This is a genomic window from Microbacterium sp. (assembly GCF_041909575.1).
Taxonomy (GTDB): domain Bacteria; phylum Actinomycetota; class Actinomycetes; order Actinomycetales; family Microbacteriaceae; genus Microbacterium.
The window spans coordinates 1-56695 of sequence record NZ_JAYRDE010000003.1 but is presented as its reverse complement, the minus strand read 5'-3'; the positions used below and the strand labels follow the sequence as shown (position 1 = coordinate 56695).

General features: G+C 70.1%; 52 protein-coding genes and 3 tRNA genes (1 of these 55 cut by a window edge). 34 read left to right on the top strand and 21 right to left on the bottom strand.

Translation table 11 applies throughout. The features are described from left to right. A protein-coding gene (locus ACE3O1_RS01065; protein WP_374311544.1) for a PKD domain-containing protein crosses the window boundary here: on the top strand, positions 1 to 110 show its final stretch. 5875 nt of this gene lie to the left of the window's left edge; the window shows 110 of its 5985 coding nt (coding positions 5876–5985); its start codon lies beyond the left edge, outside the window; the stop codon is at positions 108 to 110. Between the two features lie 239 nt (positions 111 to 349). Next, positions 350 to 3886 (top strand): PKD domain-containing protein, encoded by a 3537-nt coding sequence (locus tag ACE3O1_RS01060; RefSeq protein WP_374311542.1) that lies wholly within the window; start codon positions 350 to 352, stop codon positions 3884 to 3886. 3 nt (positions 3887 to 3889) lie between these two features. Here ACE3O1_RS01060 and ACE3O1_RS01055 read toward each other — a convergent pair whose 3' ends face one another. Genes ACE3O1_RS01055 through ACE3O1_RS01045 form a run of 3 tightly spaced genes read right to left on the bottom strand, consistent with a single transcriptional unit; the run spans position 3890 to position 7631 of the window. Then, positions 3890 to 5350, bottom strand: coding sequence for a lipopolysaccharide biosynthesis protein (locus ACE3O1_RS01055; RefSeq protein ID WP_374311540.1), 1461 nt, complete (start codon positions 5348 to 5350; stop codon positions 3890 to 3892). After that, complete coding sequence (locus ACE3O1_RS01050) at positions 5347 to 6558, bottom strand: Coenzyme F420 hydrogenase/dehydrogenase, beta subunit C-terminal domain (protein ID WP_374311538.1); 1212 nt, start codon at positions 6556 to 6558, stop codon at positions 5347 to 5349. The genes ACE3O1_RS01055 and ACE3O1_RS01050 overlap by 4 nt, the downstream gene beginning before the upstream one ends. Continuing rightward, positions 6555 to 7631, bottom strand: a complete 1077-nt coding sequence (locus tag ACE3O1_RS01045; protein ID WP_374311536.1) for a polysaccharide pyruvyl transferase family protein — start codon at positions 7629 to 7631, stop codon at positions 6555 to 6557. Before ACE3O1_RS01045 ends, ACE3O1_RS01050 begins: the two co-directional genes overlap by 4 nt. A 154-nt stretch (positions 7632 to 7785) precedes the next feature. On the opposite strand from ACE3O1_RS01045, the gene ACE3O1_RS01040 reads away from it, so the two are divergent. Together ACE3O1_RS01040 and ACE3O1_RS01035 are read left to right on the top strand one after the other, a co-directional pair. Beyond that, positions 7786 to 9066 (top strand): hypothetical protein, encoded by a 1281-nt coding sequence (locus tag ACE3O1_RS01040; RefSeq protein ID WP_374311534.1) that lies wholly within the window; start codon positions 7786 to 7788, stop codon positions 9064 to 9066. A 108-nt stretch (positions 9067 to 9174) separates the two neighbouring features. Then, entirely contained in the window at positions 9175 to 10848 is a 1674-nt protein-coding gene (locus tag ACE3O1_RS01035) for a polysaccharide biosynthesis tyrosine autokinase (RefSeq protein ID WP_374311532.1), read from the top strand. Here ACE3O1_RS01035 and ACE3O1_RS01030 read toward each other — a convergent pair. Then, on the bottom strand, positions 10826 to 11971 hold the full coding sequence (locus ACE3O1_RS01030; RefSeq protein WP_374311530.1) for a glycosyltransferase family 4 protein: 1146 nt from the start codon (positions 11969 to 11971) through the stop codon (positions 10826 to 10828). The genes ACE3O1_RS01035 and ACE3O1_RS01030 overlap by 23 nt on opposite strands. On the opposite strand from ACE3O1_RS01030, the gene ACE3O1_RS01025 reads away from it, so the two are divergent. Next, entirely contained in the window at positions 11942 to 12694 is a 753-nt protein-coding gene (locus tag ACE3O1_RS01025) for a hypothetical protein (protein ID WP_374311528.1), read from the top strand. The genes ACE3O1_RS01030 and ACE3O1_RS01025 overlap by 30 nt on opposite strands. Before the next feature lie 12 nt (positions 12695 to 12706). Here ACE3O1_RS01025 and ACE3O1_RS01020 read toward each other — a convergent pair whose 3' ends face one another. From ACE3O1_RS01020 to ACE3O1_RS01010, 3 genes are all read right to left on the bottom strand, one after another. Further along, entirely contained in the window at positions 12707 to 13678 is a 972-nt protein-coding gene (locus tag ACE3O1_RS01020) for a DUF6492 family protein (RefSeq protein ID WP_374311526.1), read from the bottom strand. 101 nt (positions 13679 to 13779) lie between these two features. Then, positions 13780 to 15009, bottom strand: a complete 1230-nt coding sequence (locus tag ACE3O1_RS01015; RefSeq protein WP_374311524.1) for a glycosyltransferase — start codon at positions 15007 to 15009, stop codon at positions 13780 to 13782. Between the two features lie 3 nt (positions 15010 to 15012). Beyond that, a complete protein-coding gene (locus ACE3O1_RS01010) occupies positions 15013 to 16575 on the bottom strand; it encodes a sugar transferase (RefSeq protein ID WP_374311522.1) in 1563 nt (520 codons plus the stop codon). A 279-nt stretch (positions 16576 to 16854) separates the two neighbouring features. On the opposite strand from ACE3O1_RS01010, the gene ACE3O1_RS01005 reads away from it, so the two are divergent. Together ACE3O1_RS01005 and ACE3O1_RS01000 are read left to right on the top strand one after the other, a co-directional pair. Then, positions 16855 to 17214, top strand: a complete 360-nt coding sequence (locus ACE3O1_RS01005; RefSeq protein WP_374311520.1) for a hypothetical protein — start codon at positions 16855 to 16857, stop codon at positions 17212 to 17214. A gap of 32 nt (positions 17215 to 17246) precedes the next feature. Continuing rightward, the gene (locus ACE3O1_RS01000) at positions 17247 to 17753 is read left to right on the top strand and encodes a glycine cleavage system protein R (RefSeq protein ID WP_374311518.1); all 507 of its coding nucleotides are present in this window, start codon (positions 17247 to 17249) and stop codon (positions 17751 to 17753) included. An 86-nt stretch (positions 17754 to 17839) separates the two neighbouring features. Here the strand turns inward: ACE3O1_RS01000 and ACE3O1_RS00995 are convergent, their stop codons facing one another. Next, positions 17840 to 19618: an LVIVD repeat-containing protein gene (locus tag ACE3O1_RS00995; RefSeq protein WP_374311516.1), complete on the bottom strand. Its 1779-nt coding sequence runs from the start codon at positions 19616 to 19618 to the stop codon at positions 17840 to 17842. Between the two features lie 256 nt (positions 19619 to 19874). Between ACE3O1_RS00995 and ACE3O1_RS00990 the strand changes: the two genes are divergently transcribed. Then, positions 19875 to 20531 (top strand): DUF305 domain-containing protein, encoded by a 657-nt coding sequence (locus tag ACE3O1_RS00990; protein ID WP_374311514.1) that lies wholly within the window; start codon positions 19875 to 19877, stop codon positions 20529 to 20531. Between the two features lie 450 nt (positions 20532 to 20981). On the opposite strand, the gene ACE3O1_RS00985 is transcribed toward ACE3O1_RS00990, so the two are convergent. The 3 genes from ACE3O1_RS00985 to ACE3O1_RS00975 form a co-directional block, all read right to left on the bottom strand. After that, positions 20982 to 21054, bottom strand: a tRNA-Phe gene (locus tag ACE3O1_RS00985). Positions 21055 to 21126: 72 nt separating this feature from the next. Beyond that, positions 21127 to 21200, bottom strand: a tRNA-Asp gene (locus ACE3O1_RS00980). A 25-nt stretch (positions 21201 to 21225) separates the two neighbouring features. Continuing rightward, a tRNA-Glu gene (locus tag ACE3O1_RS00975) sits at positions 21226 to 21298 on the bottom strand. A gap of 220 nt (positions 21299 to 21518) precedes the next feature. On the opposite strand from ACE3O1_RS00975, the gene ACE3O1_RS00970 reads away from it, so the two are divergent. Next, a complete protein-coding gene (locus ACE3O1_RS00970; RefSeq protein ID WP_374311512.1) occupies positions 21519 to 22883 on the top strand; it encodes a peptidoglycan DD-metalloendopeptidase family protein in 1365 nt (454 codons plus the stop codon). Positions 22884 to 22940: 57 nt separating this feature from the next. On the opposite strand, the gene ACE3O1_RS00965 is transcribed toward ACE3O1_RS00970, so the two are convergent. Further along, positions 22941 to 23474 (bottom strand): inorganic diphosphatase, encoded by a 534-nt coding sequence (locus ACE3O1_RS00965; protein ID WP_374311510.1) that lies wholly within the window; start codon positions 23472 to 23474, stop codon positions 22941 to 22943. Between the two features lie 215 nt (positions 23475 to 23689). Here ACE3O1_RS00965 and tilS point away from each other — a divergent pair, with 215 nt between their 5' ends. The 14 genes from tilS to lysS all read left to right on the top strand — a co-directional run bounded on the left by tilS (position 23690) and on the right by lysS (position 36491). Next, the gene (tilS, locus tag ACE3O1_RS00960; RefSeq protein ID WP_374311508.1) at positions 23690 to 24694 is read left to right on the top strand and encodes a tRNA lysidine(34) synthetase TilS; all 1005 of its coding nucleotides are present in this window, start codon (positions 23690 to 23692) and stop codon (positions 24692 to 24694) included. Positions 24695 to 24754: 60 nt separating this feature from the next. After that, positions 24755 to 25306 carry a hypoxanthine phosphoribosyltransferase gene (gene hpt / locus ACE3O1_RS00955; RefSeq protein WP_374311506.1) on the top strand — a complete coding sequence of 184 codons (552 nt, stop codon included), beginning with the start codon at positions 24755 to 24757 and terminating at the stop codon, positions 25304 to 25306. A gap of 171 nt (positions 25307 to 25477) precedes the next feature. After that, complete coding sequence (ftsH, locus tag ACE3O1_RS00950) at positions 25478 to 27484, top strand: ATP-dependent zinc metalloprotease FtsH (protein ID WP_374311564.1); 2007 nt, start codon at positions 25478 to 25480, stop codon at positions 27482 to 27484. A gap of 9 nt (positions 27485 to 27493) precedes the next feature. Next, positions 27494 to 28096: a GTP cyclohydrolase I gene (gene folE, locus ACE3O1_RS00945; RefSeq protein ID WP_374311504.1), complete on the top strand. Its 603-nt coding sequence runs from the start codon at positions 27494 to 27496 to the stop codon at positions 28094 to 28096. Continuing rightward, the gene (gene folP, locus ACE3O1_RS00940; RefSeq protein ID WP_374311502.1) at positions 28093 to 28929 is read left to right on the top strand and encodes a dihydropteroate synthase; all 837 of its coding nucleotides are present in this window, start codon (positions 28093 to 28095) and stop codon (positions 28927 to 28929) included. The genes folE and folP overlap by 4 nt, the downstream gene beginning before the upstream one ends. Beyond that, the gene (folB, locus tag ACE3O1_RS00935; protein ID WP_374311500.1) at positions 28902 to 29276 is read left to right on the top strand and encodes a dihydroneopterin aldolase; all 375 of its coding nucleotides are present in this window, start codon (positions 28902 to 28904) and stop codon (positions 29274 to 29276) included. Before folP ends, folB begins: the two co-directional genes overlap by 28 nt. Continuing rightward, entirely contained in the window at positions 29273 to 29806 is a 534-nt protein-coding gene (gene folK, locus ACE3O1_RS00930; protein ID WP_374311498.1) for a 2-amino-4-hydroxy-6-hydroxymethyldihydropteridine diphosphokinase, read from the top strand. The genes folB and folK overlap by 4 nt, the downstream gene beginning before the upstream one ends. Then, complete coding sequence (locus tag ACE3O1_RS00925; RefSeq protein WP_374311496.1) at positions 29803 to 30300, top strand: DUF3180 family protein; 498 nt, start codon at positions 29803 to 29805, stop codon at positions 30298 to 30300. Before folK ends, ACE3O1_RS00925 begins: the two co-directional genes overlap by 4 nt. Beyond that, positions 30242 to 30826, top strand: a complete 585-nt coding sequence (locus ACE3O1_RS00920; protein WP_374311494.1) for a PH domain-containing protein — start codon at positions 30242 to 30244, stop codon at positions 30824 to 30826. The genes ACE3O1_RS00925 and ACE3O1_RS00920 overlap by 59 nt, the downstream gene beginning before the upstream one ends. Then, positions 30823 to 32532, top strand: a complete 1710-nt coding sequence (locus tag ACE3O1_RS00915) for a PH domain-containing protein (protein ID WP_374311492.1) — start codon at positions 30823 to 30825, stop codon at positions 32530 to 32532. The genes ACE3O1_RS00920 and ACE3O1_RS00915 overlap by 4 nt, the downstream gene beginning before the upstream one ends. Next, positions 32529 to 33242, top strand: coding sequence for a Rossmann-like and DUF2520 domain-containing protein (locus tag ACE3O1_RS00910; protein WP_374311490.1), 714 nt, complete (start codon positions 32529 to 32531; stop codon positions 33240 to 33242). The genes ACE3O1_RS00915 and ACE3O1_RS00910 overlap by 4 nt, the downstream gene beginning before the upstream one ends. Beyond that, entirely contained in the window at positions 33239 to 34087 is an 849-nt protein-coding gene (locus tag ACE3O1_RS00905) for a pantoate--beta-alanine ligase (RefSeq protein ID WP_374311488.1), read from the top strand. Before ACE3O1_RS00910 ends, ACE3O1_RS00905 begins: the two co-directional genes overlap by 4 nt. 16 nt (positions 34088 to 34103) lie before the next feature. After that, positions 34104 to 34886 carry an MBL fold metallo-hydrolase gene (locus ACE3O1_RS00900; protein WP_374311486.1) on the top strand — a complete coding sequence of 261 codons (783 nt, stop codon included), beginning with the start codon at positions 34104 to 34106 and terminating at the stop codon, positions 34884 to 34886. A gap of 75 nt (positions 34887 to 34961) precedes the next feature. Continuing rightward, on the top strand, positions 34962 to 36491 hold the full coding sequence (lysS, locus tag ACE3O1_RS00895; RefSeq protein WP_374311484.1) for a lysine--tRNA ligase: 1530 nt from the start codon (positions 34962 to 34964) through the stop codon (positions 36489 to 36491). A gap of 23 nt (positions 36492 to 36514) precedes the next feature. On the opposite strand, the gene ACE3O1_RS00890 is transcribed toward lysS, so the two are convergent. The 6 genes from ACE3O1_RS00890 to ACE3O1_RS00865 form a co-directional block, all read right to left on the bottom strand. Next, positions 36515 to 37711, bottom strand: coding sequence for a DUF4192 family protein (locus ACE3O1_RS00890; protein ID WP_374311482.1), 1197 nt, complete (start codon positions 37709 to 37711; stop codon positions 36515 to 36517). A 270-nt stretch (positions 37712 to 37981) separates the two neighbouring features. Continuing rightward, positions 37982 to 38716, bottom strand: a complete 735-nt coding sequence (locus ACE3O1_RS00885; RefSeq protein WP_374311480.1) for a hypothetical protein — start codon at positions 38714 to 38716, stop codon at positions 37982 to 37984. A 128-nt stretch (positions 38717 to 38844) separates the two neighbouring features. Then, positions 38845 to 40311: a cardiolipin synthase gene (gene cls, locus ACE3O1_RS00880; RefSeq protein WP_374311478.1), complete on the bottom strand. Its 1467-nt coding sequence runs from the start codon at positions 40309 to 40311 to the stop codon at positions 38845 to 38847. Between the two features lie 55 nt (positions 40312 to 40366). Then, the gene (locus tag ACE3O1_RS00875; protein ID WP_374311476.1) at positions 40367 to 40585 is read right to left on the bottom strand and encodes a hypothetical protein; all 219 of its coding nucleotides are present in this window, start codon (positions 40583 to 40585) and stop codon (positions 40367 to 40369) included. A gap of 332 nt (positions 40586 to 40917) precedes the next feature. Further along, positions 40918 to 41148, bottom strand: coding sequence for a helix-turn-helix domain-containing protein (locus tag ACE3O1_RS00870; RefSeq protein WP_374311474.1), 231 nt, complete (start codon positions 41146 to 41148; stop codon positions 40918 to 40920). Continuing rightward, the gene (locus tag ACE3O1_RS00865) at positions 41145 to 41879 is read right to left on the bottom strand and encodes a hypothetical protein (RefSeq protein ID WP_374311472.1); all 735 of its coding nucleotides are present in this window, start codon (positions 41877 to 41879) and stop codon (positions 41145 to 41147) included. The genes ACE3O1_RS00870 and ACE3O1_RS00865 overlap by 4 nt, the downstream gene beginning before the upstream one ends. Before the next feature lie 187 nt (positions 41880 to 42066). Between ACE3O1_RS00865 and ACE3O1_RS00860 the strand changes: the two genes are divergently transcribed. After that, positions 42067 to 44592: an ATP-dependent Clp protease ATP-binding subunit gene (locus tag ACE3O1_RS00860; RefSeq protein ID WP_374311470.1), complete on the top strand. Its 2526-nt coding sequence runs from the start codon at positions 42067 to 42069 to the stop codon at positions 44590 to 44592. A gap of 195 nt (positions 44593 to 44787) precedes the next feature. Next, complete coding sequence (locus tag ACE3O1_RS00855) at positions 44788 to 45291, top strand: amino-acid N-acetyltransferase (protein WP_374311468.1); 504 nt, start codon at positions 44788 to 44790, stop codon at positions 45289 to 45291. A 15-nt stretch (positions 45292 to 45306) separates the two neighbouring features. On the opposite strand, the gene ACE3O1_RS00850 is transcribed toward ACE3O1_RS00855, so the two are convergent. Continuing rightward, entirely contained in the window at positions 45307 to 45621 is a 315-nt protein-coding gene (locus tag ACE3O1_RS00850) for a zf-TFIIB domain-containing protein (protein ID WP_374311466.1), read from the bottom strand. Between the two features lie 116 nt (positions 45622 to 45737). Here ACE3O1_RS00850 and ACE3O1_RS00845 point away from each other — a divergent pair, with 116 nt between their 5' ends. Further along, complete coding sequence (locus ACE3O1_RS00845; RefSeq protein ID WP_374311464.1) at positions 45738 to 46439, top strand: hypothetical protein; 702 nt, start codon at positions 45738 to 45740, stop codon at positions 46437 to 46439. 554 nt (positions 46440 to 46993) lie between these two features. Here ACE3O1_RS00845 and ACE3O1_RS00840 read toward each other — a convergent pair. Continuing rightward, complete coding sequence (locus ACE3O1_RS00840) at positions 46994 to 48541, bottom strand: amino acid permease (RefSeq protein ID WP_374311462.1); 1548 nt, start codon at positions 48539 to 48541, stop codon at positions 46994 to 46996. A 164-nt stretch (positions 48542 to 48705) separates the two neighbouring features. Between ACE3O1_RS00840 and ACE3O1_RS00835 the strand changes: the two genes are divergently transcribed. From ACE3O1_RS00835 to ACE3O1_RS00805, 7 genes are all read left to right on the top strand, one after another. Next, positions 48706 to 50061 carry a glutamine synthetase family protein gene (locus ACE3O1_RS00835; RefSeq protein WP_374311460.1) on the top strand — a complete coding sequence of 452 codons (1356 nt, stop codon included), beginning with the start codon at positions 48706 to 48708 and terminating at the stop codon, positions 50059 to 50061. Next, positions 50048 to 50803 carry a gamma-glutamyl-gamma-aminobutyrate hydrolase family protein gene (locus ACE3O1_RS00830; RefSeq protein WP_374311458.1) on the top strand — a complete coding sequence of 252 codons (756 nt, stop codon included), beginning with the start codon at positions 50048 to 50050 and terminating at the stop codon, positions 50801 to 50803. The genes ACE3O1_RS00835 and ACE3O1_RS00830 overlap by 14 nt, the downstream gene beginning before the upstream one ends. Further along, on the top strand, positions 50800 to 52164 hold the full coding sequence (locus tag ACE3O1_RS00825) for an aldehyde dehydrogenase (protein ID WP_374311456.1): 1365 nt from the start codon (positions 50800 to 50802) through the stop codon (positions 52162 to 52164). Before ACE3O1_RS00830 ends, ACE3O1_RS00825 begins: the two co-directional genes overlap by 4 nt. A gap of 40 nt (positions 52165 to 52204) precedes the next feature. Next, on the top strand, positions 52205 to 52978 hold the full coding sequence (locus ACE3O1_RS00820; RefSeq protein WP_374311454.1) for a 3-oxoacyl-ACP reductase: 774 nt from the start codon (positions 52205 to 52207) through the stop codon (positions 52976 to 52978). After that, the gene (locus ACE3O1_RS00815) at positions 52975 to 53691 is read left to right on the top strand and encodes a FadR/GntR family transcriptional regulator (protein WP_374311452.1); all 717 of its coding nucleotides are present in this window, start codon (positions 52975 to 52977) and stop codon (positions 53689 to 53691) included. Before ACE3O1_RS00820 ends, ACE3O1_RS00815 begins: the two co-directional genes overlap by 4 nt. 125 nt (positions 53692 to 53816) lie before the next feature. Further along, positions 53817 to 54218, top strand: a complete 402-nt coding sequence (locus ACE3O1_RS00810) for a dehydrogenase (protein WP_374311450.1) — start codon at positions 53817 to 53819, stop codon at positions 54216 to 54218. 153 nt (positions 54219 to 54371) lie between these two features. Continuing rightward, positions 54372 to 54521, top strand: coding sequence for a hypothetical protein (locus ACE3O1_RS00805; protein WP_374311448.1), 150 nt, complete (start codon positions 54372 to 54374; stop codon positions 54519 to 54521). Here ACE3O1_RS00805 and radA read toward each other — a convergent pair. After that, complete coding sequence (radA, locus tag ACE3O1_RS00800; protein ID WP_374311446.1) at positions 54518 to 55888, bottom strand: DNA repair protein RadA; 1371 nt, start codon at positions 55886 to 55888, stop codon at positions 54518 to 54520. The genes ACE3O1_RS00805 and radA overlap by 4 nt on opposite strands. Positions 55889 to 55947: 59 nt before the next feature. On the opposite strand from radA, the gene ACE3O1_RS00795 reads away from it, so the two are divergent. Further along, entirely contained in the window at positions 55948 to 56403 is a 456-nt protein-coding gene (locus tag ACE3O1_RS00795; protein WP_374311444.1) for an SRPBCC domain-containing protein, read from the top strand. The last annotated feature ends 292 nt before the right edge of the window (positions 56404 to 56695 follow it).

Here is a 56695-nt window from a genome sequence, read left to right as displayed (position 1 = left end):
CGCAGGCCGAACTACAGGGTCCCGGCCAGGTCGGAGTCGTCGCGTACGCCTCTGGGTCCGCGACCAACGCTCCCGTCGTGGTGAGCGTCGATAACCTCGAGGTGCGCTGACCCCCACGCGCACATCGAGCACCCAGGCACCCGCCTCCGTCCCACGCCGGAGGCGGGTGTCTTCATTCCGCTGCGGGCATGTGTCGCGCAATTGCGGCCGACCCCTCGTGCGAAGAGAGGTCGAGTGCTAGCCTCTCGCTCAAGAGCGCCGTGTATTTCTGGGAGAGGCGGTGTCTCTAGAGCTGGCGAGCAGTCTGGGGTAGCCGCTCCGTGCGGCACCGGAACCAGGGGGGTTCCTGATGCACAACGCAGTATCGTCGACGTCTTCGCGCGGTCTCCGTCGAACGGCGAGCATCCTCGCCGTCGGCGTGCTGATCGCCGCCGGTCTGGTTGCGACGGTGGCCGATCCGGCCGCCGCGGCGCCGGGGCCGGCGCCGATCGAGCAGCGCAACGCCTCGACAGTGACGGCCGATGCACTCCCGACGGTGCAGATCGACTCCGGCATCGTGTGGGCACAGGTCGTCAACGGCTCCACCGCCTACGCCGGCGGGAGCTTCTCGAATGCGCGCCCAGCAGGTGCCAGCGCGGGTCAGAACCTGATGCCGCGCAGCAACATCCTCGCCTACAACATCACTACGGGCGTTGCGACGTCCTTCGCGCCCACCATCAACGGGACGGTGAAGGCGCTCGCCGTCTCTCCTGACGGTTCGCGGCTTTACGTCGGCGGCTCCTTCAACCAGGTGAACGGTCAGACACGTTGGAACTTCGCGGTCTTCGACACCTCCACGGGTGCGCTGCTCAACACCGTAATGCCAGCGATCGGCGGCTCGTACGTCAACGCGATCGTCGCCACGAGCAGCACCGTCTATATCGGTGGGCTGATCGGCGCCGCAGGGGGAGTGACGCGCAAGAACCTCGCTGCCGTGAACGCGTCGAATGGCGCAGTCCTCGGATGGGCTCCGACCCCCGATCTCCAGGTCGACACCATGGTCATGGCACCCGGCGGCGGCAAGCTCATCGTCGGTGGCCGGTTCGAGAAGATCAACGGCACAACCTCCCGCGGCCTCGGCGCGCTCGACCTCAACACCGGCGCACTCCTTCCGTGGGCGGTGACGAGCGTCGTCAAGAACGGTATGGCCACGGGCACCCTCGCCGGCCGTGCGGGCATCTGGGCGCTCTCCGCGGACAGCTCGAAGGTCTACGGCACCGGGTGGGTCTACTCGAACGCGACGATCGGCAACCTCGAGGGGCTCTTCGCAGCCGATGGGCAGACAGGCGCCGTCAGCTGGATCGCAGACTGCCACGGTGACCACTACGGCGTCTTCTCCGACGGCACGAACGTGTATTCGACGGGTCACGAGCACGACTGCCAGACGGCGGGTGGGATGCCGCAGGCCTATCCGTCTCCGGGGAATATGCGGAATTCGAGCGTTTACACCGCCGCGGCGAAGGGCACGCTGACCCGCAGCCCATATGTCAACAGCATCTACGCCGACTGGACCGGCTACCCGGCGCCCGCCGCCGTGAACTGGTATCCGGACTGGACGACGGGCACGGCGTCCGGCTCCGGCCAGGCGGCGTGGACGGTCACCGGCAACAGCCAATATGTCCTTTTCGGGGGTGAGTTCCCCCTGGTGAACGGGCAGCGCAACCAAGGCATCGCGCGGTTCGCCCGCACGCCATCGACCGGCGCCGACCAGGGTCCGCGTCTGTCCGGCGCGAACTGGACGCCGACGGCGCGCTCGGTGAGCGCGGGCACGGCGCATGTCAAGATCCCAGCCAACTGGGATCGTGACGATCTCGACATGACGTACGAGCTGTGGGCCTCGGGCGGCACCGCCCCGATCGCCTCGAAGGTGGTGAAGTCGACCTATTGGTTCACCCCCGTCATCACCTTCGCAGCAGGCGGCATCCCGGCCGGCTCCAGCCGCACATACCGCGTCATCGCGCGCGACGGCGACGGCAATAGTGCGACGAGCGCGAATGTCACGCTCACCGTCAACGGCAGTTCGACGTCGTCGTACGCCGACACCGTCCTCGACGACGGGGCGACCACATACTGGCGTCTCGGCCCGTCCGGCGGCGGCACCGACCTGGCCGGCTCGAACAACCTCGTCTCGTTCGGCGGGGTGGGAACCACGTCCGACGACAGCCTCGCCGGCGAGGCGAACGGCTCCTCCACCTTCAACGGCTCGACGAGCGGGTTCGCCCGCTCGACCGACACCACGGTCGTCGAGGAGGCCTTCGCCCTCGAGCTCTGGTTCAAGACATCGACGTCGAGCGGCGGGAAGCTCATCGGCTATGGCAACGGCTCCTCGGGCAACTCGGGAAGCTACGACCGTCACCTCTACATGCGCAACGACGGCGCGCTGGTCTTCGGCGTCTCGCCCGGGGTGCAGAAGGTCATCTCCTCGCCTTCGACGTATCGGGACAACCAGTGGCATCACGCCGTCGCGCAGCTCAACCCGTGGACGGGCGTGCAGCTGTACGTCGACGGAAACCTGGTCGCCTCCGATCCCTCGGCCACGGCCGGTCAGCTGTTCACCGGCTTCTGGCGCATCGGTGGAGACAACCTGAGCGGCTGGCCGAACCGTCCGACGTCGAACTTCTTCAACGGCGCACTCGACGAGGTTGCGATCTACCCCCATGTCCTCAGCGGATCGCAGATCGCGCAGCACTACGCGCTCGGTCGCGGCCAGAGCCTGCCGACCGCGTCGTTCACGACTTCGGGCTCGGACCTCTCCTGGTCGTTCAACGCGGGTGCATCCACTGCTCCCAGCGGACGAACCATCACGTCCTACGCCTGGAACTTCGGCGACGGCTCGACCGGGACAGGCGTCAACGCGAGCCGGACGTACGCTGCTCCGGGCTCGTATACCGTCACGCTGACGGTGACCGACAGCGCAGGCATGACCGCGTCGACCACTCGCACCGTGAACGCGTCGGGTCCGCATCAGGCTCCGGTCGCCGTCATCGGCGCCAGCGCCTCGGGGCTGACCGTCAACTACACCGGCACGGGATCGACGGCCTCGGGCGGGGCCACGGTGACGGGATACGCCTGGAACTTCGGCGACGGCACGACCTCCACGCAGGCTAACCCCACGAAGACCTACGCGGCACCGGGCACCTACACAGCCTCGCTGACTGTGACCGACAGCACGGGCGCAACCAGCGCCCCCGCCACGCAGTCGGTGACGGTGGCGGCGCAGACCTTCGTCGCGCAGGACGCATTCACGCGAACCGTCGCGGACGGGTGGGGATCGGCCACGGTCGGCGGTACATGGACTGTCAACAGTGCGCCCTCCTTCTCGGTCGACGGCGCTGCAGGGCTCATCTCGCTCAACGCCGGGCAGACGCGCAGCGCGACGCTGGCGGGGGTCTCCGCTCAGAACGTCGACGCCCGCGCGCTCTTCCGAACGGGGAGCGTCGCGAACGGCGGCGGCGTGCATTTCAACTACGCGGTGCACAAGAGCGCTGCCGGAGAGTACCGGCTCAAGCTGCGGGTCGCCGCCACAGGGGCCGTGACTGTCTCGCTGGCGAAGCTCGTGGGCACGACGGAGACTCTGCTGGTGAATCGGAGCCTCGGGGGGTATACGCACACCGCGGCTGGCGGCCTCCGGCTTCGACTGACGAGCTCGACCGTCGGCGGAGTCACGACGCTCAACGCGAACGTCTGGCCGGACGGCACGACGGAGCCGGGCGGCTGGTTCGTCACAGCCACCGACTCGCAGGGCGAGCTGCAGGGCGCGGGACAGGTCGGTGTCCTCTCCTACCTGTCCGGATCGACGACCAACGTCCCGGTGATCGTGAGGGTCGACGATCTCGAGATTCGCTGATCGTCAGCGGGGCCGACGCTTGATCATGAGACGGAGGAACGCGGTGAGGTTGCGCGCATCCCGCCGGTAGATCGGGATGACGAGCGCGGATGCCGCGGCGCAGAGGCCCGCTGCGCCACCCGCGGCGAGCATCGCCCACGCGCCCCACGGCGCGACCAGGAGGGACGTGCCCCACGCCGCGGCGCACGTCCACGCGCAGACCGCGAGGATGCGTCCTGCCCCCGCGTACAGCCGGGCGGTCGGCATGGGCGTGATGCGTGATAGCCAGAAGAGGGACAACGGCCAGGAGATCGCGGGTGCGACGGCAAACCCCACCGCCACGCCGAGCACCCCGTGGAAGGAGCCCACGACGATGCACGTGATCTTGATGATCGTCGTGACGATCGTGTAGCGGAACAGCTGCTTGCCGAGTCCACGTGAGAGGTACACCCAGTAGCCGACGAACGCGAGCGTAGTGAGGAGCCCCGCGACGGCGAAGAGAGCGACGATCGGGATCGCGTCGAGCCACTGGGGTCCGAGCATGATCCGGACGATCGGATCCGCCAGCGCCGTGACGAGGATCAGCGGAATGCCGAGTCCGTAGCCGAGCATCAACTGCGCCGAGGTGAGGTAGTTGTCGAAGCGCGGCGGATCCTCCTGCACGCGCGAAAGCACGGGGAGGGCGACGTTCTTCGTCGGGGAGCGCACCTGGCTGAGCGGCGTCATGACGAGCTGGTAGGCGCGGTTGTACAAACCGAGCGGCGTCGTCCCGAACTTGAGCCCGACAAGGATGGTGTCGATCTGAGAGCCCGCGTACACGAGCAGGTTCGTCGCGACGATGTTCCAGCCGAACCCCAGGAGCTCCCGGACCGAGTGCCGCCGTGAGTACCAGCGGGGGAGCCAGCGACCGGCGATCACGCAACCCCCCAGGACGACGACGCCGCTCGCGAGCTGCTGCATGACGAGTGCCCAGTACTCGGCACCTGCCAGCGCCGCGACGACGGCGACGGTCAGCGCGATCGCCGCTGCAGTGATGTCGATCACCGCGAGGGCCTTGAACTTGAGTTCGCGGGCGAGGTTCGCGCGGTGCTGGGTCGCCAGACCGTTGAGCAGGAAGAGAAGGGAGAGCCAATGGACCATGCCGACGATCTCGGGCTCGCCGACGACGGCTTCAATGGGCCAGGCCAGTGCGAACATCACGCCCGTGAGCACCACGCCGATCGCGGAATTGATCCAGAAGAGATTGTCGCGTTGACCTGTGGTCAGGACAGGGGCCTGGATGGATGCGGTGGTCAGTCCGAAGTCACGGAAGATCTCGCCGACGCCGACCACCACGAGAACGATCGCGAGGAGCCCGTAATCGTGGGGGGTGAGCAGGCGGGCGAGGATGACGACCGAAAGGAGCTGCAGGACCAGCTTGGCGATCTGAGCCGCGAGAGTGAAGAAGACGCCTCGTGCCGCGGAGTGCGCGAGATCGGAGCTCATTGGCGCCGCCCGCGGGCGGCGCGGACGCGGCGCAACGTGCCGCGCAGCACTTGGGCGAATCGCCGAGGGTGCGCGAGACCCAGGCGAGCCAGCCCGAAGCCCTGGTAGCGCGGGGGTGTGCGGCCGGCAAGCGAGGATCCCCACAGGCGCGCCAGCAGGTACCGGCGCCGGGCCGTCTGCAGCGGCTGCGCGTTCGCGAGCCCGTCCATCGAGAGCGGCCGCACGGCTATGACCCCCTCGGCGATGGCCGCTTCGATCACCTCGAGCCCGCGCCGGGTCCGCGCGATCAGGGCGCTCACCCCCGCTCCCTCGGCGAACTGCGGGTATCCCCGCTCGTCAGTCGCCCAGGAGTCGGCGGCGACGATGTCCGCCGACTCACCGACGCCGTCGGGACAGACCTTGCAGCGCCACTGCGTGGTGGGTCCGAGCGTGCTGCCCCAGGACTCCTCGTAATCGGCGCTCACGTCCGTGTCGCCGGCGCGCGCCGCGAAGCGTCCCGGCCAGCCATGCCCTCGGTACCGCAGGGCGTCGACCTCTCGCTCCGGGCCGATGCCGAGGCCCTCCAGGAGAGCATCCGTCGCACGCTGGCTCGGAGTGCCGGCGCAGAAGAACGACAGCAGCAGCGGTCCCTCTCCCTCGCGTCCGGTGCCGGCCGCGCGCAGCGCGGAGATCTCGCAGGGCTTCGCCGTGACGGCGGTGCCCTCGGCGAAGACGTCGGTATTGGTGAGCGCTGCGACCGGAGCGTACCGCGAGCCGGCAGCGGCCAGTGCCTGCTCCCGGGTCGTGATGGTGACTGGGATGCTGCGCCGCGGCGCCCTCGGATCACCCGCGGCTCCTGCGATCCTGGCCGCGCGGCCGCTGGCCACGAGCCACGCGTGAAGTGCCGTCAGCACGCCGCCACTGCTTCCAGCCAGTCGAACTTCGGGGTCGGTCGCCCAGGCCTCCCAGGTGCCGAACGAGGAGCCGAGCAGGGGATGACGGTGCGAGCCTGCTGGATCTTGCGCGGTGATGCGCACACCGGGGCACGAGCGCGTGAAGACGGCCGCTGCATCCGGCACCTCCGCCGGCGCTCCGGTTTCGGTCGGGCGGATGTAGCCCTCGGCGTTCAGCCGCATCTGCAGTCCCCCGTCGAGCCGGGCGCACAGGCCGCACCCCGAGCAGGCGTCCCGCGCGAGGACGTCCTGGACTCGGTCGCGAAGCTCGGTCACACCACGCCTCCGACGAGATCGCCGACGGGCGCGAGCAGCTCTTGGCCGCGCGCCATCGCGCTGCCGGCCCGGTCAGGGAGGGCAGGCGCGTCAACCGCCCGGAGGACCGCGGACGCGGCATCCGTCGATTCCGCCAGCGAGATGACGTGCGGCCAGTCGAGCTCGGCCATGAGCGGCTGGAACTTCCGCGAGTACGCCATAGCAATGGCCGGCGTGCCGGTCGACAAGGCGTTGAGGCAGGCGTGCATGCGCGCGCCGATCACGAGCTTCGCGCCCGCGATCACCGACCGGGCATCGTCGAGGTCGATGGGGACGTGCAGTCCGATACGGCCGTCGTACTCGTCCTGGAGCGCGCGCGAGACGGGGACGTCGTTGTCGGCGTCGTGACTGTCGAGCACGTGGGGGAGGAGGGTGACCCTGCGGCCGTCGGCGAGGAGGCGGGAGATGATCGTGTGCACCGCCGCGCGGTACGACCCGTGGTCGACATGGTCGCTCGCCTTCCACAGGAGACCGGACACGTTGAGCAGGACGTCGTGATCGCCGGAGGGGGTGGGCTGGGAGATCCCGAACACGAGATCGGTGGTGATGCGGTCCACCGGGCGGCCGAGGTCACGCGCCGCGCCCGCGCTGGAAGGATCGCGTGCGAAAGCCAGAGCCGACCGGCGGAGGTTGCGCCGTGCGAGAAAGCGCCCGCGGCGCGAGCGGAAGGGGCCGATGGTCTGCGGGGCGAGCACGGCGGCAGCGCCGGCCTGGACCGCGAACTCGTGGACCAGCGACATCTTCGCGTGGCGCTGGATGCCGTAGATGTCGGCGAAGCTGTCTCCCGAGCGCGTGTCCCAGTACAGATCGAATTGCGCGAGCCACTCCATCATCCCGGCGCGGCCCGTGAGGCGCTCGCGCACCAGCGAGCGAGGACGTCCCCACGGCAGCGCGACGGGGCGGGCGCCGAAGTCCATGAACTCGATTCGGGCATCCGGCCAGGTCGCGCGGAGGAGATCCGCCGATCCACGGCCGAGCACGCGAACGCCCAGGTTCGGAGATGAATCCCCTGCCCAGCCGACGAGAATGCGCACTCGATCGATCCCCCTTCGGCCGGTCCGCCCGAGCCCCTTCCCCCGTTCATCCTAAGGGGGTGCCGCCCCACTCCCTCGCACGGGGCCCTCCCGCACGTAGAATCGGGCGACGGACTGCAGGGAGCCCGGCGTGGGATCGAATCCGATACAGCTCGTGGCACTCGCCGCGGCGGCGATGGTCGCCGTGCTCGGACTCGTCCTCTTGATACGACGACATCCGCGGTGGGGTATGGCCCTGTGGACCCTCGCCTTCTTCTTCACTCCCATCTGGCTCGGTGCCGGCGGCATGGGAATATTCGTCAGCGGCCTGACCGCGATGACGGTGATCGCGATCATCTCGGGGATCGGTCCGAACCTGCGGTGGTCGATCGTCGACTCCGTGATGGTGATCCTGCTCCTCGTGATCCTCCTCGCCTACGCCATCGGCGGATCGATAACGGGACACGTGCAGGACAGCGTCGTGATGTGGTTCCTGCCATACGCCTGGGGCAGGATCGTGCTCGCGCGCGTGAGCGAGGAGTGGGTCGCGGCCTGCATCGCCACTGCGGCTGTCGTAGCCGCTCTCCTGGGCATCCTCGAGTTCGTCACGAGCGAGAACCTCTTCCTCCTGGTACCGGGGGCTTCCTCGTCCATCTGGGGCGTCTTGCAGGTGCGCGGCGGCCTGCTCCGCGTGGAAGGTGCCTTCGGACACTCGATCGCACTGGGCGGCGCGCTGGCGATGTCGGCGGCCTTCGTGCTCGCGGTGCGGTGGCGCCCGTGGGTCCGCGCGTCCGCACTGGTCGTCGTCGGCGCTGCGACGGTGCTCACGTTCAGTCGGCTCGGCATCATCGGCTTCGCCGTCACGCTCGTGCTCGGGGTCATATTCCTCGGCGCCTATGTCGGTCGCGGGCTGCGCATAGCCGTGCTGTCGATCCTCGTCGTCGGAGCCGCTGCGGTGGTGCCGACGATCCTCGACGTCTTCGGAGAGGCGGGCGCGGAGGCGGAGGGAAGCGCCGACTACCGCGTCGACCTCCTGGGGCTCACCAACTCGATGGCGGTGCTCGGGATCTCCCCGGCGCGAGAGGTGCTCCCGACAGGTGAGGACTACTGGGCGGGATTCCGCTCGATCGACAGCGCGCTCATCCTGATCGGACTCCGTTTCGGGCTGCTTCCGCTCGCCGTGGTCCTCGTGCTCCTCGCCATCCTTCTCGGCAGCGTCATCATCGGTCGCGCCACACCGGCCAGCGTGGCGCTGGTGGCGCAGATCCCGGCGTTTGCGACTGTCGCGCTCATCACCCAGTACGCCGCGTTCGTCTGGTTCGCGGCAGGTCTTGCGGTGAGCGCCTACGCGCTGCGGTACGGGCATAGGGAAGGCCTGTCGACAGCGACGGTCGGCCGGTGGCACGGCGTGACAGGTTCGCGCGATCGTCTGCCCACAGCGGGAATGTCGCGATGAGATTAGGAATCCTCGGCGTCGTCGGTACCCTGTATCCCAGGGGAGGGGCGGCGACACGTCGCCTGATCCGTTCGCGTTCTCAGAGGCGCGTGGAATGAGCGGGAGCGAGTGGCCGACATCAAATCGCAGGTGACGCCGGGACGCATCTTCGGAGTGCTTGTCCGCGCGTGGTGGGTGCTGCTCCTGGCAGGGCTCCTGGGCGGACTGCTCGCGTTCGGATACTCGAGCACGCTTCCCGCCATCTACCAATCCACGTCGTCGACCTACTTCTCGATGCGGTCAGCCAGCAGCGGCTCGGACATCAACCAGGGCTCCGCCTACACGCAGAGTCAGATGCTCTCGTTCGCTCAGCTCGCCATGTCCGCCGTCGTGCTCGACGCTGTACGCGACGATCTGGACGTCGACCTCACGAACTCGCAGATCCGGAATATGACGACTGTGACGATTCCGCAGAACACCGTCATCCTCGACGTCACGGCCGGTTCGACGGACCCGGAGTTCGCTGCCGAGCTCGCAAACAGCATCGCCGACAACCTCGCGCAGGTCGTCGAGGAGATCTCCCCCAAGGACGATGCCGGCAACGCCACCGTCGTCGCACGCGTGATCGAGCCGGCGACGCCCGCCGCCTTCCAGTCCTCGCCGAACAAGCAGCGCGACGCCGTTCTCGGAGCCTTCGCCGGGGTCCTCCTCGCCATCTTGGCGATCACCGTCTGGACGTTGCTGGACACGCGCGTCCGGTCGGAGGAGGCTCTGCGGCGCATCACCGACCTGCCGGTCCTCGGTGGCATCCCACGGCGCAAGGACGGACACCGGGTGGCCCTGGTGGTCGCGGAACCGAACGGTACGGGGGCCGAGGCGTACCGGCGCGTGCGGTCCAGCCTCCGGTTCGCCGCGGTCGAACACTCCATCTCGGCGATCGCCGTCACCTCGTCGATCCCCGGTGAAGGCAAGACTTCCACCGCGGTGAATCTCGCGCTCACCTACGCTGAAGCGGGCCTGCGCGTGCTGCTCGTGGATGCGGACTTGCGTCGCCCGATGGTGGCCGAGACGCTCGGACTCGAGAACTCCGTCGGCCTGACGACGATGCTCGTCGGCGCAGTCGACTTCGAGGACGCGAGCCTGCCCTGGGGTGACACCTCACTGTGGGTCCTCCCCGCGGGCGAAGTGCCGCCGAATCCGGCCGAGCTGCTGGCGTCCGCGCGGATGACGGAGCTGCTCCGTGAACTCCGCGGGAAGTTCGACGTGATGGTGGTGGACACCGCTCCACTCCTGAGCGTGTCCGACGCGACGATCATCGCGCAGAGCGTCGACACCACCATCGTCGTCGCCGATGTGAGCAAGGTCCATCTGGCCCAGCTTGCCCGATCGCTCGAAGCCCTCGACCGGGCGCGTGCTCAGGTCGCCGGAGTGCTGTTCAGCCGCGTCAAGCGCAAGCGTGGCGACGATTACAACTACTACTACGGCCCGTCCGGAGGGAAGCGCCAGCGGACGACAGCACCCCAGACGCGGCGCGACCGGCGCGGCGCGAAGGCGGCGGCCTCCGCCCCGCTTGACGTCGCGCCAGTCGACAGCACGCCGGCGACAGCGGCGGTCGCTTCTGCGACCGAAGCCGACAGAGCCCTCGAGGCGCAGCCGCTCGACGACGAGGGGCTGCTTGAGGGGCTCGACGTCGACCCGGGGCTTGATGCATCGAGCGACGTCGACGGCCCCATCGACGACGAAATCACCGTCACCGGCCGTGCCGACGGAGACGCTCGGATCAGTGCCGACCGTTCGGACTAGTGACGAGCTCGGCGACCCTGGCCTGGTAGCGCTGCGGAGAGTGTCGGTCGGCGGCCAGCCGGCGCGACGCGTCCACCTGGCCGCGCACCTCCGACCACCGAGCGGCCAGGTCGACGAGCGCGTCGGCGATGGCGGCGGCGGAGTCCGGCGTGACGCGCCAAGCCGTGGGGATGCCATCCGTCGCTTCGCGCAGACCCGAGGTGTCGCTGGCGATCACGGGGCGGGCCGCGAGGATGCCCTCGACCGCGGTGTTGCCGAACGGCTCGTCCAGTCGCGACGGCACGACGAGCACATCCGCGCGGTCGAGAAAGCCCCAGATGTCCGACTGGAACCCATGGAGTGTGATGCGCTCGCCGAGCCTCGACGCCTCGATCGCGATGCGCAGCGACTCCTCGTACGGCTCATAGCCCTCAAACGTCGATCCGACGATGTCCAGAGTCGCCTGGATGCCGCGCTCGTCCAGGAGGCGCACCGCATCGACGACGAGATCCGCCCCCTTACGGGGCGACAGCCGGCCGACGAACAGGATCCGCAGCCCGTCCGAGGTCGCCTCGCGTGGCGCGGACGGTGCTGACGGCCCGGGGACCGCATTGGGAACGATCTCCGCGCGCGCCGCGAGCCGGGGGTAGGTCGAGGTCATCACCGCTGAGCTGAAGGCGCTGTTGACGAGGATGCGATCGGCGAGGAGAGCGGGCCCGTATAGGACGGACTTCGTCAGCCGGCCGGCAGAAGCCTCTCCTTCGTGGACGTGCAGTACCACCCGGGCCCGGCGGAGCCTGCCCAGCAGCGGCCAGAGGGGCAGCGTGATCGTGCTCACGTAGAGGACTTCCGGGCGGGTGCGGCCGAGCACGGACCAGGCCGCGCGGGCGCCGTTCCATCCCGTACGCACGAGCTCTCCCCAGCCGGAGGGCCGCATCAGGCGCTTGCGCAGGACGAACGCCGGCCCGACGACCACCTCGGCGCCGTTCTCACGCAGTGCGTCGCTGAGCGGACCCTCTTCGGGCAGGGTGACGACGACTCGATCCGCGGAGCGGACCAGCCCGATGACGCTGTCGAGCAGTACGCGGTCGGATCCGTAGAGTTCGGACCCCGGATGGGCGACGAGAACGGTGGACGACGTCATCGAGTCAGTTTGACAGAGCATCCGCACCCACCCTGCCAGCCGGGGTACGGTGGGCGTCATACATCGTGGAGGAGGAAGATGTCGAACCGGGTGCTCTTCGTATGCGCGGCCAACGTCTGCCGGTCGCCGTTCATGGCAGCGACGTTCGTTGAAGAGGGATCCGGGAGTGTCGACGGCACCGAGTGGGCCGTTCGCAGCCGGGGCATCTCCGTCGTCCGGCAGCACCCCATGTGCCGGCTGGCTGCGTCGCTGATCGACCCGGGCACGGAGGGCGCGGCATCCGCTGCGAGTCACGTGTCGACGCAGATCGCGCACGCAGACCTCGACGAGCACGATCTCATCATCGCCGCGTCGCGTGAGGAGCGTGCGCGCGTCGCCCGGATGCAGCCGAGGACGCGCGGGCGCACCTTCACCCTGAAAGAGGCGGTCGCTCTGGGCGCGCCGCCGCTGGAAGAGGGTGAACGCAGGCGAGTCCTGGCAGACGGCAGAGGGCCCGCGACGCTGGCGGACTACGCGGAGATCCTCGACCGGCGGAGGGGGCGGGTGCGGATGCCGCAGCAGACCGGCCTACGCTTCCCGTGGTCCGCGCACGACGATCCGCGGGACGTTCCCGATGTTCACCACGACTCGACCCGTCGGCACACCCGCGTCCTCAAGGAGTCGCGCGGCCTCGTCCGCGACCTGCACGATCAGGTAAGCCACTTTCTCAGCGCAAGCGCGTGACGTCGCCGGTCCTCAGGAGCGCCGCGCGCGGAGACGTGAGGCAACCCGCGCCCTGAGGATCTCCGCACCGTACTGCCGCTGGAAGGTACGCCGGAGGCTGCGGAACTCCGCTGGGTCGGAGACGAGTCGGCGTTCGGTCAGAAACGCCGCGAGCACCCGCAGGCCCTCGTCGTCCAGACGGTGGAGGGCCCGGCGGTGCACGCCGAAGGCGGGGGCATCCGACGCCCTCGCCTGTTCGATCGCGTGGTCCACGCCGCTCCGCGTGGCGCCCCCTCCCCAGACCGTCGGCGACTGGATGGCGTCGTCGACGTACGTCCGGTCCCAGCCCCCGTCGCGACGGAGGAGCCAGGCCGAGTAGAGCGGGAACTCGGTGAGGTCGGCCCGCACGAACTCGGCGGCGAACGCCCGCCCAGATGACCGCTCGATGTCCTCGACGAGGGACCCGGCCACCTCGCGGTGCATGACGAACGGCGTCGAGGTCGGGGGGAACCGGTCGACCGCGCTCTGGTCGAGATCGAGATACTCCAGCACCCGGCGCACCCGAGGAAGCAGGGGATGGTCGCGATAGCTGTGGAATCCGGTGCGTGCGCGGCCGTCCTCCGCAAGGAAGTCGCCGACGGCAACCGGGCGGATCAGGTGGTTCTTCGCGTCGAGCAGGATGTAGGTCGGTGTCTCGACCATGCTGTGGGCGGCGAGCTTCATCACCTGCTGGCTCATCCAGCCCGATGACGCCACGTCGTTGCCGAGTTCGGAGCGCGGGACGATGCGGACGCGATCGGCCAGCGGTCCGTAAGCGTCCCGGAGGCGACGGCGTGTGCGACGCGACATCCGGGGGACCCCGTTGTCGATGACGATGACGGACGCCACATCCTCGGGTCGGGCATACAGCCCCAGCGACCGCGCCTGCAGCAGCTGAAGGGTGTCCTCGGCCCGGTAGGTGATCGTGACGAACGTAAGCGGCCTCGGGCCTCGGTCGGTCTGCATGACGCCTGCCACTCCTTGTCCCGCGAGTTCGCCACTCGCCGCGCTCCGAGCCTAGGGGCACGGCAGCGCGCGACCGCGCATCGGCCGGCGGCTCTGACGCGTCAGCCCACCGTCACCGGTTCCCGCACGCCGAAGTCCCATTCTTCGGCCCGGCGGGTCGCACGACGCGCCTCAGGGTGCACCGAGGCGCCCTTGGCGAGTCGCCGCGCGAGGCTCTCGTACGCGGCGGCGACGTCGTCCCAGCGGAACTCGTCGCGCGCGCGCACGCGGGCCCGGTCTCCGAGCCCGGCCACGGCCGAGGCATCCGACTCCAGCGCGGTGAAGTGCATCGCGATGTCGTGCTCGTCCTCGAAGAACCACGCGTCCTCCGCCAGCACTTCGCGGTTGAAGGAAACGTCGTAGGCGACGACGGCCGTGCCGGCGCCCATCGCGCGGAGGAGCGACGGGTTGGTGCCGCCGACCGAGTGGCCGTGCACATACGTCATCGCGTGGAAGTAGAGCGCGTCGAGGAGCTCCTGGTCGTAGACGCCTCCGAGGAAGCGGATGCGCGGGTCGGTCCCCGCCGCGTCGCGGATCGACTGCGTGTAGGCGGCGCTGTACGGGGCCGAGCCGACGACCACGAGGGGCCGCCGCGCATCGCTGCGGCGATAGCCCTCGACGATCTCGAGCACGTGGTTCTCCGGCTCGAACCGCGCCACGACCAGGTGGTACCCGCCGGGCTCGAGTCCGAGTTCGCGGATGCCGTCAGCGGGCGCGGAGTCGAGGATCGGCGCGCCGTACCGGATGAGCTCCGTCGGAACCCCGAACTGGTCGGCGTAGTAGTCGGAGATGCCGGGGGCATCGGCGATCAGCGCGTCTGCGGTGCGCACGCCGAACTGCTCGGCCCAGCGATAGTAGGCCTTGCCCCGTGCGCCCCACTTGGACCGCCGCCATTCGAGTCCGTCCATGTGCAGCGCGGTCGGGATGCCCCGTGCCCGCAGCAGCGGGAGGAACGGCGCGTTGGCGGCGTTGAAGACGAACGCGGCGTCGGGCCGGCGGTTCACCATCGCGTGCAGCGCTGAGAATCCGGTGTGGCTGAGCGTCTCGAGCTGCTTCTGAGGCAGGGCGGGCAGGTGCACCACGCGCATCCCCAGGTACTCCGGGTCGCGGGACTCCGAGCCGCGCGTGTAGACCGTGACCCGGTGGCCGCGCTCGACCAGCCGGCGACCCACCTCCTCGACGGCGGTCTCGAAGCCGCCGTAGGCGGCGGGAACGCCGCGGGTTCCGATCATCGCCACGGTGAGCGTGCGATCCCTCGAGTCGGCACGAAGCCCCGTCTTCTCCGACTCCATAGGTCAGTACGCTCCCTTCGGATGGGCCATGACGTGCACGGTCCTGAACATGATCATGAGGTCGTTCATCACCGACCAGTTCTCGACGTAGCGCAGGTCGAGCCGGATGCTCTCCTCCCACGACAGGTCGCTGCGTCCGCTGACCTGCCACAGACCCGTGATGCCGGGCTTGATGTACAGGCGCCGGAAGACCGTGCCGCCGTAGGCGCGCACCTCGCGCGGCAGCGGAGGACGCGGCCCGACGATGCTCATGTCGCCGATCAGCACGTTCCAGAACTGCGGCACCTCGTCGAGCGAGAACTTGCGCAGGATGCGGCCGACCCGCGTCACCCGCGGGTCCTCCTTCATCTTGAACAGCGGTCCGGAGCCCTCGTTCGCCGCGAGCAGCGCCGTGAGCCGCTGCTCGGCGTCCGTGCGCATCGAGCGGAACTTCAGGATGCGGAACTCCCGCCCATCGCGGCCCACGCGCTTCTGCGTGAAGAACACCGGCCCGCCGTCCTCGAGCAGGATCGCCGCGGCGATGATGATCGCGAACGGCGCGAACAAGGCCAGTGCGACGACGGCGACCGCGGCATCCATCGTGCGCTTGAGCGCGAGCCGCCCGCCTTCGAAGCGCGGGATCTTCACGTGGATCAGCGGCAGGCCGTCGACGGGCCGCAGCGAGATGCGCGGACCCGCGACATCCGCCAGCCGGCTGGAGAGGATGAGCTCGGATGCCGTGCCCTCGATCTCCCAGCTGAGACGCTTGATGTACTCGGGGTCGGCGTCGGGCCGGCTCGCGATGATGATCGAGTCGGCGCCGACGTCGGTCGCCGTGCGGGCGACGCTGTCGATGCTGCCGATGGACTCGTACGACATCCCGTCGACGGTGATCGCCCGGTCGGACGAGTCGGCGATGGTCGCGCCGACCACGAGGTAGCCGAGCTGGCCGTCGCGCTGCAGTGTGCGGATGACGTACTCGACGTCGTCGTGGCCGCCCACGACGAGAGTGCGCGAGGTGTAGTGGCCGAAGCGGCGCTGCCGGTGCAGCCAGCGACGCCAGGACCAGCGCCCGATCAGCAGCGCGAGCAGCCCGATCGGCGCAGCGAAGATGAGCTGCGCGCGGATGCCCTGCCACTGGAAGACGACGAAGGCGATCGCCAGGATGCCGAAGGTCAGACCCGACGCGTGCGCCACCCGTTTGTACTCGGTGGCGCCCGAGCCGGTGATCTCGCGGTCACGCGTGTGGAACGCGGCGAGCACCAGCAGCCAGAAGGCCGCCGTCACCGCCGGGATCCGCGCCACGATCCACGGATCGCTCGCCAGCAGGCCCGGTGCGACGACCAGAAGTTGGAAGACAGGCGTGAGCGCAGTCGCGAGCAGCACGATCACGGCGTCCGTGATGCGCAGACGTCGCACGTAGCGGCGCTCCCACAGCAGCCGTCTTTCGAGGATCGGGGTGGATCGCGGCGAAACGCGCGCACCCGTGAACTCTCGATCGAGCGGCGACGACGGCGCGACGGCAGTCAGCCCGGGCACCCCAAGTGCCCGCAGCCCCGTCGGCAGAGCGCTCTCGACGGCGCTCACAGCCTGTCCTCTTCTTGCAAATGCGCGAAATCGCGCGACCATCGAATCATCGATGCATCCCCAGATTTTCCCCAGTGGTTCGTAGGCCCCCCTACGAATAAGTTCTCCGAGTCCAACGGCTGCGCTGGTGATACATCAACGCTTCATCCGGCCCCAAGTCGGATGTCGCGCAACCGTGAACGTTCGGTGAACGTGAGTCGATTCTAGCCAGAGAAGCGCACGTGCCGGAAGAGGCAACCGAAATGCGGCGCGTCCGGCGTCGTTGCTAGGCTCGCGCCCGTGCTGCCCTCCGACTGGATCGAACACCGCCGCCCCGACGGCGAAGTCCTCGGATGGATGCGGGCCGACGGCGACGGCTTCCGCGTCTTCGACCTGCTGGGCCGCGAGCGGACCGACGCACCCATCGACTGGCTCGACGCCGAAGAGCTGCTGGAGGATCTCGGCATCGGCTACCTCGCGGACCGCTGGATGCTGCGGCTCGACGACGGCACGGAGCGCCCGGTGCGCATCTCCGAGGCGAGCCCCCGGGGCGTCACCGTCGTCGGGGACGAGTTCGGCGCGGCCTCGGCGGTCGGCGCCGACCTCGATCGATTCCGGCTGCCGTTCCCGGCGCCCGAGGAGCTCCGCCCTCGGGCCTGACCGGAGAGCGGCCGGTGGGTACGCTGTGGCCCATGACTACTCTCGTGCTCACCGTGGTCGGCAGCGACCGCTCCGGCATCGTCGCCGCCGTCGCCGACGTCGTGGCCACGCACGGCGGCAACTGGGAGACCAGCCAGCTCGCCGAGCTCGCCGGAGCCTTCGCCGGGATCGTGGAGGTCTCGGTGCCCGCGGAGAAGGCCGACGCGCTGCGCGCCGCGCTCTCGGGGCTCGACGGCCTCCACACCGTTGCGGTGCAGGCGGGGACGGATGCCGCTCCCGCCGCCCGCCAGCAGCTCGTGCTGCACGTGCTCGGCAACGACCATCCCGGCATCGTGCGGGAGCTGTCGGCCGCGCTGAGTGCGCAGGGGGTGAGCATCGACCGCATGACGACGGAGACGAAGGATGCCGCGATGGCCGGCGGCCGCCTGTTCGAGGCCACCGTCGTGGCCGCTGCTCCGGCGGGCGTCGACGTCGCCGCCGTCGCGGATGAGATCGAGCGCCTCGCCGCCGAGATCCAGGTCGACATCACGCTCGACTGACACCCGGCCGCGCCGCCCGTGTACGACGCAGGGCCCGGCGGTCCGAAGACCGCCGGGCCCTGCGGGGAGTCGGCTCCCCGGCCGGATCAGCTGAAGGTGCCGGCGAGCGCCGTGAGCGCCAGCTGGACCTCCGAGCCCGGCAGGCCGGACTTGCGAGCGGCGTTGTCGAGCTGCGCCTTGACGGAGCGCGGGTTCGACGGGCCGTCCGAGAGCTTCTCGGCCTGGTCGACGTGCTTGCGCACCTCGGTCAGGGCGGCTCCGGACAGGCTGCCGTCCCGCTCGGCCTGATCGATGTACGCGCGCACCACGGCGAAGCTCGGTGCGTGCGTGTACCGCGGCTGGGCCTGTGCGTTGAACTCGTCGAGCCGGTACTCGCCGGCAGCGGCGATCTCGTTCTCGCTCAGGTACTCGCTCGGCTGGAGGCCGAGGCTGTCGAAGCCGCGCCCGATCTCGTTGCCGAACACGTTGCCGTTGTACCAGTACGTCGACCAGTAGCCGCCCGTGACGAGGCTGGTCGCGCTCATCGGGCCGCGGTCGAAGTACGCGATCTCGACCGGGTTGGCGCTGTCGGTGAAGTCGAAGATCGACAGTCCGCCCTGGTACCAGGCCTGCACCATGATGTCGCGACCGGGAACCGGGATGAGCGAGCCGTTGTGGGCCACGCAGTTCTCCTGCGCCGTCTGCACCGCGGGCATCTTGTAGTAGCTGCGGAACTCGAGCTTGCCGTCCACGATGTCGAAGATGGCGTTGGCGCCCCAGTTCAGCGGATCGATGTCGCGGCAGCGCGGGCTGCTCCCGCCGCCCCACTCGTCGGTGAAGACGACCTTGGTGCCGTCGTTGTTGAACGTCGCCGAGTGCCAGTACGCGAAGCGCGGGTCGGTCACGGCATCCAGGCGCACCGGGTTCACCGGGTCGCTGATGTCGATCAGGATGCCGTTGCCCTCGCAGGCGCCGGCGGCCAGGCCGATCTCGGGGTAGGCGGTGATGTCGTGGCACGCGTCGGTCGCCGAGGTGGTCTGCAGTCCCGCACCGTGGCTGCCGCCGGGCCAGAGTCCTGCGGGGCTGCCGGTCGCGGCATCCGTGAACAGGCGCGCCTCGTTGACGACCGCGGCGGTCTCGGGAGCCGCGAGCGGCACCTTGATGACCTCGACGAGGAAGCGCGACGAGAGGATGGGGTCGCCGTTGGCGTCGAGGTGCGCCTCGAGCGTGTTGGACGTCGGCTGACCCGTGCAGCCGGCGAGGACGGCCGACGAGCGGACGCCCGCGGTGCCCGAGACGTAGACGTAGACGTTCTCGGTGTCGTCGGGGTCCTCGACGATCGTGTGGGTGTGCGAGCCGCGGCAGGTCTGGACCGCGGTGAGCTGCACCGGGTTGGTGATGTCGCTGATGTCGAACACCCGCACGCCGCGGAAGCTCTGGGGGTCGGTCGTCGGCGTGGTCTGCGTGCCGCAGTCGAGGCGGCCCGGCGACGACTCCACCGACATGAAGAGCAGGTCGCCGTAGACCGAGACGTCGCCCTGGCCGCCCGGGCAGACGAACGTGCCCGTGAGCTCCGGTGCGGCGGGGTCGCTGACGTCGTAGATCTGGAACCCGTAGTAGTTGCCGGCGACGGCGTAGTCACCCGTGAACGCGAGGTCGGAGTTGATGGTGAACGGGCTGGTCTTCTGCTGGGCCGACAGCAGTGCGATGTTGCTGGCCGCCTGCCCGGCGTCGTGGAGTCCGGCCGACAGGCCCTCGCGGGGGTCGGACTCGGTGTCGGCGGATGCCGCTCCCGCAGCCATCATCGAGAGTCCGAGCGCCAGCGCTCCGACGGCGGCGAGCGTTCGCGCCCGCCATCTCGACGTGTGGGGTGAGTGTGCGTTCATGCGGTGGGGCCCTCCCTGGTCGTCTTCATCGCATCATCGATATGTGGATTGATTCCCCAGGTCGAAGCGCATTCCGCACGAGTTCCCCCAGGGGCGTCGCGCACTTCGCATACAGCACCGATATCCAGTTGTTTCTGGCAACCTATCGGTCGGCCCAGACTCCGCGCTAGCGGTCGAGCAATCGAATCTGTGTTTCCAAGGCTTGGGATGCGTGCTCCGGGAGCGCATGATGGAGCGATCCCCACGAGAGGTAGACATGGCGAAGGTGCGGCTGCTGGTCATCGTTTCAAGTGCTCTGCTGGCTGTCGGCCTGGCCGGGTGCACCGCCGGCGAGGACGAGCCCGCCCCGCTCCCGAGCACGCCGGTCGTGCAGCTGGGTGCTCCCGGAGAACCCAACCGCACGCTTTCGCCGAGCGAGGCGGCGGGCCTCGGCACGATCGACTACGTCGAAGAGGACGTCCTGTTCGTGCGGGACATGCTCCATCACCACTCGCAGGCCATCCAGATGACCGGCTACGTCGAGGAGCGCACCACGGACGGCGACATCCGCCTCCTCGCGGAGCGCATGCAGGTCAGCCAGACGGATGAGATCACGCAGCTCGAGACGTGGCTGCAGAAGCGGGGTGAGCCCGTGCGCGACCCGGACGGCGATCACGCGCACGACGCGCAGTCCATGCCTGGCCTGCTCACCGACGACGAGCTCGCTCAGCTGGAGGCGGCGGAGGGCGACGCGTTCGACGAGCTCTTCCTCGCGTCCATGATCCGGCACCATGAGGGCGCCGTTCAAATGGTCTCGGACCTCTACGCCTCTGGCGGCGGGCAGGAGCCCGAAATCGACGCCTTCGCCCGTCACGTCGAGGCGGATCAGAACATCGAGATCGTCCGCATGCAGGAGATGCTCGCCGAGCGCTGACGGTGCCTTTCGGCCGCGGTCCGGCGCGAAAAGATGTCGGCCTCCTCGACGGCTGGTCAAACCAGGGCCATCGAGGAGGCCGTCCGCATTCCCCAATGCGGAAAGATCCCGCGGCCCCAGACCGCGTTCCCCCTGCGTGATGCGAACCTCGGGCCGGACTCCCCAGTAGTCTTGTCCCCAGAGGCCCGGGATCCGCAACAAGGTCAAATGTACCTTGTCCCCCATATGGGGGACACCCCTGAATCCAGGAACTTCAGCATTTCTTGAGGTTCCGACATCCGCTCCTCGTCTGAGCCGGCCGCAACTCCGCCGCCGCAGCTCCACCGCGCCGAATGGTGACGCCCCGCCGCGCCGCGCCGAATGGCGGCGCCGGGCGTCCTGGGCGGGCGCATCGGCGCGGCCCGAACATGAAGAAACCCCCTCCATGTAGAAGCTAGGAGAGGGTTTCAGTGGCTCCGACCGGCATCGATCCGGTGACCTTTCGATTTTCAGTCGAACGCTCTACCAACTGAGCTACAGAGCCGCGCGGCGGTGATGTGACTCGTTCGCCGCGTCCGAGACGAAAGGCCCTCCGAGAAGGGCCCGTCGCTTGGAGCGACCCTGACGGGACTTGAACCCGCGACCTCCGCCGTGACAGGGCGGCACGCTAACCAACTGCGCTACAGGGCCATGCTTGTTAAGTTGTGTGTTGGAGTGACCCCAACGGGATTCGAACCCGTGCTACCGCCGTGAAAGGGCGGCGTCCTAGGCCGCTAAACGATGGGGCCGGGTGAACCCGGGGGCTCACGCTTACCGAGGGTCAAGCATACGCAATCGATGGCGAATGCGCCAATCCAGGGCGTGGCGCCCTTGTGAACTGCGAGGTCCGGGATGACACTGGCCGTGTACCCGCTCGCCCGAAGCGGTGACACCCATGGTCTGTCATCGCTTGCAGATGTGACTGTTGTTGCTAGTGTGAAAGACGTTGACGTCGCGAGGGGAGGCCCGGTGGAGACCGACGACGCCCTCGACGAGTGCGGCTGCGCGCCGTCGCCTCGCGAGCGCCGACAGCTCTGGCCGCAGCTGAGCCGCCGCGGTGCGCTCGGGATCGGCGCGATCGCCCTCGCGGGCATCGGCGCCGTGGGCGGACCGCTCATCGCCCCGGCGTTCGCCGCCGATTACCCGTCGTGGGACGACGTCGTGCGCGCCAAGTCGAACCAGGCCGCGAAGCAGGCGCAGGTCGCCAAGATCAAGGGCCTCATCAAGGCGCTCGCCGACGACGTCGCCGCCAAGCAGGCACTCGCCGAGCAGGCCGCGACCGAGTTCTTCGTCGCGCAGGAGGAGTACTTCGACGCGGCGTACCGCAGCGAGCAGCTCCAGCAGCAGGCCGACGAGCAGGCCCGGACGGCCGTCGACGCGGCGAACAAGGCCGGCCGCGTCGCCGCCCAGCTCTACCGCAACGGCGGCGACGACACGTCGCTCCAGCTCTTCTTCGCCGGCTCCGCCGCGAGCGCCGACGACCTGCTCGCACGTCTCGGCACGATGGACAAGCTCGTCGAGCGCAACCAGGCGGTCTACGCCGAGGCGGTCACCGCGCGGGACTCCGCCCAGAGCCTCTCCGACCAGGCCGAGGTGCAGCGCGCCGAGCGCGACCGGCTCCAGCAGATCGCGCAGGAGAAGATGCTCGCCTCCCAGCGCGCGGCCGAGGAGGCGCAGGCGGCCCTCGAGACGCAGCAGAGCAAGCAGGTCGAGCTCGAGGCGCAGCTCGACGCGCTCGCGGACAAGACCAAGCGCACCGTGGCCCAGTACCAGGCGGGCGTCCGCGCCCGCGAGGAGGCAGCGCGCAGGGCGCGGGAAGAGGCCGAGCGCCGCGCCCGCGAAGAGGCCGAGAAGCTCAACCAGGGCGGCGGAGGCGGCGGAGGCGGCGGCGGTACTGGCGGCGGCGTCGTGGGCTCCGGCTGGGCCCGCCCGTCCGCGGGCTGGCACAGCTCCGGCTACGGTCCCCGCAGCGTCATCTGCGGCAACGGCTACTGCACCTCCGGGTTCCATCGCGGGGTCGACCTGGCCGCCGGCTGCGGCGCGGGCATCTACGCCGCGACCTCGGGCACCGTCCTCTACGCCGGCTGGAACGCCGGCGGCTACGGCAACTACATCCGCATCGAGCACGGCGGGGGCGTCGGCACCGGCTACGCGCACATCCGTCCGGGCGGGATCTTCGTGCGCTCGGGCCAGTGGGTCAACGCGGGACAGCTCATCGCCAGCGAGGGCAACACCGGAGCCTCCGCCGGCTGCCACCTGCACTTCGAGGTCTACGTCAACGGGGTCCCGGTCGATCCGGGCCCGTTCATGGGAGCCCGGGGCATCTCGGTCTGACCCCGAGACGACGAAGAGCGGATGCCGAGGCATCCGCTCTTCATCTCTTGACAGGTCTCAGAGGGTGTTGGGGGCGACGCCCTCACCCTGCGTGCGGGTCTCGCCCTCGTGCTCCTTGAAGCGGTCGAACGCCTCGCCGACGAGACGCTCCGCCTCAGCGGCGCCGGCCCACTCGTCAACCTTGACCCACTTGTTCGGCTCGAGGTCCTTGTAGTGCTCGAAGAAGTGCTCGATCTCCTTGCGGGTGTACTCCGGGATATCGGCGACGTCCTGGATGTGCGCCCAGCGCGGGTCCTTGCCGAGCACCGCGACGACCTTGTCGTCGCCGCCGGCCTCGTCGCTCATCTTCAGCACGCCGACCGGGCGGACCGAGGCGAGCACGCCGGGAGCGAGGTCGAAGTCGAGGAGCACCAGGACGTCCAGCGGGTCGCCGTCCTCGCCGAGTGTGTTCTCGAAGAAGCCGTAGTTGGTCGGGTAGCCGAACGCGGTGTAGAGGATGCGGTCGAGGAACACGCGGCCGGTGCCGTGGTCGACCTCGTACTTCACGCGGCTGCCGCGCGGGATCTCGATGACGGCGTCGTACGCGCCCATGGTGGTACTCCTTCGGAAGACGGTGGGATGCCGCGGACCAGCCTAGTCGCGCCTGCCCGGCCCATAACGCCCGCATCTCGGTCGCACCGCCCGGCCCATAACTCCTGCACTTCGGTGCGCGCGGGCCGGTTCGGGGCGGGTGCGGGGCGCAATCGCCCCGGCCGACGCCCGTTGTGCAGGAGTTATGGTCCGGGGGTCGCGGGTAGCGTGGGCGCATGACCGACCGCAGGCCCGGACTCGACCCCGCCGTCGCCGAGGTGCGGCGCGCCGTGCGCGAGGCGCTGGCCGGCCTCGCCGAGGGCTCGGTCGTCGTCGTGGCACTGTCGGGCGGCGCCGACTCGCTCGCGCTCACCGCCGCGACCGCGTTCGAGGCGCAGAAGGCCGGGCTGACCGCCGTGGCGGTGACCGTCGACCACGCCCTGCAGCAGGGATCGGCGGATGCTGCGGCCGCCGCAGCCGGGCAGGCCCGGGGCCTCGGCCTCGACGCCAGGGTCGTGCGGGTCGCCGTCGAGCCCGGCGGCGGGCCGGAGGCCGCTGCCCGCGCGGCCAGGTACCGGGCGCTGAGGGACGAGGCATCCGCTCTTCGTGCCGTCGCCGTCCTCACCGGCCACACCCTCGACGACCAGGCCGAGACGGTGCTCCTCGGGCTGGCCCGCGGGGCCGGGGCCACGAGCCTCCAGGGGATGGCCGCCGCCGGCGACCTCGACGGGATCGCGCTGCTGCGCCCCCTGCTCGGCGTGCGGCGCGCCGTCACCCGCGCCGCGTGCGCCGCGGAGGCGCTCGAGCCGTGGGACGACCCGCACAACGCCGATCCGTCCTACGCCCGTGTGCGCGTGCGCCGGACGGTGCTGCCGGTCCTCGAGGCAGAGCTCGGCCCGGGCATCGCCGAGGCTCTCGCTCGCACCGCCGCCCAGCTGCGCGAAGATGCCGAGGCCTTCGACGAGATGATCGACGAGACGATCGAGGACATCGTGGAGCACGTCGAGGCGGGCATCTCCGTCTCGGTCGGGGCGCTCGCCGCGAACCCGGCCGCGCTGCGCCACCGGATCATCCGTCACGTCGTGGCCAGCGAGTTCCACCAGAGCCTCACGCGCCTGCAGACCCTCGAGGTGGCACGGCTGGTGACGGACTGGTCGGGACAAGGACCTCTCGATCTGCCCGGATGCCGCGCCCGGCGCGTGGGCGGACGCATCGAGTTCACCGCCCGCCAGGACGCGTAGCCCCGCTCGCCGGTTCGACCGCGCATCGGGCACCCCGGACGATCCGCCTAGACTCTCTCCATGCGCGCGGCGGACATCCAGAGCGAACTGACCGAGATCCTCGTCACCGAGGAGCAGATCCTGGAGAAGCTCGAGGAGATCGGCGCCCGCGTCGCCGCCGACTACGACGGCAAGGATCTCCTGCTGGTGGGGGTGCTCAAGGGCGCGATCATGGTGATGGCCGACTTCTCGCGCACGCTGCCGAAGAGCGCGCCGATGGACTGGATGGCGGTGTCGTCGTACGGTGCCGGCACGAAGTCCAGCGGTGTCGTGCAGATCCGCAAGGACCTCGACACCGACCTGCACGGCAAGCACGTGCTCATCGTCGAGGACATCATCGACTCCGGCCTCACGCTGAGCTGGCTGCTGGAGAACTTCGAGTCCCGCGGGGCGGCCTCCATCGAGGTCTTCGCGCTGCTGCGCAAGCCGGATGCCGCGAAGGTCGAGGTCGACTGCAAGTACGTGGGGTTCGACATCCCGAACGAATTCGTCGTCGGCTACGGCCTGGACTACGACGAGCGGTACCGCAACCTCCGCGACGTCGCCGTGCTCGCCCCCCACGTGTATTCCTGAGTACCCCGGCTTACGCCGTCGGCACAACCGATTCGGCGTCGGCTTACGCCGTCGGCGAATGCACAGACGGGGCATAGGAGCCAGGGGATACCCTGATTCCACCGTTTGCGAGGCATCCGTCCGCCGCGCGGCGGGTTCGTCGACGAAAGGGACCGGGCGCGCGCCCGCACCATGGACTTCAAGAAGATCACCCGCAACCCGCTCTTCTACGTCCTCCTGATCGGGGTCTTCCTCATCGTGGGGTTCACGCTCATCTCGAGCCTGGGCGGCGCGAAGCAGATCTCGACGCAGGAGGGTCTCGAGCTGCTCGGCGGCGACACGGTCGTCGAGGTGCTGAACACCGACGGCGATCAGCGCGTGGACATGAAGCTCTCCGACGAGTACGAGGGCGCCAAGGACGTGCAGTTCTACTACGTCCAGGCACGCGCCGACGAGGTGGTCGCCGCGATCGACGCCGCCGATCCCGCGGACGGGTTCGACGACGCCGTGCCGCGCGCGACGTGGTTCGACGGCTTCATCTCACTGCTCCTGCCGATCCTGCTGCTGGGCCTGCTGTTCTGGTTCCTGCTCTCGAGCGCACAGGGCGGCGGAAGCAAGGTCATGCAGTTCGGCAAGTCGCGCGCCAAGCTCGTGACGAAGGAGATGCCGCAGGTCACCTTCGGCGACGTCGCCGGCGCAGACGAGGCCATCGAGGAGCTCGAGGAGATCAAGGACTTCCTCAAGGACCCCGCGAAGTTCCAGGCCGTCGGCGCCCGCATCCCGAAGGGCGTGCTGCTCTACGGCCCTCCCGGAACCGGAAAGACGCTCCTGGCCCGGGCTGTCGCCGGTGAAGCGGGCGTGCCGTTCTACTCCATCTCGGGCTCGGACTTCGTCGAGATGTTCGTCGGCGTCGGCGCGAGCCGCGTGCGCGACCTGTTCAACCAGGCCAAGGAGACCTCCCCGGCGATCATCTTCATCGACGAGATCGACGCCGTCGGCCGCCACCGCGGCGCCGGCATGGGCGGCGGCCACGACGAGCGCGAGCAGACGCTGAACCAGATGCTCGTCGAGATGGACGGCTTCGACCCCAAGGCGAACGTCATCGTCATCGCGGCCACGAACCGTCCCGACATCCTCGACCCGGCGCTCCTGCGTCCGGGCCGCTTCGACCGTCAGATCGGCGTGGACGCGCCCGACCTCCGGGGCCGTCAGCGGATCCTCGAGGTCCACGGCCGTGGCAAGCCGCTCGCCGACGGCGTCGACCTCGAGGTCGGCGCGCGCAAGACCCCGGGCTTCACGGGAGCCGACCTCGCGAACGTCCTCAACGAGGCCGCTCTGCTGACGGCGCGCTCCAACGCGCAGCTCATCGACAACCGTGCTCTCGACGAGGCCATCGACCGCGTGATCGCCGGCCCGCAGCGCCGCACGCGTGTGATGAAGGACAAGGAGAAGCTCATCACGGCCTACCACGAGGGCGGTCACGCCCTGGTCGCCGCCGCGATGAACCACAGCGACCCGGTCACGAAGATCACGATCCTGCCCCGCGGCAAGGCCCTCGGCTACACCATGGTGATGCCGCTCGACGACAAGTACTCCATCACCCGCAACGAGCTGCAGGACCAGCTCGCCTGGGCGATGGGAGGCCGCGTCGCCGAGGAGATCGTGTTCCACGACCCGACCACCGGCGCCTCGAACGACATCGAGAAGGCGACGAACATCGCCCGCAAGATGGTGACCGAGTACGGCATGACGACCGACGTCGGGCCCGTCAAGCTCGGTGCGTCGTCGGGCGAGGTCTTCATGGGCCGCGACATGGGCCACGGGCGCGACTTCTCCGAGCGCGTCGCCGAGCGCGTGGACACCGAGGTGCGCGGTCTCATCGAGCAGGCGCACAACGAGGCCTACCACGTGATCAACGAGAACCGCGAGATCCTCGACCGGCTCGCGCTGGAGCTGCTCGAGAAGGAGACCCTCGACCACCTCGAGATCGCCGAGATCTTCGAGGAGATCAAGCGCCTCCCTCCCCGCCCGCAGTGGCTCTCGAGCGAGCAGCGCCCCGTGTCGGTTCTGCCGCCGGTCGAGGTGCCGGTGCGCGGCGAGCCCGTCGGCGCAGTGGCGCAGACCGAGGCGGAGCAGCCGGCGACCGAGAAGGCCGCCAAGCGTCGCCCGACCGGTCAGGCGCGTCCCGCGACCGCGTAGGCTCGGCCCGTGGCCGTCGATCGTGAGCGCGTCGCCGCGCTCGTGCGTGAACTGCTCGAGGCGATCGGAGAGGATCCCGATCGCCCCGGCCTCCGCCTGACACCCCAGCGCGTGTCCGACGCGTACGCCGAGTTCTTCTCGGGCGTGGGAGCGGATGCCGCGGCCCCGCTCGCGCACACCATCTCGGTCGCCCGGGGCCCTGCCCCCGACACCCTTCCGTCCGGCGCGGTGATGCTGCGCGACATCCGCTTCCGCTCGGTCTGCGAGCACCACCTGCTGCCCTTCCGCGGGCACGCGCACATCGCCTATCTCCCGGGCGAGCAGGTCGTGGGGCTCGGCGCCCTGCCGAAGGTCGTCGACGTCCTGTCGTCCCGCCCGCAGGTGCAGGAGCGCCTGGGCGAGCAGATCGCGGACGCGATCGCGGCATCCCTCGACACCCGCGGGGTGCTCGTCGTGCTCGACGCGTCGCACGAGTGCGTGACGATGCGCAGCGGCCAGCAGTCGGATGCCTCGACCGTGACGATCGCGGCGCGCGGCGAGCTCGCCGCTCCCGTCGCACGGGCCGAGCTCATCGCGCTCATGTCGGGCGGGCACGGCGGAGGCCGCGAATGACGCTCGTCATGGGCATCGTGAACGTCACGCCCGACTCCTTCAGCGACGGCGGACGGTACCTGGATGCCGAGGCCGCCGTCGCACACGGGTTGAGGCTCCGCGGCGAGGGTGCCGACATCCTCGACGTGGGCGGCGAGTCGACGCGTCCGGGTGCCGAGCGGATCGACCCCGCCCTCGAGCAGGAGCGCGCAGTGCCCGTGGTCCGCGCGCTCGCCGAAGCCGGATGCCTCGTGAGCATCGACACCATGAACGCCGGCACCGCGCTCGCCGCCGTCGCGGCCGGGGCGCGCATCGTGAACGACGTGTCGGGCGGCCTCGCCGACCCCGAGCTGCTCGCCGCTGTCGCGCCGACGAACGCGGATGTCGTGCTGGGCCACTGGCGGGGACCGTCGGCCGAGATGTACGCGCAGGCCGACTACGCCGACGTCGCCGCCGAGGTGCTGGGCGAGCTCTCCCGGCGCGTGGAGGCCGCCGCGGCGGCCGGGATCGCCCCGTCGCGCGTCATCCTCGACCCGGGCATCGGGTTCGGCAAGCGCGGGGACCAGAACTGGGCGGCGCTGCACGGCACGGCACGCCTCGTCCGACTCGGCTCGCGCGTGCTCATCGGAACGAGCCGCAAGCGCTTCCTCGCCGAGACGCTGTCAGAGGGCGACGGGAGCGACGTCGACGAGGGCCGCCGCGATCTCGCCACGGCCGTCACGAGCGTCCTGGCGGCGCAGGCGGGCGTCTGGGGCGTGCGCGTCCACGACGTCGCGGGGACCGTCGACGCGCTGCGGATCGCGCGCGCCTGGGAGGGGGAGAGCCGATGGGCGTCGCCGACGAGATCACGCTGACCGGGCTTCGCGTGTTCGGGTATCACGGCGTGTACGACGAGGAGCGTCGCACCGGGCAGGACTTCGTGATCGACGTGACCCTGCGCCTCGACACCCGTCCCGCGGCCGCGAGCGACGACGTCTCCGACACCGTCCACTACGGCGAGGCGGCCGAGCAGATCGCGGGCATCGTCGGCGGCGAGCCCGTCGACCTGCTCGAGACGCTCGCCGCGCGCATCGCCGACCATCTCCTCGGCGACGCGCGCGTGGACGGCGTCCGCGTCACCGTGCACAAGCCGCAGGCGCCCATCCCGCTGACGTTCGCCGACGTCTCGGTCACGATCGACCGCACAAGAGGCGACGCATGAACCGTCGACTCGCGCAGGGCTTCCAGGGTGAGGGCGTCCGCGTGCGCCACGCGCCCGTCGACGCCGTCGTCGCGCTCGGCACGAACCTCGGCGACCGCGAGGGGACGATGGCGGCGGCGATCGACGAGCTCGGGCGCCTGCCCCTGGTCGAGGCCGTGCGGGCGTCCGCTCCGCTGGAGTCGGTCGCGGTTACGCTGGAGGGCCCGGATGCCTCGGCTCCGGCCTACCTGAACGCCGTGGCGATCGTCACGACGCGGCTCGCCCCGTCGGTGCTGCTCGGCTTCCTGCACGCGATCGAGCAGCGCCACGGTCGCGAGCGCCGGGTGCGTTGGGGAGACCGCACGCTCGACCTCGACCTCATCGCGTACGCCGATCTCGTCAGCGACGACCCGGCCCTGCTGGTGCCGCATCCGCGCGCCGCCGAGCGGGACTTCGTGCTGGCCCCGTGGCTGCAGCTCGACCCCGACGCGACACTGCCGGGCATCGGGCGCGTCGACGCCGCCCTCGCACGGCTGAGAGACGCCGGATGAGGCGCACCGGAGCGGGGATACTCGTCGTCGCAGCCGTGATCGGGGTGGCCGTGGGCTTCCTGGTCGACCAGCTGCTCACCTCGGCCGGCCGGCCGACGTTCACGCCGGCGGCGACGCTGCCGATCCTCCTCGTGCTCCTGGGTGCCGTGGTGGTCGCGCTCGCCGTCCCGATCCGCCGGGCGACCAGGGGTGGAGGGGGCCCGCGGGTCAACCCCTTCCGGGCGGTGCGCGTGGCGATGCTGGCGAAGGCGTCGAGCATCGTCGGGGCCGGGATCGGCGGGCTGGCGATCGGGCTGCTGATCTTCCTCGGGACCCGACCCGTCACGCCCTCGCTAGGCTCGATGGCGACGGTGATCGCGACCGCGGTGTGCGGCGCGCTGCTGGTGGTCGCGGCTCTCGTCGCCGAGCACCTGTGCACGATCCGGAAGGACGACGATGACGAACAGCCCGGAGACGACGGGCCCGGACTCGAGCCCCGCATCCACGGCCATTGAGCCGTCCGCGGACGCGTACGAGCGACTCGCGGAGCCGCGCTCCGAGAACCGTCTCGCGCTCGAGGCGGGGGTGTGGCACCAGATCTCGCCGAAGTACGTGCGCGTGCAGGTCATCTCCACCGGGTCGTTCCTGCTGGTCGTCGTCGCCGCGACCCTGGTTCTCGCGCTCGTCATGAACCAGGCGTGGGCGTGGATTCCCGGCGGCATCCTCACGGTCATCCTGGTCTGGACGCTGGCGATCCTGCCCCGGCAGGCGCGGTCCATCGGCTATCAGCTGCGCGACGACGATCTCGTCTTCCGCCGCGGCATCCTGTGGCAGCGCTTCGTCGCGGTGCCCTACGGGCGCATGCAGCTCGTCGACATCACGCACGGGCCGCTCGACCGGGGCTTCGGCATCGCGCAGCTCAAGTTCGTCACCGCCGCGGCCGCCACCGGTGTCGTGATCCCGGGTCTCGAGCAGGGCACGGCCGAGACGCTCCGCGACCACCTCGTCGCCGTCGCCGAGAGCCGGCGCACCGGACTATGACCGATCCCGTTCCCTCGCCCGACGTTCCGCCCCGCGAACTCGTGCGCTCGCCGCTCAGCGACGGCGAGTGGCACCGCCTGCACCCGCTCACCCCCCTGCTGCGCGGCGGACTGTTCCTGATCGTGGTGGTCGGCATCGTGGTGGCGAATCTGCGCGACCGGCTCCTGGTGCTGTTCCTGCCGTGGCTCGATCCCGGCCTGAGCAACGACCTCGACGACGAGCTCTCCGAATGGGAGAGCAGCGGCGGCGACCCCATCGACTTCATCGTCGCGAACAACCTCTACCTCGTGGCGGCGCTCACGGTGCTCGGGGTGCTCCTCGTGCTCATCGCGGTGTTCTACATGTCGTGGCGATTCCACACTTTCCGCATCACCGACGACGACGTCGAGGTGCGCAGCGGCATCCTGTTCCGCACTCAGCGTCGCGCGCCGCTGGACCGTGTGCAGGGCGTCAACCTGACCCGCCCGATGATCGCCCGGCTGCTCGGCATGGCCAAGCTCGAGGTCGTCGGAGCCGGCGCCGATGCGAACGTCAAGCTGGAGTACCTCTCCACCTCCAACGCGGAGGCGGTGCGCGCCGACATCCTCCGGCTCGCGTCGGGACGACGGCTGGCGGATGCCGCGGCCGCCGCAGGTCCCGGAGGGGATGCCTCGCAGCGGCCCGACGGTCGGCTCGCCGCACTCGGACAGACCGTCGGACGCGAGATCACCGGGCTGATCGAGGGACCGGAGGCGCCGGTCGACGTGCCGGAGTCCGTCGTCAGCATCCCGATCGGCCGGCTCGTGGCATCCCATGTCGTGAGCATGTCGACGGTCGCCCTCATCGCGGCGGCGGTCGCGGTGGGCGTCGGGGTGTCGATGGGCGTGACGTGGCTGCTGTTCGCGATGGTGCCCACGCTCATCGGCTTCGCAGCGTACTGGGTGCGCTCGATCGTGCGCTCGCTGCGCTACTCGATCGCTCCCACCCCCGACGGGGTGCGCATCACGTTCGGTCTGCTGACCACCGTGACCGAGATCGTGCCGCCGGGCCGCGTGCACGCGCTCGAGGTGACGCAGCCGATCCTGTGGCGCCCGGCGGGCTGGTGGATGATCCGCATCAACCGGCTGACGGGACGCAGCGCCGCCGACACCACGACCGACCAGTTCACGACCGCGCTGCCGGTCGGCACGGCCGCCGATGTGGAGCGCGTGCTGCGCCTGCTGCAGCCGCAGGTGCCCGAGGCGGAGTGGCCGCTCATCGTGCAGGAGGGCATCCTCGGGCCCGGCGCCGCCGACACCTTCGTCAACACCCCGCGCCGTGCGTGGTGGATCCGGCCGCTGTCCTATCGCCGCAACGGCTTCCGCCTCACCGGCGACCTGCTGCTGCTGCGCCGGGGCCTCATCTGGCGCCGGCTCGCGATCCTGCCCCTCGCCCGCCTGCAGAGCCTCGCCCTGCAGCAGGGACCGCTGGATCGGATGTCGCGCGTGGCGACGCTGCGCGCTCACGTCGTCACCGGCCCGGTGTACGCGAACCTCTCCGCGATCGACCGCGATCGCGCTCTCGGGCTCTTCGCGGATGCGTCCCGCGGCGCCGTGCTCGCCGCAGGCGGGGATCGCTCGCACCGCTGGGCCGAGGCATCCGCTGCGGACTCCGACGCTCAGTCCGGCGCGGCCACGGAGTCCGCGGCTCAGCCTGGCGCGGCCACGTACTCGGGGGGGCCTGCGTGAACCGAGATGGGCGCCTCGGCATCGGCATCATCGGCGCGGGCAAGGTCGGACCGGTCGTCGGTGCAGCGCTGCGCAACGCCGATCACGCGGTGATCGGCATCACCGCCGGCTCCGACCCCGAGCGCGTCGAGGCCGTCCTTCCCGGCGTGCCGACGCTCGAGCCCGCGGAGGTCGTCCGCCGCAGCGAGCTCGTGATCCTGGCGGTGCCGCACGATCAGCTGGAAGGCCTCGTCGCCGGGCTCGCCGCGATCGACGCGTGGCAACCGGGTCAGCTCGTGCTCCACACCGATCCCGCGTACGGGACCGCGGTGCTCGCGCCCGCGATGGCGCAGGGCGCGATCCCGTTGGCGGTGCATCCGGCACTCGTGTTCACGGGCACGTCGATGGACCTGCGCCAGCTCGCCACGGCGTACGCCGCCGTCACGGCGCCCGGGCCGGTGCTCCCGATCGCGCAGGCGCTCGCCGTCGAGCTGGGCTGCGAGCCGGTCGTGATCGCCGAGGAGGACCGCCCCACCTACGCCGAGGGGGTCGGCGCCGCCACGGAGTTCTCGCGGTCGATCGTGCGCCAGTCGGCCGGACTGCTGGCCGAGGCGGGCGTCCCCCATCCGGGCGCGTACCTGTCTGCGCTCGTGCACTCGACGATCGACCACGCCCTGGCCGACGCGGGGTCCGGCCCCACGATCGACCCCACCGCTACGATCGACGGATGATCAGCACCGTCGATGAGCTGCGCTCCCGACTCACCGAGGCCAGAGCCGCCGCGCCCGAAGGGTCGCGGGTCGCGCTCATCTCGACGATCGGCGCCCTCCACGACGGCCACATCGACCTCGTCCATCGCGCCCGTGAGGTCGCCGACATCGTGGTGGTCTCGGTGTTCGTCAATCCGCTCCGCTTCGCGACCCACGCAGAGTATGCGGCCTACCCGCGCACGCCCGACGACGACGAGCGTCTGCTCGCGTCCCTCGGCGTCGACCTCGTCTTCGCTCCCGAGTCGGCCGAGCTGCTGCCGACGGGCACGGCGACGACGAAGGTCAGCGCCGGCGATCTCGGTCTGCGCTACGAGGGCCGGGCCCGCCCGTTCTACTTCGACGGCCTCCTCACGGTCGAGGCGAAACTGCTGAATCTCGTGCGTCCGGATGTCGCGGTCTACGGGGAGCGCGACCCGCAGCGGATCTTCCTCGTGCGCCGCATGATCCGCGACCTGTACTTCGACGTGGAGGTCGCGACGGTCGAGACCGTGCGCGGCGACGACGGATTGCCCGTGTCGACGCGGGTCGGGATGCTCGAGGACCGCGACCTCTCCGCCGTGGGGCTCCTCCCTGCGGCGCTGGATGCGGCCGCTTCCAACGCGGACCGAGGCGTGGACGCCTGCATCGCGGCGGCCCAGTCCGCGCTCATGGGCGAGCCGCGCATCCGGCTCGAGTACCTGAGCGTGGTCGATCCGGCGACGTTCCTTCCCGTCGACGAGGGCCACCGGGGCCCCGCGCTCGCGCTCATCGCCGCGAGCGTCGCGGGCCACCGATTCATCGACAGCGCGCAGATCTACATCGGCTGAGACGACCGGAGGCGACATGCGGGTCACACGCATCGGCGGTCCGACGGCGCTCGTGGAGTGGGAGGGCTGGCGCATCCTCACCGACCCGACCTTCGACCCGCCCGGGCGCACCTACTCGTTCGGGTTCGGCACGACGTCACGGAAGACGACCGGACCCGCGATCTCCGTCGACGACCTCGGCCCGATCGACGTCGTCCTGCTCAGCCACCATCAGCACGCCGACAACCTCGACGACGCCGGCGCGGCCCTTCTCGCCCGCGTCGGCACCGTCCTCACGACGCGGGCCGGTGCGAAAGCACTCGATCATCCGGACATCCGCGGACTCGCGGCGGGCGAGAGCACCACCCTGCAGGGGTCGGGGCGGCGCTCGCTGCGCGTGGACGCGACGCCCGGCCGTCACGGGGCCCCGCTCACGCGGCCGATCGTCGGGCCCGCGGTGGGCTTCGCGCTGACGCCAGAGGGTGCCGACCGCCCGGTGCTGTGGATGACGGGCGACACCGTGCTGTACGGCGCACTCCGCCGTGCGGTCGCGGGAATGCGGCCCGACGTCGCGCTCATGCACGTCGGGGCCGTGAAGTTCCCGATCTCGGGGCCCCTGGCCTACACGATGCACGCCCGCGACGCCGTCGAGCTGATCGGCATCGTCGAGCCCGGGACCGCGGTGCCCGTGCATGTCGAGGGCTGGAGCCACTTCTCCGAGCAGGAGGCCGCGGCCGCCCAGGTCTTCGACGCCGCGCCGCCCGCCGTGCGCGACCGGGTGACCTGGGCGCCGCTGGGGCAAGCCCTCGAGCTCGGCTGAGGGCGGCGACCGGCTCAGGGAGCCCCGACGCGGCGCGGATAGACTTGGCGGCGACTTTCGCGAGGAGCCCCACCGATGACCGACACCCCCGCCACCGCGCCTGCCGACGCGCCCGAGCCGACCGAAGAGGACGTCTTCGAGCAGAAGGCGGTGCGCCTGGCCAAGCGCGAGCGCCTGATCGAGGAGCGGGCGGATGCTGCGGCCGGGCCATACCCGGTGAGCCTGCCGATCACCGACACGATCCCGGCGTTGCGCGAGCGCTTCGGCGACCTGGAGGCCGGCGCCGAGACCGGCGTCACCGCCGCCGTCGCCGGCCGTGTCGTCTTCAGCCGGAACACCGGCAAGCTCTGCTTCGCGACGCTGCAGTCCGGTGACGGCAGTCGCATCCAGGCCATGGTCTCGCTCGCCGCCGTCGGCGAGGAGTCCCTCCAGTCCTACAAGGAGCTCGTCGACCTCGGCGACCACCTGTTCGTGAGCGGCGAGGTCATCTCGAGCCGTCGCGGGGAGCTGTCGATCATGGTCACCGAGTGGGCCATCGCGTCCAAGGCGATCCTGCCCCTTCCCAACATGTACTCGGAGCTGAGCGAGGAGAGCCGCGTGCGCAGCCGCTTCCTCGACCTCATCGTCCGCGACCGCGCGCGCGAGACGGTCGTCGCGCGGGCGAAGGCGAACGCGAGCCTGCGCCGGACCTTCGCCGATCACGGGTTCCTCGAGGTCGAGACGCCGATGCTCCAGGTGCAGCACGGCGGGGCATCCGCTCGCCCGTTCATCACGAATTCGAACGCCTTCGACGCGGACCTCTACCTGCGCATCGCCCCGGAGCTGTTCCTCAAGCGAGCGGTCGTCGGCGGCATCGACCGCGTGTTCGAGATCAACCGCAACTTCCGCAATGAGGGGGCCGACTCCACCCACAGCCCCGAGTTCGCGATGCTCGAGGCGTACCAGGCCTACTCGGATTACAACGGAATCGCCGATCTCACACAGGAGCTGATCCAGAACGCGGCCGTCGCGGTCACCGGATCGACCACCGTGACGTGGGCGGACGGCACCGAATACGACCTGGGCGGTCAGTGGGATCGCCTTCCGATGTACGACTCGCTGTCCGAGGCATCCGGTCGCGAGGTCACCCCCGAAACGTCGCTGGACGAGCTGATCGCGTTCGCGGAGACGGCGGGCGTCGACGTGCCCCCGCACGCCACGCACGGCAAGCTCGTCGAGGAGCTGTGGGAGCACTTCGTCAAGCCGGGGCTCACTCGACCCACCTTCGTGATGGACTTCCCGCTCGACACCAGCCCGCTCGTGCGCGAGCACCGGTCGATCCCCGGCATCGTCGAGAAGTGGGACCTGTACGTCCGCGGTTTCGAGCTCGCCACCGGCTACTCCGAGCTCGTCGACCCGGTCATCCAGCGCGAGCGCTTCGTCGAGCAGGCCAAGCTGGCCGCTCGCGGCGACCTCGAGGCCATGCGGATCGACGAGGAGTTCCTGCGGGCCCTCGAGCACGGCATGCCGCCGACCGGGGGCATGGGGATGGGCATCGATCGCCTGCTGATGGCGATCACCGGGCTCGGCATCCGCGAGACGATCCTCTTCCCCCTCGTCAAGTAGGCCCCTCGGCGCCGGGCGCGCAGTCATCGCTTCGAGCCCGGGCGCCGGAACGCCCAGTCGGGCAGGTGCCCCGCCTGCACGAACCCGAGCATGATCTCGCTGAGGCCGTGCTCGGGCTCGATCTCCAATGCGGACCGCGCGTACGCATCGGCATGGGTCGAGCGGCCGAGCGCCCACGACAACCACGCGCACATCGCGAGCGCCCCCGGTCGCCAGGAGCGCGGAGCCAGCGCCGCCACCCACCGGACGAGCGCGAGCGCGCGCTCGAGACGGTCGGGGTCCGGCTGCTCGCCCTCGCCCCACATCCGCATCGCCAGGCGCATCGGGTACTCCTCGCCCGACTCCCATCGCAGCTGTGCCTCCAGCGCGTCATCGCCGTCGTCGAACGTGCCGCTCCACTGCACCAGGGCCACGTCGCGCAGCGACGGCCGCGCAAGAGCCCACAAGAGCGTCGCGGCGTCGTACGGGGCGAGTTCTTCGGGCGTCCAGTCCAGCGACTCCTCGAACAGGCCGGGCAGGTCGTCGAGCGCGCACACCGCGGAGAGGGCGCGCGGATCGACGCGGTCATGGTCGGGGGCAGCGGATGCCTCGTCCTCCCCTTCGGCGCCCGCCCCGCCTGCGCTGCCGCCGCCCGCCCCGCCAGCCCCGCCGTCGCCACCGCACACGACGTCGACGGCGCGGGAGAATGCGATCAGCGCCCGCCCGACGCGCTCGGTCTCGACGAGTCCGGCGTCCGGCAGCTCCGCACCGCTGGCCTGGTCGCCCTCCGCGACGGCGATGCCCTCGGCGCCGGGCGGAACGCCGTCGAGGGCGTCCAGCGGCCGGCCGCCGGCAGGCAGTGCCGTGTCGAAGCGGGAGCCCCACCCGTCGGCCGCGACGCACAGCGCGTCCGTCAGACGCAGGCCAGAGGCATCGGCGCGCCGCTCGAGGGCGCTGAACAGGCCGGGATGCGGCATCCGCTGTCCTTCGAAGAGCGCGTCGGTGTAGACGACCGCGGCGACGGCGTCGGCATCGGGCAGCCGGCACACCATTCCCACGGCTGTGGCGGCGAAGGCATCCACCTCCTCGCCGTCCGCGGGGAGGTCGAAGCGCAGGGCCCCCAGACTGCGGGATCCGCCGAACGGGACCAGCACGACGCTGCGCGAGGGCGCGTAGCCGAGCATGCGGGGGACGAGGGACAGGAACCCGGCGGCATCGGCCGCTTTGACGATCGTGCTCATGCCGATCGACTCTGCGCGCCCGGGCGCGCCCGCGGAGGACGCAGCAGGAATCTCTGGAAACTTGCCGTCCTCGCCCCCTTGGGGAGGAGGCGCGGCGCCGCGATTCGGCGCGGCTCCGAAGCGTGCTGCCGGGTTCCACCGCGCCATAGTGCGGGAGCAGTGCGTCGACAGGCGCAATTCGGCGCGGCTGAACCACGGGGTGGCGCCCCGACACCCTGTGCGCAGGGGCGGGACGGATGCCTCGGCCCGAGGCATCCGTCACCGAAGGCGTCAGTTGGGGTAGATCGGGATTCGCACGTTGTCGAACTCGGCGCCGGTGAGGATCGCGAAGACCTCGGCATCCTCGTCCTCGACCTCGAGCACCGAGGTCACGGTGCCGCGCGGCGCCATGTCCATCGTGCAGACCTGGTCCTCGGCGGGGGTGGCGAAGGTGACCGTGATCTCGGTCGCGCTCGTCGCCTCTGTGTTCTCGACCACCGGCGGACATGTCGACGATCCCCACGTGAGGATCACGAACTGGCCGTCGACGTCGGTCCATCCGGCCGACGGGAGGTAGTCCGTCTCACCGCCCGTGGCGAGGCCGGGCACGCCTTCGAGGTCGGTGTCGCCGCTCCAGCCGTCGCCGGTGACCTTGATCTCGAGGTCCTGCTCGGGGTCGACGTTGCCGGGAACCTCGACGAGCGAGACCCGGGGCGCGAGGTCGGCGGTGCACGCGGTGTCGCCCTCGACGTCCACGAGGGTGACGTTGAGCACGCCGTCGGCGTACGTCGTCTCCTCGGCGGTGGGAATGCACGTCGAACTGCCCTGGGTGACGATGCCGATCGCCCGGCCTCCGTCGAGCCAGGCGGCGCCGACTTCCTGTTCGGTGCTGCCGCCGTCGTCGTCGGACGGCGTCCCCGCCGTGGAAGGAGTGCCGCCGCTGCCGGTGGCGCACGCGGTGAGGACACCGGTGAGGAGGACGGCCAGACCGAGTCCGGCGAGGGTCGTGCGGGTGCGAGGTGCCATGGGGAAGCCCTTTCGTGAACGGAGCGGATGCCGGGGCCGAGGCATCCGTCGACCCTATGGTGTCGCCATCGGCCCAAGAATCTCAGGGGTCGCGGTCACGGTCGGGTCACAATCACCCTCGAGATCACCTATTGCAGGGCAGACGTCAGCCGCGCGAGGTTGTCGAGCACGGTCGACCGGAGCGGCTGCTTCTCCCACTCCTCGAGGCTGAGCTCGCGGCTGAGTGAGCGGTAGCCGTCCTCGACGGCGCGCATCTCGCGGACGAACTCCTCGCCGCGCACGAGCATCGAGATCTCCATGTTGAGACCGAAGGAGCGCATGTCCATGTTGCTCGATCCGACGATCGCCACTTCGTCGTCGATGGTCATGGACTTGGAGTGCAGGATGAACGGCCGCTGGTACATCCAGATCTTCACGCCGGCGCGCAGGAGCGCCTCGTAGTAGCTGCGCTGCGCGTGGTAGACGAGCGCCTGGTCGCCCTCCTCGGAGACGAAGAGCTCGACATGGATGCCGCGCTGGCACGCCGTCGTGATCGCGAGCAGCAGCGCCTCGTCGGGCACGAAGTACGGGCTGACCACGATGATCTTGCGCTGCGCCGAGTAGAGCAGGGCCGCGAAGAGCTTGAGGTTGTTCTGGAACTCGAAGCCGGGTCCCGAGGGGATGATCTGGCAGTCGAGATCGCCCGGCCCCGTCTTCACGTCGAAGAGGTCGATCTCGTCGGTGAGCACCTCGTCGGTCTCGCTGTACCAGTCCGACAGGAAGACGGCATTGACGGATGCCACGACCGGCCCCTCGATGCGCACCATCAGGTCGACCCAGTGCAGCCCACGGCGGATGTTCTTCTTCAGGTTGTACGTCGAATCCGTGACGTTCTGCGACCCGGTGTAGGCCACGCGGCCGTCGATCACCAGGAGTTTGCGGTGGTTGCGCAGGTCGGGGCGCTGGTACTTGCCCTTGAGCGGCTGCACCGGGAGCATCAGGTGCCACTGCGCGCCCATCGCATCGAGGCGCTTGAGCGTCGCCTTGTAGAAGGGCTTGCCGCGGTTGGCCCAGTGGTCCAGCAGCACCCGGACGGTGACGCCTCGCGCCGCGACCTCCTCGAGCGCGGTGAAGAAGTTGTCGGTCGCGGCATCCGTCTGGAAGATGTAGAACTCGACGTGCACGTAGCGCTCGGCCTTGCGGATCGCATCCGCCATCGCGTCGAGGCTCTCCTGGTAGCCGCCGATGATGTGCGCCGAGTTGTCGCCCGCGAGCGGCATCGCCCCGAGGTTGCGGTTCAGCGTCACGAGCGACGTGAACCAGTCCGGCGCATGCGGGCGGAGCGTGCCGAAGTCGAGCGATGCGGACGTGTCGTGGATGTACTCGTTGATGTCCTCCTGCTTGCGGCGGCGCTTGCGCGGGAGGCGGGGGTTGCCGATCAGCAGGAAGAGGAACACGCCCACGATCGGGATGAAGTAGATCGCCAGGAGCCACGCCATCGCCGCGGTCGGGCGCCGGTTGCGCGGCACGATGATGATCGCCGCGATGCGGATGATCAGGTCGGTGACGAACACGAGCACCAGCCACCACGTCGCGTCGAACGTGACAGTGATCACCGATGCTCCTCGCGCTCCCCGGACTGCGTGTGCCCCAGCGTAGTGGGGGGCGCGGTCAGCGCTCCGGGACGACGGCGGTTTCGGCGGCGGTCTCGGTGGATGCCGCGGCCGGCGGGAGCCCGCGCTTGGCGCGCTCCTCGGCCTCGATGCGCGCGTACTCGCGCCGCTCGGTGCGGTCGGCGCGGATGATGCTGCGGAGCACGAAGAAGAAGATCGCGCTGACGACGATCGTCGGAAGCAGCGTCCAGAGGACGGCGACCCAGTAATCGTCCATGCCACCAGGATACGTGGCCCCGGCGACGTCCCGCCCCTCCTCCCCAGCCGGGCCCGCGCTCGGTCTGCGCACGGTTGTCGGGTGCAGGCGGGGCCGGCGTCGTCGCGCACGCCACCGTGGGGTCATGCGTCAGCCGATCCCGCCATCGCTGGGCCTGAGCTTCAGCACTGCCGCCGCGCTCGCGGCGGGGGTATCGCCCTCCCGCCTGCGCGGCGCAGACCTCGAGCGTCCGTTCCACGGCGTGCGTGCCGTGGCGGAGCCGGCGTCGGGGCGGCTTCTGGCACTTTGGCGCGGGCGAAGGGAGAGGTAACGGCGAGGGATGCCTCGGCGCGTCAGTCCGCGCGGACCAGGAGCTCGCCGATCTCGCAGTCCAGGGCCCGGCAGATCGCGGACAGCGTCGAGTAGCGGATGGCCCGCGCCCGGTCGTTCTTGAGCACCGACAGGTTCACCACCGAGACTCCCACGAGCTCCGACAGGTGCGTGAGGGTCATGCCGCGCTCGATCAGCAGCTCGTCGAGCCGGCAGTGGACCCCGGAGGGTCCCTCGTCGTCGGCGGGGCTCACACCAGCGCCTCGGTGTCCTTCTGCATGCGCGTGCCGATCTGGAACGCGGCGGCGACCAGCGCGAGGCCCAGCGCCCACCCGACCGGCGCGAAGTCCAGGTTCATGGTGAAGAGGCTGAGGCCCGGGTAGGGGCCGCTTCCGTCGTCGCCCGCGGTGACATCCCGCGGGCCGAGGTACTCGACGGTGGCCGTGCGGCCGAACGCGCCGGCGATCTGGCCGCCGACGCCCCCGATCAGCACCGCGACCGCCGCCACTCCGATCACGTGGGGGAGCGCGCGGGTGAAGGGACGGTCGCGCAGCAGCGTCATCGCCAGCCAAGCGACCGCGACGCCGATCGCGATGGACGTGAGTGCGGGCAGCGCCGACTCGAGGTAGAACAGCCAGCGAGCCGAAGCGGGAAGGCCAGCGACCTCCACCCACGCGGTCTGGTAGCCGCTGTCGACGACGTTCTCGACGCCCACGAGACGATCGACCGGCGAGCCGGTATAGCCGATGTCCCTCACGATCGACGGCTCGTAGGTGAACGTCACTACGGCGTGCGTCACCAAGCCGAGGGTTCCGAGCGCCACGGCGAGCATTCCGCCGGCACCCACGAGCGACACGATCCACGACTCCAGGCGGGTGAGACTTCCCGAGACCGGCGTCCGACGCCGGGCCACGATGACGAGGACGAGGGCCGTGCCGACCGCGACGGGCAGCAGGACCGTGACCAGCAAGACCTCGGCAGGCATCTCGAGCCCTCCATATCGATAAACGTTGTTATCGACAAACGATAAGCCGAGCGGATGCCTCGGCACAAGCATCCGCCCCGCTCCGCCCCTGGCGAACACGGGCATCCGGCATCCGTCGCCCCCGTACCCTCGTCTGTAAGGAGCCAGAAGTGCATCACCGCACGCCGAGCACCCCGGAGGAAAGACGATGTTCGAGAGATTCACGGACCGTGCCCGTCGCGTGGTCGTCCTCGCCCAAGAAGAGGCGAAGATGCTCAACCACAACTACATCGGCACCGAGCACATCCTGCTCGGCCTGATCCACGAGGGCGAGGGCGTCGCCGCCAAGGCCCTCGAGAGCCTGGGCATCTCGCTCGACGCCGTGCGCGAGCAGGTGCAGGACATCATCGGGCAGGGTCAGCAGCAGCCGACCGGCCACATCCCCTTCACGCCGCGCGCGAAGAAGGTGCTCGAGCTGTCGCTCCGCGAGGCGCTGCAGCTCGGCCACAACTACATCGGCACCGAGCACATCCTGCTCGGCCTGATCCGCGAGGGCGAGGGCGTCGCCGCGCAGGTGCTGGTCAAGCTCGGCGCCGACCTCAACAAGGTGCGCCAGCAGGTCATCCAGCTGCTCTCGGGCTACCAGGGCAAGGAGCCCGCGGGCGTCGCCAGCGGTGCCGGCGAGCAGACGCAGGGCACCACGCAGGGCGGCTCGCAGGTGCTCGACCAGTTCGGCCGCAACCTCACGCAGGCCGCGCGCGACAACAAGCTCGACCCGGTCATCGGGCGCGAGAAGGAGATCGAGCGCGTCATGCAGATCCTGTCGCGCCGCTCCAAGAACAACCCCGTCCTCATCGGCGAGCCCGGTGTCGGCAAGACGGCGGTCGTCGAGGGCCTCGCGCAGGCCATCGTCAAGGGCGACGTGCCCGAGACGCTCAAGGACAAGCAGCTCTACTCGCTCGACCTCGGCTCGCTCATCGCCGGATCCCGCTACCGCGGTGACTTCGAGGAGCGGCTGAAGAAGGTCACCAAGGAGATCCGCACGCGCGGCGACATCATCGTCTTCATCGACGAGATCCACACCCTCGTGGGTGCCGGTGCCGCCGAGGGTGCGATCGACGCCGCGTCGATCCTCAAGCCGCTGCTGGCCCGCGGCGAGCTGCAGACGATCGGTGCCACCACGCTCGACGAGTACCGCAAGCACTTCGAGAAGGATGCCGCGCTCGAGCGCCGCTTCCAGCCGATCCAGGTCGCCGAGCCGAGCCTGCCCCACGCGATCAACATCCTGAAGGGGCTGCGCGACCGCTACGAGGCGCACCACAAGGTGCAGATCACCGACGGCGCGATCGTCGCCGCGGCGAACCTCGCCGACCGCTACATCTCGGACCGCTTCCTGCCCGACAAGGCGATCGACCTGATCGACGAGGCCGGCGCCCGCCTGCGCCTGTCCATCCTGTCGAGCCCGCCCGAGCTGCGCGAGTTCGACGAGAAGATCGCCAACGTCCGCGAGCAGAAGGAAGTCGCCTCCGAGGAGCAGGACTTCGAGAAGGCCGCGTCGCTGCGCGATGAGGAGAAGTCGCTCCTGGCCGAGCGCCTGCGCCTCGAGAAGCAGTGGCGCTCGGGCGACGTCGCCACCCACGCGGTCGTCGACGAGGGCCTGATCGCCGAGGTGCTGGCCCAGGCCACGGGAATCCCGGTCTTCAAGCTGACCGAGGAGGAGTCCAGCCGCCTCGTCTTCATGGAGAAGGCGCTGCACCAGCGCGTCATCGGCCAGGAGGAGGCGATCGCCGCGCTGTCCAAGACGATCCGTCGTCAGCGCGCGGGCCTCAAGGACCCGAAGCGCCCGAGCGGCTCGTTCATCTTCGCCGGTCCCACCGGTGTCGGAAAGACCGAACTCGCCAAGGCGCTCGCCGAGTTCCTGTTCGACGACGAGTCGGCGCTCATCGCGCTCGACATGTCGGAGTTCGGTGAGAAGCACACGGTCTCCCGCCTGTTCGGCGCCCCTCCCGGGTTCGTCGGGTTCGAAGAGGGCGGCCAGCTCACCGAGAAGGTGCGCCGCAAGCCGTTCTCGGTCGTGCTGTTCGACGAGATCGAGAAGGCGCACCCCGACATCTTCAACTCGCTGCTGCAGATCCTCGAGGAGGGTCGCCTGACCGACGGTCAGGGACGCGTCATCGACTTCAAGAACACGGTCATCATCATGACGACCAACCTCGGCTCGTCGGCCATCGCCGGCGGCCCGGTGGGCTTCCAGGTCGAGGGCAACAGCGGCACGACCTACGAGCGCATGAAGGGCAAGGTCAACGAGGAGCTCAAGCGCAACTTCAAGCCCGAGTTCCTCAACCGCGTCGACGACATCATCGTCTTCCCGCAGCTCGACAAGGATGAGCTCCGCCAGATCGTGGGTCTGTTCACAAAGCGTCTCGGCGAGCGGCTGCTCGACCGCGACATGACCCTCGAGCTGACGGATGCCGCGAAGGACAAGCTGATCGAGATCGGCTTCGACCCGGCACTCGGCGCACGTCCGCTGCGTCGCGCCATGCAGCGCGAGGTCGAGGACCGCCTGTCGGAGAAGATCCTGCACGGCGAGCTCGAGCCCGGTGACCACGTGAAGGTCGATGCCGTGAACGGCGAACTCGTGTTCGAGCACGGCCCGCGCGGCGAGAAGGTCGCCGTCGGCGTCGTCCACGGCGGCGAGATCACCGCGACCCCGGATCTGGCGGCGAACGCCTAGACCCTGAACGAACGAAGAGCGGATGCTGCGGCATCCGCTCTTCGTCGTCTCGGGGGGTGCTGCCCATGGTCGGTGAAGGCGTGGGGAGATTCCGCGGCATCGACGGGTCGCATGGCCGTGGCGGGGCCGATTCTCCCCGCGGCTTGACGCCCGGAGACCGCGGCGATCCGCCCGACCGGCCTCTACGCTGGACGGATGAGCGAGTTCACGGTGCGGCCTGCCACGACTCAGGATGTGCGCGGCATCCAGGCGATGCTGGAGCCGTTCGTGCAGCGCCGGATCCTGCTCGGCAAGGACCTCGTCGTGCTGTACGAGGCCACACAGCAGTTCGTCGTCGCCGAGAACTCCGCCGGCGAGCTCGTCGGCTGCGGCGCCCTGCACGTGATGTGGGAGGACCTCGGCGAGATCCGCACGCTCATCGTGGTGGACGAATGGCTGCATCGCGGCGTCGGCCGCGTCATCGTCGAGAGCCTCGAGGAGAACGCGCGGCGGCTCGGCCTCGCGCGGCTGTTCTGCCTCACGTTCGAGGTGGAGTTCTTCACGCGCCGCGGCTTCGCGCCGATCGGGGAGCAGGTCGTCGATCCCGACGTCTACTCGCAGCTGATCCGCTCTCCCGACGAGGGCGTCGCCGAGTTCCTCGACCTCGCGCACGTGAAGCCGAACACGCTCGGCAACACCCGCATGCTCAAGGTGCTGTGAACGGACGCGCCCGGCTCAGTCGAAGAGGTCGCTGAGCCAGTGCTCCTTCTTCTTGCGGCGATAGCCCTGGTCATGACCGGACTGGCCGCTGTATCGCGGGTCGTATCCCTGGCCGTAGGGGTCCTGCGCCGGCGGCGCATAGCCCTGCGGCGCGGGCTGCCCGCCATACCCGGGGGCGGCGGGCGCAGCGCTCTCGCGCGCGGCGCGCTCGAGGATCTTGTCGAGCTCGCCGCGGTCGAGCCACACGCCGCGGCAGGTCGGGCAGTAGTCGATCTGGACGCCGGAGCGCTCGCTCATCACGAGCACGGATCCATCGGTCGGGCACTTCATGAGGGTCCTCCTTGGGTCTCCTCGACCCTATCGACGGCGTCCATGCACCGGCTGTGAAGGCGGCGGTGCGGGCGCGCCGAGCGGGAGGGACGGATGCCTCCGCCTACCCTGGAATCATGACCGGCTCGACCCCCCGCAGGCGCCATTCCCCGGCGGTGTACCGACGCCGCCGGCTGCTCGTGCTGGTCGCGGTCGTCGTCGTGGTGGCCGTGGTGGTGTGGCTTCTGGTGTCGCAGCCCTGGCGGGGCGCGGCATCCGAGTCCGCCACGCCCGAGGTGTCGAAGACGACGGATGCCTCGTCCCTCCCTGTCCCGTCCGGTGAACCGACTCCGACGCCCACACCGACCCCGACGCCGACCGCTGAGGAGCAGAAGCCGAAGCCGAGTCCGTCGGGCTCGGCAACGGCGGTGCAGCCGTGCGTATCGCGTGACATCACCGTCGAGGCGGTCACGGACAGCAGCTCCTACTCGGCAGATCAGCAGCCCGCCTTCTCGATCAAGCTGACGAACAACGGCGCCGCGGACTGCACGATGAACGTCGGCACCACGACGCAGGTGTACACGGTGACCAGCGGGAGCGACATCTGGTGGCGCTCGACCGACTGCCAGAGCAAGCCGAGCGACATGATCGTGACGCTCGCGGCCGGCCAGTCGGTGTCGAGCGCGGAGCCGCTGGTGTGGGACCGCACGCGGTCCGCCGTCTCGACGTGCAAGGCCGACGACCGCCCGCGCGCGGCCGGCGGCGGCGCGTCGTATCACCTGGCCGTCGAGATCGGCGGGATCCAGTCGGTGCAGACGGCGCAGTTCCTGCTCTACTGACGAACCCCCTTCGCCGCTAGCGTGCAGCCCACGCGCGGGCGCGGCCGGGCGCCAGGGCATGGAAAAGGCCCCCGGGGTTGGGGACTCCCGGGGGCCTGCCATCGCCGATATAAGACTGGCGCCCCCAAGGCGCGATCTACGGCAATGAGTGAGAAGGTGCTGGGGACACCACTCTCTGAGATGCTGGGGACACCTAGCGTACAAGATTACGTGGGGGTTTCACGCGTGTCTGTCCCCACTTCGGAGGACAAAATGCTCAATGATGTGTGGTTTTGACGCTCTTTTGTCCCCCAAACGGGGGACACCGGTGTCCACAGACGGGGCGTAGCCTGTGGAGGAACTCCCGGTTGCGATTCGGCGGTTGTCCCCAGCAGCAGTCTCGTCCCCCTACGAGCAGCCGGTCCGCCGGGAGCGAGAAGGCCCTCTCGAGTCGATGGATTCCATCACCGAGGGGGCCGCTCGACGCCGCATGAGATGCGGGGCCGAAGCGTCCCCCCGGACCGCTCCGACCCCGCGCTGCCCCCTTGCAAGGGTCTCCCGCCGCGTGCTGTCGCCTACGGCTTGTCCCCGCCGAACATCTCGGACTCCATCGCGTCATATCCCTCGGACTGCGGGTCGCCGTGCTGACCGCCCGAGAGCGCGTACTCCTCCTCCGGCGAGAGCACGAGCCGGTGACGGAAGAACAGCGCAAACCCGATGAGGATGATCGCGTACACGACCCCGATCGCGATGATGGCCGGCAGGAACGTCGGGTTGAGCAGGAACCCGACGAAGATGAGCGCCGCGATGACCGCCGCCGCGACAGCTCCCGGGACGCCCCACGGGCTGCGGTACGGACGCTGGACGTCGGGGAACTTGCGGCGCAGGATGACGAACGAGATCATCTGCAGCAAGTAGGCCAGCACTGCGCCCCATACGGCGATGTTGAGGACGATCGCACCGGCGACCGCTCCCGCCCCCTCGCTCACAGCCGTGAGGACGTCGAGCACCAGGAGGGCGACGAAGCCGATCACCGCACCGACCACGAGCGCCACCCAGGGCGTCTGCCGCTTGCCGGTGAGGGAGAGGAACTTCGGATAGTAGCCGGCGCGTGACAGCGAGTACATGTTGCGGCCGTAGGCGAACATGATCCCCTGCAGCGACGCGAGCAGTCCGACGAGGGCGAACAGGGCGAGCACTGCGGCGAGGCCGTCTCCGACGATCGCACGGAACCCGTCGAGCAGCGGCTCCAGAGAGACGCCTGTCGCTGCGGCGCCGATCACGCCGGTGTTGAGCACCAGAACGAGCAGGCCCGTCACGATGAGGGTGCCGCGTGCCCAGAGGCCTGCGCGCGGGATGTCGCGCACCGGGTCATGCGACTCCTCGGCCGCGAGCGGCAGCTCCTCGATGCCGAGGAAGAACCACATCGCGAACGGGAGCGCGAACAGGATCGGGAACACGCCGTGCGGCAGGAATGCGGTCTGGCCCTCATCCGGCGGGATGTCCCACAGCGCATCCCATGAGAACGCGCCCGAGAAGATCGCCATCGCCGAGAAGACGAGGATGATGCCGATCGAGATGATCGAGACGACGATCGCGAACTTGAACGAGATGTTCGCACCGGCCGCGTTCAGGGCGATGAACACGACGTAGAGGATGATCCACCACACCCAGAACGGCAGCGAGAAGCCGAGCAGCTCGGCTGTGATGAAGTCGGCGTACTGCGCCGAGAAGAAGACGATGACCGCCGTGGTGGCGACGTATTCGATCGTCTCGGCCGCGCCCGTCACGAGGCCGCCCCACGGGCCCATCGCCGACCGCGCGAAGGAGTACGCGCCGCCGGTGTGCGGCATCGCGGCCGCCATCTCGCCGATCGAGAAGATCATGCCGTAGTACATGATCACGAGGATCGCGAAGGCGATGACCATGCCTCCGAACCCCGCGAAGTCGATGCCGAAGTTCCAGCCCGAGAAGTCGCCGGAGATGACGGCGGCGACCGCGAGTCCCCATAGCCCCCAGACGCCGGCCGATCGCTTCAGTGTCCGCTTCTGGAAGTAGTCCTGACCGGCTCGCGTATAGGTCGCCCCGGCGACCTTGGCGGAACCATCGCTCGATTGTGACATCGATCCTCCGTGCACTCGGGTGCGACGCGGGGGGTGCGTCTTGCGCATGATTGTGGCGCTTATTGGTGGGCTGTGTCTACCTTTGGGGAAGAAATTCTCGTTACAGTGGAGCGGAGCGCGGCGGACCTTGCCGCGCTCGCCGCGCGGGCCAGGAGGACGAACGCATGCCGGGGAATCTCACCTATGAGCAGCTCGATGCGGCGATCGCCGCGGGCGAGATCGACACGGTCATCGTCGCCTTCGCCGACGCCCAGGGCCGACTCGTCGGCAAGCGCGTCTCGGCGCGGCTGTTCCAGGAAGAGGTGCGGGACCACGGCGCGGAGGCCTGCAACTACCTCCTCTCGGTCGACGTCGACATGAACACCGTCGACGGCTACGCGATGTCGAGCTGGGAGAAGGGATACGGCGACATGATGCTGCTGACCGATCCCGCCACGCTCCGCCGCGTGCCGTGGGTTGCGGGCAGCGCCCTGGTCATGGCCGACCTCGGGTGGGAGAACGGCGACCCGGTCGTGCAGTCGCCGCGCGACATCCTGAAGCGTCAGCGTGCGCGCCTCGCCGACCGCGGGCTCGTCGCCTACTCGGGCACGGAGCTCGAGTTCATCGTCTTCGACGACTCGTATCGGGATGCCTGGGCCAAGGGCTACCGGGACCTCACGCCGTCGACCGACTACAACGTCGACTACGACCTCCTCGCCTCGGGCCGTCTCGAGCCGCTGCTGCGCGACATCCGCCTCAGCATGGATGGCGCGGGCCTGTACACCGAGGGCGTGAAGGGGGAGTGCAACTTCGGCCAGCAGGAGATCGCGTTCCGGTTCGCGGAGGTGCTCGAGACCGCCGATCAGCACACGATCTACAAGAACGGCGCCAAGTCGATCGCGGACGCGCACGGCAAGTCGATCACGTTCATGGCCAAGTTCAACGAGCGCGAGGGCAACAGCTGCCACATCCACCTGTCGCTGCGCGGTGACGACGGGACGCCCGTCATGGCCGGGGACGGCGCGCACGGCTTTAGCCCGCTGATGGAGCACTGGATCGCCGGCATCCTGGCGACACTGCGGGAGTTCACGCTGCTCTACGCGCCGACCATCAACTCCTACAAGCGCTACGCCAAGGGCTCGTTCGCGCCGACCGGCGTCGCCTGGGGGGTCGACAACCGCACCTGCGCACTGCGCATCGTCGGCCACGGCTCGTCGCTGCGGGTCGAGAACCGCGTGCCCGGCGGCGACGTCAACCCGTACCTCGGGATCGCCGCGATCATCGCCGGCGGCCTGCACGGCGTAGAGAACGAGCTCCCGCTCCCCGAGCCGCTCACCGGCAACGCGTACGCGGCCGGTGTCGACCACCTGCCCACCACGCTGCGCGAGGCGGCGCTGCTGTTCGACCGGTCCGAGGTCGCCCGCTCGGCGTTCGGCGACGACATGGTCGACCACTATCTGAACCAGGCGCGCATCGAGGTCGAGGCTTACGACGCCGCCGTGACCGACTGGGAGAGGGTGCGGGGCTTTGAGCGCCTCTGAACGGCCGGTCATCGGCCTCACGACGTACCTCGAGCAGGCGAAGCAGGGGGTGTGGGACGTGCGGGCGGCGTTCCTGCCGCAGCAGTACTTCGACGCGGTGACCGCCTCGGGCGGGATCGCCGTGCTGCTGCCGCCGCAGCCGGAACCGGATGCCGCGGCCCCGGCGGTGCTCGAGGGACTCGACGGTCTCATCCTCACCGGCGGCCTCGACGTGCAGCCCGAGCTCTACGGCGCGGAGCGGCATCCGCTCACCGACCCGGCGCGACCCGATCGCGACGCGTGGGAGCTCGCGCTCTTCCGCGGCGCCGAGGAGCGACGGATGCCGGTCCTCGCCATCTGCCGCGGGCTGCAGCTCGTCAACGTCGCGCGCGGCGGAACGCTGCACCAGCATCTGCCTGAGGCGCTGGGGACCGAGCGGTACCGCATCGGCGGTGGCGTCTTCGCGACGAACGAGGTGACGGTCGACGACGATTCGCTGCTCGCCGGGATGGTGGGCGCCGGCACGATCGACGTGCACAGCTACCACCACCAGGGCGTCGACCGGCTCGGCGAGGGGCTCGTCGTGAGCGCACGCACCGACGACGGGCTCGTGCAGGCGTTCGAAGCCGAGGGCGAGCACTATCTCGTCGGGGTGCAGTGGCATCCCGAGGAGAACGCCGAGGACCGCCGCCTCTTCGCGGGACTGGTGGGCGAGGCATCCGTCTACGCCGCTCGCACGCACCGTGCGGGGGTCTCGGCATGAGCGCGACCTTCACCCTGATCGACCCGTCGACGGGGCGCGGGTTCCGCGAGGTGCCCCGCGCGTCGGTCGAGGAGGTGGATGCCGCGATCGCCCGGGCCGTCGAGACCCAGCGGGGATGGGCCGGCCTCGCGCCGGTGGCCCGCGCCGACGCCCTCCGCCGGTTCGCCCGCGCCGTCGAGGAGCATGTCGAGGAGCTCGCGCAGCTCGAGGTGCTCAACTCGGGGCATCCGATCGAGTCCGCCCGGTGGGAGGCGTCGCACGTCGCCCAGGTGCTCAACTTCTACGCCGGAGCGCCCGAGCGGCTGAGCGGCCAGCAGATCCCGGTCGCGGGCGGCCTCGACGTCACCTTCCACGAGCCGTACGGCGTCGTCGGGATCATCGTGCCCTGGAACTTCCCGATGACGATCGCGTCGTGGGGATTCGCCCCGGCGCTCGCCGCGGGCAACGCCGTCGTGCTCAAGCCCGCCGAGCTGACACCGCTCACCGCGGTGCGACTCGGCGAGCTCGCGGTCGAGGCGGGCCTGCCCGAGGGGCTCTTCGCCGTCGTGACCGGGTCGGGCTCGGTCGTCGGCCAGCGGTTCGTCGAGCACCCCGCCGTGCGGAAGGTCGTGTTCACCGGCTCGACCGAGGTCGGCGTCGAGGTCGCGGCCGGCTGTGCGCGGGGCCTCAAGCCGGTGACGCTCGAGCTCGGCGGCAAGAGCGCCAACATCGTCTTCGAGGACGCCGATCTCGAGCGCGCCGCAGCGGCCGCCCCCGGCGCCGTGTTCGACAACGCCGGGCAGGACTGCTGCGCCCGCAGCCGCATTCTCGTGCAGCGGTCGGTGTACGACCGCTTCCTCGAGCTGCTCGAGCCCGCGGTGCGGGAGTGGCGCGTCGGCGAGCCGACGCTGGAGTCGACCCAGATGGGGCCGCTCATCTCGGCCGGTCACCGCGACAGCGTCGCCGGCTTCCTCGACGGCGCCGACGTGGCGTTCCGCGGCACGGCGCCCGAGGGCGACGGCTTCTGGTTCGCGCCCGCCGTCGTGCTCGCCGAGCCTGGCGACCGCATCGCCCAGGAGGAAGTGTTCGGGCCGGTCGTGGCGGTGCTTCCGTTCGACGACGAAGCGGACGGCATTCGTCTGGCCAACGACACGATCTACGGCCTCGCCGGCTCGATCTGGACCGAGAACCTCCGCCGCGCCGTGCGCGTCTCGCGCGCCGTCAAGAGCGGCGTGCTGTCGGTCAACTCGCACTCCTCGGTGCGGTACTGGACCCCCTTCGGCGGCATGAAGGCCTCGGGCCTCGGCCGCGAGCTCGGACCCGACGCGGCCGAGCACTTCACCGAGACCAAGAACGTCTTCTTCGCGACGGATGCCTCGTGAGCGGCATCCTGCGGAACACGCACCAGAGAGGAACCCCGAGATGGATCTGACGCAGCGCCTGAAGGACCGGGTGGCGATCATCACCGGAGGGGCATCCGGCATCGGCTTCGCCACGGCCCGGCGGTTCGCGGCGGAGGGCGCGAAGGTCGTGATCGCCGATGTCGATCCGACGTCGGGGGAGGCCGCCGCGGCCGAGGTGGGCGGCGTCTACCGGCACGTGGACGTCGCGGACGAGGCATCCGTCAACGCGCTGTTCGACGGCGTGGCCGCCGACCTCGGCAGCGTCGACATCGCCTTCAACAACGCCGGCATCTCGCCCGCCGACGACGACTCGATCGAGACGACCGAGCTGCCGGCGTGGGAACGCGTGCAGGACGTGAACCTGAAGAGCGTCTACCTCTGCTCGCGTGCGGCGCTGCGGCACATGGTCCCGGCAGGGCGAGGGTCGATCATCAACACGGCCTCGTTCGTCGCGCTGCTCGGGTCGGCCACGTCGCAGATCTCGTACACGGCCTCGAAGGGCGGCGTGCTGGCGATGACGCGCGAGCTCGGGGTGCAGTTCGCCCGGCAGGGGATCCGCGTGAACGCCCTGTGCCCGGGTCCGGTGAACACGCCCCTGCTCCAGGAGCTCTTCGCCAAGGACCCCGAGCGGGCCCAGCGCCGGCTCGTGCACGTGCCGATGGGCCGCTTCGCGGAGCCCGAGGAGCTCGCCGCCGCGGTCGCGTTCCTCGCCTCGGACGACGCCTCCTTCATCACCGCCACCGCCTTCGTCGTCGACGGCGGCATCAGCAACGCCTATGTGACACCGCTGTGAGCGAGACGTCGCTGCGCGCGGTGCGCCGGGCCGTGTACCGGCCGGTTCGCGAGGGCAATGCCCTCGAGGACACCGTCGCGCGCCTGGTGCAGACGATCCGGCTGGGCGTCGTGGCTCCGGGGGAGTCGCTGCCGCCGGAGCGGGAACTCGCCGCGCTGTACGCGGTCAGCCGCGACACGGTGCGCGAGGCGATCCGCGAGCTCGCCGACACCGGCTATCTCGTCCGGCGCCGCGGACGGTACGGCGGAACCTTCGTCGCCGATCCGCTGCCGCAGCCGCCGCACCCGGGCGACGTCGATCCGGCCGAGCTCGACGACGTCCTCGGACTGCGCCGCGTGCTGGAGGCAGGAGCCGCCAGAGCGGCCGCGTCGCGCACGCTCGAGCCGTCGCAGCGGGACGATCTGTGGGCGCGGTACGAGTCGGTGACCGAGGCATCCGAACCCGACTACCGCCGCCTCGACACCCTGCTGCACCTCGCGATCGCCGAGGTAGCCGGCATCCCGTCCCTCGTCGCCCTGGCCGCGGAGAACCGGGCTCAGGTGAACGCGTGGCTCGACACGTTCCCGCTCCTGCCGCGCAACATCGAGCACTCCAACGCTCAGCACGAGCGCATCGTGACGGCGATCCTGGCAGGACGAGCGGATGCCGCCGAGGCTGCCATCCTCGACCACCTGGCCGGGTCGGAGGCCCTGCTGCGCGGCTTCCTGCTCTGAGCTCGCCGGTTCGGCGGCTGTGCCGAGTCGGACTGCCGACGTGCTGGTTCGGGTCGTTTCAGCGAGCTCGGAGCAGCCTGAACTGGCGGCTCGGGGCCAGGGTGGCGGGCGTCTACGCTGGAGGGATGGCCGGCAAGAAGCGCGCGAAGAAGGAGCTGGAGTTCCGCAACACGCAGCTCTCGGACGCGCTCCAGACGCAGGACATGGCCGCCGTCGCCTTCGCGCTCCGGCATGGACCGACCGTCGTGCCGCTGATGCGCCCCGGCCACCGCGACAACCCGCTCGATGTGGGCGAGGTCTGGACCTACCGCGATCCGCGCACCGGCGACGTCGCGCTCCTGCTGTTCAGCGACGCCGCGCACAAGCCCGACACGCTGCCGCCGGGGGTCGCGCTGCAGTCGCCGGCGTGGCTCCGCTCCTTCCTCGGCGCCCACGAGGACGAGATCACGACGGTCTTCTTCGACATCGCCGGGCCGCATCCGCTGCAGGCCTCGCCCACTGATCTGATCGCCGCGCTCGACGCCTGACGCGGGGTGGGTGGCCGGCGCGGGTTCCCGCCGCTCCGCGCCGCTTCCCGCCTCTCCGCTCCGCTCCGCTTCCCTCCGCTTCGCCGCTCCGCTCCGCCGCGCCGAATTGCGGTGTTCGCGGGCGGCGCATCGCACTTCGGCGCGGCTGAGTTCGTGGGACGCTACGCGGACGGCGATCCCATCCAGGTCGGCGGCGGCACGATGAACGGCACGACCGCCGGCTCGGCGGGAGCCGACATGTACATTCCGGACGGATGCCCCGACCTGCCGCTCTGGGCGGCTTCACCGCCGTTCGAGGCTTAGAACTCCGGGATGTCGCCGCCGCGGACCGGTCGGACCCGCGCGCGGACGTCGTTGAGCGCGCCGCGGAGCGTGCCCGACCGGCCGTCGATGACGTCGGTGTAGCCGAGCCGTGCGGCCTCGCTGCGGCGCTGCGCGGCTTGCGTCACCGGCCGCACCTCACCGGCGAGGCTGAGCTCTCCGACCGCGGCGAGGGTCTTCGGCGTGGACTCGTTGGTCACCGCGCCCGCCACGGCCACCGCGATGGCCAGGTCGGCCGCCGGCTCGGTGAACCGCACGCCGCCGACCGTCGAGACGTACACGTCCTTATCGCTCGTCTTGATGCCGCCCCGCTTCTCGAGCACGGCCAGCACCATCGCGACCCGCGCCGCATCGACACCGTTCACGATGCGCCGCGGGTTCGGGCTCGTCGCCGTGATCGTCAGCGCCTGCACCTCGACGGGCATCGCCCGACGGCCCTCGAGCGCGATGGCGACGCACGTGCCCGGCTCGGGGGAGCCGTGCCCGAGGAACAGCGCGCTGGGGTCGGGGACTTCGGCGATGCCGGCGCCGGTCATGTCGAAGCATCCGACCTCGTCCGTCGGGCCGAAGCGGTTCTTGAGTGCGCGCACGAAGCGCAGCGAGGTCTGCCGGTCGCCCTCGAAGTGGCACACGACGTCGACGAGGTGCTCGAGGATGCGCGGGCCGGCGATCGAGCCGTCTTTCGTGACGTGCCCGACGATGATGACGGGCAGCCCGCGCTCCTTCGCGACCCGGATGAGCGTCGACGCCACCTCGCGCACTTGGGAGGGATGCCCCGCCATGCCCTCGGACAGCGACGAGGCGACCGTCTGCACCGAGTCGACGATCAGCAGGTCGGGCCGCACCTCGTCGACGTGCCCGAGGATGGTCGCCAGGTCGGTCTCGCTGGCGAGGTAGAGCTCGTCGTGGAGGGCTCCGGTGCGCTCGGCGCGCAGCCGCACCTGCGCCGTGGACTCCTCGGCGCTCGCGTAGAGCACGCGCCGCCCGGCCTTCGCCGACTGGGCCGCGACCTCGAGCAGCAGGGTCGACTTGCCCACCCCCGGCTCACCCGACAGCAGGATCGCCGCGCCGGGCACCACGCCACCCCCCAGCACCCGGTCGAACTCGCCCACCCCGCTCGTGCGGCGCGGTGCGTCGGTCGTGTCGATGCTCGTGATGGGGCGCGCCGCGCGGGCGGCGCCGGGGGAGACAGGCGTGACCGACCGCACGAGGCCGGTGGACTCGGATGCCTCCACCACAGTGCCCCACTGCTGGCACTCGCCGCAGCGCCCGACCCACTTGATGGTCGTCCACCCGCACTCGGTGCATCGGTAGGGAGCCGTCTGCGTGGGGCGTCGGGAGGCGGCCATGGCACTCAGCGTACGTCGGGCCCGCGACATCGGCCCACGGCGCGGCGTAGGGTGACGGCATGCGCGTGGATGCGGCATCCCGATTCATCGCGGCGGAGCCCGCGGACGTATTCCGGGCCTTCCTTCAACCGGAGCTGATGCTGGAGTGGATGCCGCCCGACGGCATGACCGGAAGGTTCGAGGAGTTCGACGCCCACACCGGCTACCGCATGGTGCTGCGGTACCTCGAGCCGCCCGAGGGAGGCGGCAAGGCGAGCGCCGACGAGGATGTCACGGCCGTGCGCCGCGTGCGGGTCGAGCCGTCCGAGCTCATCGTGGAGGAGGTCGACTTTCCCTCCGACGACCCCGCCTTCGCGGGGACGATGGCCCTGACGTGGGTCTTCACCGAGGGGGACGGCGGCACCTACGTCGACGTCGAGGCCACGGACGTGCCCTCCGGGATCGCCCCCCGCGACCACGTGGCCGGCCTCGAGTCGTCGCTGGCGAACCTCGCCCGTCTCGTCGAGGGCGGGTAGGCGCGGCCGCGGCCCCCGCTTCGACCCGCCCTAACTCCTCAGAAAGCGGCGGAATCGGCGCTCGAGGCGCGTCGGCGCGGCCTTTCCGGCCGAATCATGAGGAGTTCGTGCGCCCGCGTCAGCCCTGCCATCGGGGCAAGCCGCGGCCGCGGTCTCGGTCGCGGCGTCGGCTGATTCCGGCGACCTTCGGCGCATAACTCCTGCACTTCGGGCGGCGGGGGGCTGATTTCGGGGCTTTTCGCGGGTTTGGCGGCGCAACTGCAGGAGTTAGACGCCCTGGGCTGGCGGAGCC

Bases quoted from the DNA above. Each gene is read 5' to 3' on its own strand.
- ACE3O1_RS01060 (WP_374311542.1), top strand. From the start codon at position 350: ATGCACAACGCAGTATCGTCGACGTCTTCGCGCGGTCTCCGTCGAACG.
- ACE3O1_RS01055 (WP_374311540.1), bottom strand. From the start codon at position 5,350: ATGAGCTCCGATCTCGCGCACTCCGCGGCACGAGGCGTCTTCTTCACT.
- ACE3O1_RS01025 (WP_374311528.1), top strand. From the start codon at position 11,942: ATGGGCGACGAGAACGGTGGACGACGTCATCGAGTCAGTTTGACAGAG.
- ACE3O1_RS01030 (WP_374311530.1), bottom strand. From the start codon at position 11,971: ATGACGTCGTCCACCGTTCTCGTCGCCCATCCGGGGTCCGAACTCTAC.
- ACE3O1_RS01020 (WP_374311526.1), bottom strand. From the start codon at position 13,678: ATGCAGACCGACCGAGGCCCGAGGCCGCTTACGTTCGTCACGATCACC.
- ACE3O1_RS01015 (WP_374311524.1), bottom strand. From the start codon at position 15,009: ATGGAGTCGGAGAAGACGGGGCTTCGTGCCGACTCGAGGGATCGCACG.
- ACE3O1_RS01000 (WP_374311518.1), top strand. From the start codon at position 17,247: ATGACTACTCTCGTGCTCACCGTGGTCGGCAGCGACCGCTCCGGCATC.
- ACE3O1_RS00995 (WP_374311516.1), bottom strand. From the start codon at position 19,618: ATGAACGCACACTCACCCCACACGTCGAGATGGCGGGCGCGAACGCTC.
- ACE3O1_RS00990 (WP_374311514.1), top strand. From the start codon at position 19,875: ATGGCGAAGGTGCGGCTGCTGGTCATCGTTTCAAGTGCTCTGCTGGCT.
- ACE3O1_RS00965 (WP_374311510.1), bottom strand. From the start codon at position 23,474: ATGGGCGCGTACGACGCCGTCATCGAGATCCCGCGCGGCAGCCGCGTG.
- tilS (WP_374311508.1), top strand. From the start codon at position 23,690: ATGACCGACCGCAGGCCCGGACTCGACCCCGCCGTCGCCGAGGTGCGG.
- hpt (WP_374311506.1), top strand. From the start codon at position 24,755: ATGCGCGCGGCGGACATCCAGAGCGAACTGACCGAGATCCTCGTCACC.
- ftsH (WP_374311564.1), top strand. From the start codon at position 25,478: ATGGACTTCAAGAAGATCACCCGCAACCCGCTCTTCTACGTCCTCCTG.
- folP (WP_374311502.1), top strand. From the start codon at position 28,093: ATGACGCTCGTCATGGGCATCGTGAACGTCACGCCCGACTCCTTCAGC.
- folB (WP_374311500.1), top strand. From the start codon at position 28,902: ATGGGCGTCGCCGACGAGATCACGCTGACCGGGCTTCGCGTGTTCGGG.
- folK (WP_374311498.1), top strand. From the start codon at position 29,273: ATGAACCGTCGACTCGCGCAGGGCTTCCAGGGTGAGGGCGTCCGCGTG.
- ACE3O1_RS00925 (WP_374311496.1), top strand. From the start codon at position 29,803: ATGAGGCGCACCGGAGCGGGGATACTCGTCGTCGCAGCCGTGATCGGG.
- ACE3O1_RS00920 (WP_374311494.1), top strand. From the start codon at position 30,242: ATGACGAACAGCCCGGAGACGACGGGCCCGGACTCGAGCCCCGCATCC.
- ACE3O1_RS00915 (WP_374311492.1), top strand. From the start codon at position 30,823: ATGACCGATCCCGTTCCCTCGCCCGACGTTCCGCCCCGCGAACTCGTG.
- ACE3O1_RS00905 (WP_374311488.1), top strand. From the start codon at position 33,239: ATGATCAGCACCGTCGATGAGCTGCGCTCCCGACTCACCGAGGCCAGA.
- ACE3O1_RS00900 (WP_374311486.1), top strand. From the start codon at position 34,104: ATGCGGGTCACACGCATCGGCGGTCCGACGGCGCTCGTGGAGTGGGAG.
- lysS (WP_374311484.1), top strand. From the start codon at position 34,962: ATGACCGACACCCCCGCCACCGCGCCTGCCGACGCGCCCGAGCCGACC.
- ACE3O1_RS00890 (WP_374311482.1), bottom strand. From the start codon at position 37,711: ATGAGCACGATCGTCAAAGCGGCCGATGCCGCCGGGTTCCTGTCCCTC.
- ACE3O1_RS00885 (WP_374311480.1), bottom strand. From the start codon at position 38,716: ATGGCACCTCGCACCCGCACGACCCTCGCCGGACTCGGTCTGGCCGTC.
- ACE3O1_RS00875 (WP_374311476.1), bottom strand. From the start codon at position 40,585: ATGGACGATTACTGGGTCGCCGTCCTCTGGACGCTGCTTCCGACGATC.
- ACE3O1_RS00865 (WP_374311472.1), bottom strand. From the start codon at position 41,879: ATGCCTGCCGAGGTCTTGCTGGTCACGGTCCTGCTGCCCGTCGCGGTC.
- ACE3O1_RS00860 (WP_374311470.1), top strand. From the start codon at position 42,067: ATGTTCGAGAGATTCACGGACCGTGCCCGTCGCGTGGTCGTCCTCGCC.
- ACE3O1_RS00855 (WP_374311468.1), top strand. From the start codon at position 44,788: ATGAGCGAGTTCACGGTGCGGCCTGCCACGACTCAGGATGTGCGCGGC.
- ACE3O1_RS00850 (WP_374311466.1), bottom strand. From the start codon at position 45,621: ATGAAGTGCCCGACCGATGGATCCGTGCTCGTGATGAGCGAGCGCTCC.
- ACE3O1_RS00845 (WP_374311464.1), top strand. From the start codon at position 45,738: ATGACCGGCTCGACCCCCCGCAGGCGCCATTCCCCGGCGGTGTACCGA.
- ACE3O1_RS00840 (WP_374311462.1), bottom strand. From the start codon at position 48,541: ATGTCACAATCGAGCGATGGTTCCGCCAAGGTCGCCGGGGCGACCTAT.
- ACE3O1_RS00835 (WP_374311460.1), top strand. From the start codon at position 48,706: ATGCCGGGGAATCTCACCTATGAGCAGCTCGATGCGGCGATCGCCGCG.
- ACE3O1_RS00825 (WP_374311456.1), top strand. From the start codon at position 50,800: ATGAGCGCGACCTTCACCCTGATCGACCCGTCGACGGGGCGCGGGTTC.
- ACE3O1_RS00820 (WP_374311454.1), top strand. From the start codon at position 52,205: ATGGATCTGACGCAGCGCCTGAAGGACCGGGTGGCGATCATCACCGGA.
- ACE3O1_RS00810 (WP_374311450.1), top strand. From the start codon at position 53,817: ATGGCCGGCAAGAAGCGCGCGAAGAAGGAGCTGGAGTTCCGCAACACG.
- radA (WP_374311446.1), bottom strand. From the start codon at position 55,888: ATGGCCGCCTCCCGACGCCCCACGCAGACGGCTCCCTACCGATGCACC.
- ACE3O1_RS00795 (WP_374311444.1), top strand. From the start codon at position 55,948: ATGCGCGTGGATGCGGCATCCCGATTCATCGCGGCGGAGCCCGCGGAC.